Source organism: Pelomicrobium sp. G1 (assembly GCF_051905455.1).
In the GTDB taxonomy this organism is placed as follows: domain Bacteria; phylum Pseudomonadota; class Gammaproteobacteria; order Burkholderiales; family UBA6910; genus Pelomicrobium.
Genome location: NZ_JBQACR010000012.1, coordinates 1 through 54,493, shown reverse-complemented (window position 1 = coordinate 54,493; position 54,493 = coordinate 1). Strand labels below are relative to the sequence as shown.

The 54,493-nt window shown below is 66.5% G+C and carries 54 protein-coding genes and 6 pseudogenes (1 of these 60 cut by a window edge); 39 read left to right on the top strand and 21 right to left on the bottom strand.

Annotation, left to right across the window (positions count from 1 at the left end):
• The 3 genes from ACTFO6_RS12490 to ACTFO6_RS12480 form a co-directional block, all read left to right on the top strand.
• On the top strand, nt 1–2,832 hold the 3' portion of the coding sequence (locus tag ACTFO6_RS12490) for a UvrD-helicase domain-containing protein (RefSeq protein ID WP_439934778.1). 597 nt of this gene lie to the left of the window's left edge; only the last 2,832 of its 3,429 coding nucleotides appear in the window; the start codon falls outside the window, past its left edge; it ends in the stop codon at nt 2,830–2,832.
• Entirely contained in the window at nt 2,826–3,281 is a 456-nt protein-coding gene (gene arfB, locus ACTFO6_RS12485; protein WP_439934777.1) for an alternative ribosome rescue aminoacyl-tRNA hydrolase ArfB, read from the top strand. Before ACTFO6_RS12490 ends, arfB begins: the two co-directional genes overlap by 7 nt.
• A 62-nt stretch (nt 3,282–3,343) precedes the next feature.
• Entirely contained in the window at nt 3,344–4,498 is a 1,155-nt protein-coding gene (locus ACTFO6_RS12480) for a hypothetical protein (RefSeq protein WP_439934776.1), read from the top strand.
• Between the two features lie 18 nt (nt 4,499–4,516).
• Here the strand turns inward: ACTFO6_RS12480 and ACTFO6_RS12475 are convergent, their stop codons facing one another.
• Nucleotides 4,517–4,924: a hypothetical protein gene (locus ACTFO6_RS12475; RefSeq protein WP_439934775.1), complete on the bottom strand. Its 408-nt coding sequence runs from the start codon at nt 4,922–4,924 to the stop codon at nt 4,517–4,519.
• 262 nt (nt 4,925–5,186) lie between these two features.
• Nucleotides 5,187–5,657, bottom strand: a complete 471-nt coding sequence (locus ACTFO6_RS12470) for a hypothetical protein (protein WP_439934774.1) — start codon at nt 5,655–5,657, stop codon at nt 5,187–5,189.
• Between the two features lie 99 nt (nt 5,658–5,756).
• Between ACTFO6_RS12470 and ACTFO6_RS12465 the strand changes: the two genes are divergently transcribed.
• Nucleotides 5,757–6,140 (top strand): hypothetical protein, encoded by a 384-nt coding sequence (locus ACTFO6_RS12465; protein ID WP_439934773.1) that lies wholly within the window; start codon nt 5,757–5,759, stop codon nt 6,138–6,140.
• 14 nt (nt 6,141–6,154) lie between these two features.
• Here ACTFO6_RS12465 and ACTFO6_RS12460 read toward each other — a convergent pair whose 3' ends face one another.
• The 3 genes from ACTFO6_RS12460 to ACTFO6_RS12450 all read right to left on the bottom strand — a co-directional run bounded on the left by ACTFO6_RS12460 (nt 6,155) and on the right by ACTFO6_RS12450 (nt 8,871).
• Nucleotides 6,155–6,820, bottom strand: coding sequence for a hypothetical protein (locus ACTFO6_RS12460; RefSeq protein ID WP_439934772.1), 666 nt, complete (start codon nt 6,818–6,820; stop codon nt 6,155–6,157).
• A 56-nt stretch (nt 6,821–6,876) separates the two neighbouring features.
• Nucleotides 6,877–8,256 (bottom strand): FAD-containing oxidoreductase, encoded by a 1,380-nt coding sequence (locus ACTFO6_RS12455; RefSeq protein WP_439934771.1) that lies wholly within the window; start codon nt 8,254–8,256, stop codon nt 6,877–6,879.
• A 141-nt stretch (nt 8,257–8,397) separates the two neighbouring features.
• Nucleotides 8,398–8,871 carry an aminoacyl-tRNA deacylase gene (locus ACTFO6_RS12450; RefSeq protein ID WP_439934770.1) on the bottom strand — a complete coding sequence of 158 codons (474 nt, stop codon included), beginning with the start codon at nt 8,869–8,871 and terminating at the stop codon, nt 8,398–8,400.
• Nucleotides 8,872–9,072: 201 nt separating this feature from the next.
• Between ACTFO6_RS12450 and ACTFO6_RS12445 the strand changes: the two genes are divergently transcribed.
• Nucleotides 9,073–9,675, top strand: coding sequence for a DJ-1/PfpI family protein (locus ACTFO6_RS12445; RefSeq protein WP_439934769.1), 603 nt, complete (start codon nt 9,073–9,075; stop codon nt 9,673–9,675).
• 224 nt (nt 9,676–9,899) lie between these two features.
• Nucleotides 9,900–10,493: an RNA ligase partner protein gene (locus tag ACTFO6_RS12440; RefSeq protein WP_439934768.1), complete on the top strand. Its 594-nt coding sequence runs from the start codon at nt 9,900–9,902 to the stop codon at nt 10,491–10,493.
• Here the strand turns inward: ACTFO6_RS12440 and ACTFO6_RS12435 are convergent.
• Complete coding sequence (locus tag ACTFO6_RS12435) at nt 10,467–11,567, bottom strand: RNA ligase (protein WP_439934767.1); 1,101 nt, start codon at nt 11,565–11,567, stop codon at nt 10,467–10,469. The two genes, ACTFO6_RS12440 and ACTFO6_RS12435, sit on opposite strands and share 27 nt — an antisense overlap.
• Nucleotides 11,568–11,819: 252 nt before the next feature.
• Between ACTFO6_RS12435 and ACTFO6_RS12430 the strand changes: the two genes are divergently transcribed.
• Genes ACTFO6_RS12430 through ACTFO6_RS12420 form a run of 3 tightly spaced genes read left to right on the top strand, consistent with a single transcriptional unit; the run spans nt 11,820 to nt 13,498 of the window.
• Nucleotides 11,820–12,509 carry a rhomboid family intramembrane serine protease gene (locus tag ACTFO6_RS12430; RefSeq protein WP_439934766.1) on the top strand — a complete coding sequence of 230 codons (690 nt, stop codon included), beginning with the start codon at nt 11,820–11,822 and terminating at the stop codon, nt 12,507–12,509.
• A 33-nt stretch (nt 12,510–12,542) separates the two neighbouring features.
• Complete coding sequence (locus tag ACTFO6_RS12425) at nt 12,543–12,950, top strand: DUF4870 family protein (protein ID WP_439934765.1); 408 nt, start codon at nt 12,543–12,545, stop codon at nt 12,948–12,950.
• On the top strand, nt 12,950–13,498 hold the full coding sequence (locus tag ACTFO6_RS12420; RefSeq protein WP_439934838.1) for a putative molybdenum carrier protein: 549 nt from the start codon (nt 12,950–12,952) through the stop codon (nt 13,496–13,498). Before ACTFO6_RS12425 ends, ACTFO6_RS12420 begins: the two co-directional genes overlap by 1 nt.
• Before the next feature lie 12 nt (nt 13,499–13,510).
• On the opposite strand, the gene ACTFO6_RS12415 is transcribed toward ACTFO6_RS12420, so the two are convergent.
• Nucleotides 13,511–14,464 (bottom strand): hydrogen peroxide-inducible genes activator, encoded by a 954-nt coding sequence (locus ACTFO6_RS12415; RefSeq protein ID WP_439934764.1) that lies wholly within the window; start codon nt 14,462–14,464, stop codon nt 13,511–13,513.
• A gap of 122 nt (nt 14,465–14,586) precedes the next feature.
• On the opposite strand from ACTFO6_RS12415, the gene ACTFO6_RS12410 reads away from it, so the two are divergent.
• The 10 genes from ACTFO6_RS12410 to ACTFO6_RS12365 all read left to right on the top strand — a co-directional run bounded on the left by ACTFO6_RS12410 (nt 14,587) and on the right by ACTFO6_RS12365 (nt 23,788).
• Nucleotides 14,587–15,126, top strand: a complete 540-nt coding sequence (locus ACTFO6_RS12410; RefSeq protein ID WP_439934763.1) for a peroxiredoxin — start codon at nt 14,587–14,589, stop codon at nt 15,124–15,126.
• 38 nt (nt 15,127–15,164) lie between these two features.
• Nucleotides 15,165–15,719 carry a carboxymuconolactone decarboxylase family protein gene (locus ACTFO6_RS12405; protein ID WP_439934762.1) on the top strand — a complete coding sequence of 185 codons (555 nt, stop codon included), beginning with the start codon at nt 15,165–15,167 and terminating at the stop codon, nt 15,717–15,719.
• A 279-nt stretch (nt 15,720–15,998) separates the two neighbouring features.
• A complete protein-coding gene (locus tag ACTFO6_RS12400) occupies nt 15,999–16,469 on the top strand; it encodes a hypothetical protein (protein WP_439934761.1) in 471 nt (156 codons plus the stop codon).
• A gap of 27 nt (nt 16,470–16,496) precedes the next feature.
• A complete protein-coding gene (locus ACTFO6_RS12395; RefSeq protein ID WP_439934760.1) occupies nt 16,497–17,732 on the top strand; it encodes an anion transporter in 1,236 nt (411 codons plus the stop codon).
• A gap of 127 nt (nt 17,733–17,859) precedes the next feature.
• A complete protein-coding gene (locus ACTFO6_RS12390) occupies nt 17,860–18,840 on the top strand; it encodes a YncE family protein (protein ID WP_439934759.1) in 981 nt (326 codons plus the stop codon).
• A gap of 6 nt (nt 18,841–18,846) precedes the next feature.
• A complete protein-coding gene (locus ACTFO6_RS12385) occupies nt 18,847–19,575 on the top strand; it encodes a polysaccharide deacetylase family protein (protein WP_439934758.1) in 729 nt (242 codons plus the stop codon).
• Between the two features lie 4 nt (nt 19,576–19,579).
• On the top strand, nt 19,580–20,533 hold the full coding sequence (locus tag ACTFO6_RS12380; RefSeq protein WP_439934757.1) for a sterol desaturase family protein: 954 nt from the start codon (nt 19,580–19,582) through the stop codon (nt 20,531–20,533).
• 100 nt (nt 20,534–20,633) lie between these two features.
• On the top strand, nt 20,634–21,539 hold the full coding sequence (locus ACTFO6_RS12375) for a Rossmann-like and DUF2520 domain-containing protein (protein WP_439934756.1): 906 nt from the start codon (nt 20,634–20,636) through the stop codon (nt 21,537–21,539).
• A 9-nt stretch (nt 21,540–21,548) separates the two neighbouring features.
• Entirely contained in the window at nt 21,549–21,944 is a 396-nt protein-coding gene (locus ACTFO6_RS12370; protein ID WP_439934755.1) for a VOC family protein, read from the top strand.
• A complete protein-coding gene (locus ACTFO6_RS12365) occupies nt 21,944–23,788 on the top strand; it encodes an ABC transporter transmembrane domain-containing protein (protein WP_439934754.1) in 1,845 nt (614 codons plus the stop codon). Before ACTFO6_RS12370 ends, ACTFO6_RS12365 begins: the two co-directional genes overlap by 1 nt.
• Before the next feature lie 163 nt (nt 23,789–23,951).
• Here the strand turns inward: ACTFO6_RS12365 and ACTFO6_RS12360 are convergent, their stop codons facing one another.
• Together ACTFO6_RS12360 and adh are read right to left on the bottom strand one after the other, a co-directional pair.
• Nucleotides 23,952–24,323, bottom strand: a complete 372-nt coding sequence (locus ACTFO6_RS12360) for a DUF779 domain-containing protein (protein ID WP_439934753.1) — start codon at nt 24,321–24,323, stop codon at nt 23,952–23,954.
• A gap of 31 nt (nt 24,324–24,354) precedes the next feature.
• On the bottom strand, nt 24,355–25,875 hold the full coding sequence (gene adh, locus ACTFO6_RS12355; RefSeq protein ID WP_439934752.1) for an aldehyde dehydrogenase: 1,521 nt from the start codon (nt 25,873–25,875) through the stop codon (nt 24,355–24,357).
• A 324-nt stretch (nt 25,876–26,199) separates the two neighbouring features.
• On the opposite strand from adh, the gene ACTFO6_RS12350 reads away from it, so the two are divergent.
• The gene (locus ACTFO6_RS12350; protein WP_439934751.1) at nt 26,200–27,957 is read left to right on the top strand and encodes a PQQ-dependent methanol/ethanol family dehydrogenase; all 1,758 of its coding nucleotides are present in this window, start codon (nt 26,200–26,202) and stop codon (nt 27,955–27,957) included.
• 103 nt (nt 27,958–28,060) lie between these two features.
• Here the strand turns inward: ACTFO6_RS12350 and ACTFO6_RS12345 are convergent, their stop codons facing one another.
• Nucleotides 28,061–30,046, bottom strand: coding sequence for a sigma-54-dependent Fis family transcriptional regulator (locus tag ACTFO6_RS12345; protein ID WP_439934750.1), 1,986 nt, complete (start codon nt 30,044–30,046; stop codon nt 28,061–28,063).
• A gap of 251 nt (nt 30,047–30,297) precedes the next feature.
• On the opposite strand from ACTFO6_RS12345, the gene pedF reads away from it, so the two are divergent.
• Nucleotides 30,298–30,735, top strand: coding sequence for a cytochrome c-550 PedF (gene pedF / locus ACTFO6_RS12340; RefSeq protein ID WP_439934749.1), 438 nt, complete (start codon nt 30,298–30,300; stop codon nt 30,733–30,735).
• Entirely contained in the window at nt 30,722–31,570 is an 849-nt protein-coding gene (locus tag ACTFO6_RS12335; RefSeq protein WP_439934748.1) for a substrate-binding periplasmic protein, read from the top strand. Before pedF ends, ACTFO6_RS12335 begins: the two co-directional genes overlap by 14 nt.
• Nucleotides 31,571–31,735: 165 nt before the next feature.
• Here the strand turns inward: ACTFO6_RS12335 and ACTFO6_RS12330 are convergent, their stop codons facing one another.
• Both ACTFO6_RS12330 and ACTFO6_RS12325 read right to left on the bottom strand, forming a co-directional pair.
• Entirely contained in the window at nt 31,736–34,126 is a 2,391-nt protein-coding gene (locus ACTFO6_RS12330) for a tetratricopeptide repeat protein (protein ID WP_439934747.1), read from the bottom strand.
• A gap of 102 nt (nt 34,127–34,228) precedes the next feature.
• The gene (locus ACTFO6_RS12325; protein ID WP_439934746.1) at nt 34,229–35,251 is read right to left on the bottom strand and encodes a M28 family peptidase; all 1,023 of its coding nucleotides are present in this window, start codon (nt 35,249–35,251) and stop codon (nt 34,229–34,231) included.
• Between the two features lie 235 nt (nt 35,252–35,486).
• Between ACTFO6_RS12325 and ACTFO6_RS12320 the strand changes: the two genes are divergently transcribed.
• Nucleotides 35,487–35,828 carry a hypothetical protein gene (locus ACTFO6_RS12320; protein ID WP_439934745.1) on the top strand — a complete coding sequence of 114 codons (342 nt, stop codon included), beginning with the start codon at nt 35,487–35,489 and terminating at the stop codon, nt 35,826–35,828.
• 69 nt (nt 35,829–35,897) lie between these two features.
• Here the strand turns inward: ACTFO6_RS12320 and ACTFO6_RS12315 are convergent, their stop codons facing one another.
• The 4 genes from ACTFO6_RS12315 to ACTFO6_RS12300 all read right to left on the bottom strand — a co-directional run bounded on the left by ACTFO6_RS12315 (nt 35,898) and on the right by ACTFO6_RS12300 (nt 38,337).
• On the bottom strand, nt 35,898–36,572 hold the full coding sequence (locus ACTFO6_RS12315; RefSeq protein WP_439934744.1) for a YceH family protein: 675 nt from the start codon (nt 36,570–36,572) through the stop codon (nt 35,898–35,900).
• Between the two features lie 33 nt (nt 36,573–36,605).
• A complete protein-coding gene (gene can / locus ACTFO6_RS12310) occupies nt 36,606–37,202 on the bottom strand; it encodes a carbonate dehydratase (RefSeq protein WP_439934743.1) in 597 nt (198 codons plus the stop codon).
• 166 nt (nt 37,203–37,368) lie between these two features.
• Nucleotides 37,369–37,689, bottom strand: a complete 321-nt coding sequence (gene sugE, locus ACTFO6_RS12305) for a quaternary ammonium compound efflux SMR transporter SugE (RefSeq protein WP_439934742.1) — start codon at nt 37,687–37,689, stop codon at nt 37,369–37,371.
• Between the two features lie 204 nt (nt 37,690–37,893).
• Complete coding sequence (locus ACTFO6_RS12300; protein ID WP_439934741.1) at nt 37,894–38,337, bottom strand: GNAT family N-acetyltransferase; 444 nt, start codon at nt 38,335–38,337, stop codon at nt 37,894–37,896.
• Nucleotides 38,338–38,583: 246 nt separating this feature from the next.
• On the opposite strand from ACTFO6_RS12300, the gene ACTFO6_RS12295 reads away from it, so the two are divergent.
• Entirely contained in the window at nt 38,584–38,826 is a 243-nt protein-coding gene (locus ACTFO6_RS12295) for an AbrB/MazE/SpoVT family DNA-binding domain-containing protein (RefSeq protein ID WP_439934837.1), read from the top strand.
• A 7-nt stretch (nt 38,827–38,833) separates the two neighbouring features.
• Entirely contained in the window at nt 38,834–39,133 is a 300-nt protein-coding gene (mazF, locus tag ACTFO6_RS12290; RefSeq protein WP_439934740.1) for an endoribonuclease MazF, read from the top strand.
• Between the two features lie 130 nt (nt 39,134–39,263).
• Here mazF and ACTFO6_RS12285 read toward each other — a convergent pair whose 3' ends face one another.
• From ACTFO6_RS12285 to ACTFO6_RS12270, 4 genes are all read right to left on the bottom strand, one after another.
• Nucleotides 39,264–39,452, bottom strand: a complete 189-nt coding sequence (locus tag ACTFO6_RS12285; protein WP_439934739.1) for a PAS domain-containing protein — start codon at nt 39,450–39,452, stop codon at nt 39,264–39,266.
• A 277-nt stretch (nt 39,453–39,729) separates the two neighbouring features.
• Complete coding sequence (locus ACTFO6_RS12280; RefSeq protein ID WP_439934836.1) at nt 39,730–40,131, bottom strand: methyltransferase; 402 nt, start codon at nt 40,129–40,131, stop codon at nt 39,730–39,732.
• Nucleotides 40,132–40,527: 396 nt separating this feature from the next.
• Nucleotides 40,528–40,797: a type II toxin-antitoxin system Phd/YefM family antitoxin gene (locus ACTFO6_RS12275; RefSeq protein ID WP_439934738.1), complete on the bottom strand. Its 270-nt coding sequence runs from the start codon at nt 40,795–40,797 to the stop codon at nt 40,528–40,530.
• Nucleotides 40,767–41,060 (bottom strand): type II toxin-antitoxin system RelE family toxin, encoded by a 294-nt coding sequence (locus tag ACTFO6_RS12270; protein ID WP_439934737.1) that lies wholly within the window; start codon nt 41,058–41,060, stop codon nt 40,767–40,769. The genes ACTFO6_RS12275 and ACTFO6_RS12270 overlap by 31 nt, the downstream gene beginning before the upstream one ends.
• Before the next feature lie 377 nt (nt 41,061–41,437).
• Here ACTFO6_RS12270 and ACTFO6_RS12265 point away from each other — a divergent pair, with 377 nt between their 5' ends.
• From ACTFO6_RS12265 to ACTFO6_RS12245, 5 genes and pseudogenes are all read left to right on the top strand, one after another.
• A complete protein-coding gene (locus tag ACTFO6_RS12265; RefSeq protein WP_439934736.1) occupies nt 41,438–41,875 on the top strand; it encodes a transposase in 438 nt (145 codons plus the stop codon).
• 51 nt (nt 41,876–41,926) lie between these two features.
• Nucleotides 41,927–42,304 carry an IS66-like element accessory protein TnpA gene (gene tnpA / locus ACTFO6_RS12260; protein WP_439934735.1) on the top strand — a complete coding sequence of 126 codons (378 nt, stop codon included), beginning with the start codon at nt 41,927–41,929 and terminating at the stop codon, nt 42,302–42,304.
• Nucleotides 42,301–42,648 (top strand): IS66 family insertion sequence element accessory protein TnpB, encoded by a 348-nt coding sequence (tnpB, locus tag ACTFO6_RS12255; RefSeq protein WP_439934734.1) that lies wholly within the window; start codon nt 42,301–42,303, stop codon nt 42,646–42,648. Before tnpA ends, tnpB begins: the two co-directional genes overlap by 4 nt.
• A 66-nt stretch (nt 42,649–42,714) precedes the next feature.
• Nucleotides 42,715–44,201: pseudogene (gene tnpC, locus ACTFO6_RS12250) on the top strand (IS66 family transposase).
• Between the two features lie 52 nt (nt 44,202–44,253).
• Nucleotides 44,254–44,469, top strand: a pseudogene (locus ACTFO6_RS12245) (IS5 family transposase); the annotation flags it as partial.
• A 188-nt stretch (nt 44,470–44,657) separates the two neighbouring features.
• Here ACTFO6_RS12245 and ACTFO6_RS12240 read toward each other — a convergent pair.
• The gene (locus ACTFO6_RS12240; protein ID WP_439934733.1) at nt 44,658–45,509 is read right to left on the bottom strand and encodes an HNH endonuclease; all 852 of its coding nucleotides are present in this window, start codon (nt 45,507–45,509) and stop codon (nt 44,658–44,660) included.
• A gap of 148 nt (nt 45,510–45,657) precedes the next feature.
• On the opposite strand from ACTFO6_RS12240, the gene ACTFO6_RS12235 reads away from it, so the two are divergent.
• The 9 genes and pseudogenes from ACTFO6_RS12235 to ACTFO6_RS12195 all read left to right on the top strand — a co-directional run bounded on the left by ACTFO6_RS12235 (nt 45,658) and on the right by ACTFO6_RS12195 (nt 54,395).
• Complete coding sequence (locus ACTFO6_RS12235; RefSeq protein WP_439934732.1) at nt 45,658–46,821, top strand: IS4 family transposase; 1,164 nt, start codon at nt 45,658–45,660, stop codon at nt 46,819–46,821.
• A 251-nt stretch (nt 46,822–47,072) separates the two neighbouring features.
• A pseudogene (locus ACTFO6_RS12230) lies at nt 47,073–48,045 on the top strand (tyrosine-type recombinase/integrase).
• Nucleotides 48,042–48,497: pseudogene (locus ACTFO6_RS12225) on the top strand (hypothetical protein); the annotation flags it as partial. The pseudogenes ACTFO6_RS12230 and ACTFO6_RS12225, both read left to right, overlap by 4 nt.
• Nucleotides 48,498–48,584: 87 nt before the next feature.
• A pseudogene (locus ACTFO6_RS12220) lies at nt 48,585–49,328 on the top strand (LAGLIDADG family homing endonuclease); the annotation flags it as partial.
• Nucleotides 49,329–50,153: pseudogene (locus ACTFO6_RS12215) on the top strand (PA0069 family radical SAM protein); the annotation flags it as partial.
• 340 nt (nt 50,154–50,493) lie between these two features.
• Nucleotides 50,494–51,543, top strand: a complete 1,050-nt coding sequence (locus ACTFO6_RS12210; protein ID WP_147799728.1) for a glycosyltransferase family 4 protein — start codon at nt 50,494–50,496, stop codon at nt 51,541–51,543.
• Nucleotides 51,544–51,556: 13 nt separating this feature from the next.
• Nucleotides 51,557–53,743, top strand: a complete 2,187-nt coding sequence (locus ACTFO6_RS12205; protein ID WP_439934731.1) for an amylo-alpha-1,6-glucosidase — start codon at nt 51,557–51,559, stop codon at nt 53,741–53,743.
• A 227-nt stretch (nt 53,744–53,970) separates the two neighbouring features.
• Nucleotides 53,971–54,144 carry an isocitrate lyase/phosphoenolpyruvate mutase family protein gene (locus ACTFO6_RS12200; protein WP_439934730.1) on the top strand — a complete coding sequence of 58 codons (174 nt, stop codon included), beginning with the start codon at nt 53,971–53,973 and terminating at the stop codon, nt 54,142–54,144.
• 5 nt (nt 54,145–54,149) lie between these two features.
• A complete protein-coding gene (locus tag ACTFO6_RS12195; protein ID WP_439934729.1) occupies nt 54,150–54,395 on the top strand; it encodes a hypothetical protein in 246 nt (81 codons plus the stop codon).
• Nucleotides 54,396–54,493 lie beyond the last annotated feature (98 nt).

Here is a 54,493-nt window from a genome sequence, read left to right as displayed (position 1 = left end):
CAGTGGCTGCGCCATGTGGCCTCTGGCGCCCTGGACCGGGCCGGGCTGGAGGCGGCCCTGGCCCGGGCCCGGCTGGAGGGTTTGCGCCGGGTACGGGCCCTGGCCCCGGCGGCCTGGGAGGCGGCCCTTGCCGCCCTGGCCCGGGAAGCGGCGGCGAGTCTGGCGCAAGGGGGCGCCGCTTCCCCCCTCCTCGCCTGCGAAGGGTTGAGCGCCTACCCCCCCGCCGACGAGGTGGGGCTTCCCGCCTGGCTGGGCCTCGCCGAGCTCCTCCTCACCCAGCGGGGCGAATGGCGGCGAAAGGTGACGGAGACGAACGGCTTTCCCCCGCCCGGCAAGGGGAAGAACGCGGACGAGAAGGCGCGGCTGAAGGCGGCCAAGTCCCGCATGGAGGAGGCCCTCGCCGCCTTGGTCCCTTTCGAGGCGTTTCGCCTCGCCCTGGCCGATCTGCGGGCGCTGCCCCCGCCCCGCTACACCGATGCCCAGTGGGAGGCCCTGGAGGCTATCGCCCGGCTGCTGCCCTTGGCGGCGGGAGCCCTCAAGCTGGTCTTCCAGTCCCGGGGGGAGGTGGACTTCACCGAGGTGGCCCAGGCGGCCTTGCGGGCCCTAGGGGACGAGGAGACGCCCACCGACCTGGCCCTGGCTCTGGACTACCGGGTCCGACACCTGCTGGTGGACGAGTTCCAGGACACCTCCCTCGCTCAGTTCGAGCTCCTGCGCAAGCTCACCGCCGGGTGGGAACCCGGCGACGGGCGCACCCTGTTCGCCGTAGGGGATCCCATGCAGTCCATCTACCGTTTCCGGGAAGCGGAGGTGGGTCTCTTCCTTCGCGCCCGCCGGGAGGGGATCGGGTCCCTCATCCTCACGCCCGTCACCCTGTGCACCAATTTCCGAGCGAGCCCGGGTCTCGTGGAGTGGGTCAACCGGGCCTTCGCCCAGGTGCTGCCGGACGCGGAGGATCCGGCGACCGGGGCGGTGCCCTTGGTCCCTTCCGTCCCTCGCCCCGACTGGATCGCCGGCGCGGGCGGAAATGAAAACCGGGAGCCTGCGGTCACCGTGCACCCCTCCTTCAGCCCGGATCGAACCGAAGAAGCGGCCAAGGTGGTGGCACTGGTGCGCTCGGCCCGGACGGAGGATCCCGCCCAGACGGTGGCCATCCTGGTGCGCAGCCGGGGCCACCTGAACCGCATTGTGCCAGCCCTGCGGGAAGCGGGGCTGCGCTTTCGCGCCATCGAGATCGAGCCGCTGGGGGACCGGCCGGTGGTGCAGGATCTCTTCGCCCTGACCCGCGCCCTGGTCCATCCCGCCGACCGGGTGGCGTGGCTGGCGGTGCTGCGAGCCCCCTGGTGCGGCATGACTCTCTCGGATCTCCACGCCCTCGTTGGTGACGCTCCCGAAGCGGACGTGTGGTCCCTCCTCCAGGACCCGGCACGTCGAGAGAGGCTCTCCCCGGACGGCCGCCGGCGGCTGGAGCGGGTGCTCCCGCCTCTCGCCCACGCCAGGGCGAACGCCCGTCGGGGCAGGTTGCGGGACCGGGTGGAAGCGGCCTGGCTCGCCCTGGGCGGGCCGGCGTGTCTGGAAGCGCCGGCCGACCTGGAGGATGCCCAGGCCTACCTGGACTGCCTGGAGGGGCTGGAGCAGGGAGGTGATCTCCCGGACCTCTCCTCCTTGGCCGAGGCCTTGGACCGGCTCTTCGCCGCCCCTGACGTGGCGGCCGACGAACGGCTCCAGGTGATGACCATCCATAAGGCCAAGGGGCTCGAGTTCGACACGGTGATCGTGCCCGGATTGGGAGATCCTCCCCGGCAGGAGGAACGGCGGCTCATGCGGTGGATCGTGCGGCCCCAGCCCGCGGGCGGGGCGGATCTGCTCCTCGCCCCCATCCGGGAGGCGGGGGCCGAGCAGGACCCGATCTATGCCTACATCGCCCGGCTCGACCGGGAGCGAGAGCTGTTCGAGGCGGGCCGGCTCCTGTACGTGGCGGCGACCCGGGCGAAGCGCCGGCTCCATCTCCTGGGCCGGGCGCCGCTCAAGGGCCGGGAAGGGGTCTGGGAAGTGGGGGAGCCGGCCCAGGGGAGCCTCCTCGCCCGTCTCTGGCCGGCGGTGGCCCAGGAATACCGGCGTGCCGCGAGCCTCCTCCCGCCCCCGGCGCCGGGAGAGGACCGGACCCGAGAGGCAGGGGCTTCCGTGCCCATCGATCCCCTGTCTCGGCGGCTTAAGGCGGAGTATGTCCTGCCGCCGCCACCCCCCGCCGTGGCTTGGGAGCGGCGGCCGGCCGCCCATGCCGTGGTGGAACCGGTGGAATTTTCCTGGGCGGGGGAAAGCGCCCGCCACGTGGGCACGGTGGTGCACCGCTGGCTCCAGCGCATGGGAGAGGAGGCCCTGCAAGGCTGGAGCGAGGAACGGGTGCAAGGGCTCCTCCCCGCCTACCGGGCTGAGCTCGCGCGGCTCGGGGTGCCGCGGGAGGATCTGGATCGGGCCGCCCAGCGGGTGGCCGCCGCGCTCACGCAAACCCTCGCCGACCCGCGGGGCCGCTGGCTCCTGGGCCCCCACCGGGAGGCCCGCTGCGAATACCGGCTGACGGGTCTGCTGGACGGGGAGCTGGTGGACATCGCCATCGACCGCACCTTTGTGGACGAGGAGGGGGTGCGCTGGATCGTGGATTACAAGATCGGGGTGCACTTGGGCGGAGACGTGGAAGCGTTCCTGGACCGGGAGCGGGAGCGCTACCGGCCCCAGTTGGAGCGCTACACACGGCTTCTGGCGGCGGCAGGCCTCGCGCCCATCAGGCGGGGCCTGTACTTCCCCCTGCTCAAGGGATGGCGGGAGTGGTGAGCGGTCCGGAAAAAAGCCCCCTTCGCCCCCGGGGCATGCTCCGGATTTCCCGCGAGCTCGCCGTTCCTGAGCAGGAGATCGAGTGGAAGGCGGTACGTGCCCAGGGAGCGGGCGGGCAGAACGTGAACAAAGTGGCCTCCGCCGTGCATCTGCGCTTCGACATTCGCGCCTCTTCCCTTCCCGAGCCTTGCAAGGCGCGGCTGTTCCAGCTCGATGACAAGCGCATCACAAAGGAGGGGGTGATCGTGATCAAGGCCCAGCGGCACCGAAGCCGGGAAAAGAATCTGGAGGAGGCCCTGGACCGGCTCAAGGCCCTGATCCGCGGCGCGGCGGTCCCGCGCCGCCCCCGCATCCCCACGCGGCCTCCCTTGAGCGCCGAAGCGCGGCGCCTCGAAGCCAAGAAGAAGCGCTCCCTCGCCAAGGCGCTGCGGAAAAGAGTGACGGAGTGACTTTAGGCTTGGGCTCCAGCGCCGGCGCACCCATATAACCAAGTGGAAAGGAGCCAATTGCCATGAGAACCCATCTTTCCTTTCATCGCATCGGGGAGCCGAGCCGCCCCCGGTTGCAGCAGATGTTCGGCGAGCGGGCGGCGGAACTCGAGGGCCGCCTCAAGGATTTTCCTCCCGATCTGGTCCATCTCGAGGGGCGGGTCGAAAAGAACCCCAATCACCAGCTATACCGGGCGAGTTTGCGGCTCAAGCTGCCTTCCACGGTACTGGCCGTCGCGGAAGAGGGGCACGATCTTGCGGCCGTGATGGCCGAGGCGTTCGAAGAGCTTTTCCGTCGCACCGACAAGCACCTGGCCCGACTGCGACGGGAGCCCTTGTGGAAGCGTCCAGAGCGGCGCGAACGGCTGCGCTTGCTGGTCAAGAGCCCTCTGGAAGCCGAGGAGCAGGAGCGGCGACGACTATATTTTGACCTGATCCGATCCCACCTGGACGCCCTTTACGGCTTTGTCCAGCGGGAACTGCTCTACCTTGAGAGCACGGGGGCACTGGGGCCGGGAGAGCTGAGCGTGGAGGACCTGGTGGACGCGGTGGTCCTGCGGGGGCTGGAGGTGTTCGAGCAGCGGCCCCACCGCCTGACGGTTTCCCAGTGGCTCATTTCCCTCGCCGTGCAGGTCGTCGCCGAGGAGGTGGAGCGGTTGCGCCGGGAGCGGGCGGTGGAAACCTTGTCCCTGGAGGGGCCACCGCCCCAGCCGGCGGAAGAGCCGACCCGCCGGGACGAGGAGCGCTTCGATTACTGGGAGCCGGAAGAGCGGCTGCGGCTGGAGGACCTGGTGCTCCTCGAGGACGCGCCTACCCCTGAGCAGGCCCAGGTGCGCCGGGAAATGCAGCTTGCGCTGCAGCGGGCCATCGCCGCCCTGCCCCGGGCGTGGCGGCAAGCGGTGGTGCTCACCACGCTAGAAAGCTTGACCCCGGGGCTGGCCGCCGAGGTCCTGGGAATAAATGAACTCGCCCTCCAAGAGGGCCTCGCCCACGCTTACGCGTTTCTGCGGGAGAAGCTCAAAGACGCGGGTTTTTCTGCGGAGGACGCCGGTCCGACCCTGGAGGAGATGATCGCCCCTACCGCGCCGCTGCCCATGCCAGCGTCCCAGCGGGAAGCCATCGCCGAAGCCTTGACGGAGGAGGCGACCGGAGCCCCCGGGGCGGGTGAAGCCGGGTAGGACAGGCCGCTTCTCGAATCAGGGAAGCTGGATTTTCCCGCCACCAGGAAGACCTCCTGGGAAGCCGCCGGGACCAAGGCCGCCGCTTCCCAGCCCCCCGCCGCCGAGCCCGCCTGCTCCGCCCCGAGGAATGACCAGGGAAGAAGCGGCCTGGCGGCGCAGCTCTTCCAGCTCCCGCATGGCCTGCTCCAGGGCCTTCTTGGCCGCGGGTCCGTAGTGCTGGACGGCCTCGGCCAGGGTGGCCGCCTCGATCTCGAAGCTCAAGGGAAGGGCGCCCACCGAGGTGAGAAGCTGGGCTTCTCCCACGTAAGCCACTTTGCGTGCGAGATCCGTCGAACCGTCGCTCTTGATGGGGGTCAGCACTCGGATCGTTCCAACCTTGCGGTCGGTGACAATCTCTTCCCGGTAGAGGTTGGCCCCGTCCATTTTCGCTTCCGGGAGCCTGTCGTCGTGTCTATCAGCCATGGTAGTCAGATAAGATGTTGATCCAAGATGAAAGGTTAACAGAGAAAGCCTTCCGCTTGCGAGCTTGCATGCTGGCGCTTTTTGGCGACAAGGAGACTTCATGTGTCGTTGTTCGGCGACGGTTTGCGGGCGGCAGCGCTTCACCGAGTCGGGGAGACCTGGAAGTAACGATGTGTTCCAATAGAGAATTGTTTTCATCGGCACAAACATTGCATTCTTTCTTTCAAGCCGGCCCGTTACGCCCCACTTTTGGCGAGCGGAATCCGAGCGAGGAGCTTTGCCCAAGCGTAATTGTTAGCTGACCATCGGAGGAGTTGCCATGAGCAAGTCCCTGCAGCACAGACTCCTGCTTGCCACGTCCGCGAGCGCCCTTGCCTTGACCCTGAGCCTGGCGCCGCTTTCCTTCAACCTCTCGACCCTGTCCCTGGATCACGCCCTGGCCATCGCTGATGGTGGCGGAGGCGGTGGCGGTGGCGGCGGTGGCGGAGGCGGTGGCGGTGGCGGCGGTGGTGGAGGCGGTGGCGGCGGTGGAGGAGGCGGTGGCGGCGGTGGAGGAGGCGGTGGCGGCGGTGGCGGCGGTAGTGGAGCCGGCACCGGTGCCGGAAGCGGCTCCGCCGACGGAACCGCTGCCGGGGGTGGAGGTGGCGGCAGCGGGGGCGGTGCCGGCGGCGACGGCGCCACGTCTTAAGCCCATTTCCCGTCCCTCACCGATACGCTTGAAATCCCCAGAGTTCCGGGCGGGAAAGAGCCCCGTCCGGAGCGCTTTTCCTTCTTCGCCGAGGAGGCGTTTCGCATGGCGTTGCGCTCGGCAGTTTTCCTCTCGATCGTCCTGGCCGCAGCCGTCCCCCCCGGATTGGCGGCCGAGTTCCTGCTGCAAGTCACGGGCGGCGAGTCCACGAGTTTCAGCGGCGCCTACGAGCTGGTGGAGGCGGACGGGAGCGTCGCCTCCGTGCGGATCGAAGGGACGGTGCCCGCCCATTACCGTTTCAACGGGCGCGCCGTCTCCCTGCGCCTGAACGCGGCGGGCGGTTCGTTGACCGCCCACCTCTACCAGGATGGCCGCCTGGTGGGACAGGGCATGGCGAGCGGCGACCGGGGACACGTGGCCCTCTCCGCCGGGGCGGCCCCCGGAGGCAAGGGCCGGGGCTACGGCTACGGCGGAGCGCCCGGGCGCTGAGCGCGGCCGTCTTTTCAGCCCGCCGCCCGCCGGTAGGACACCAGCTCCTTGCGCCCCGGATCCTTGCCCGTGGTGATGCGCAACACGTACAGGTCGATGCTGGGGGCGTAGAAGTAGGTGCGCAACTGCCCCGCGCGGTAGCACATTACCCGGTAGGTATCGAACGTGCCCGCCGCCACGGTGATGCGCTCTTCGGAAGGCACGGTGCAGGTCCAGTGCACGGTCCAGCCCCCGGACTCCCGGGAGCTTTCCCCCCTGGCCGTGTAGCGCACCACGTTGCCCACCCGCAAAGGGAAGAGGCTTCCGTAGTTCCCCGTGAAGGCCTGACGGCCCGAGCCGTAAGCGGCGGTGTCGCTCCACTCCGCGGTGTTGAACATGGTCCCGCTCACCGTGGTCCAGGTGGCGCCGGTGGGCAGGCGCCAGGTCACCTGATCGCCCCGCACCTCCGTGACGGTCTCGCTCTGCTGGACGCCGGTCCCGAAGCGGAAGAGGTAGACGTCCCCCGGACGCAGCGACGGCGGCCCCGCCGCCGGCAGACGCTCCGTCAGGGGCGCCGCGTTGAGCTCGGGATTTCCTCCCAGGCCGAGATCGGTGCGCAGGGTTTGTACGGTGGCGCACCCGGCCAGGATGACCGCTAGCCCGTACGCGGGAACGAACATCAGGCGTTTCTTCGGTTTCACTGAGCCTTCCTTGCGTCGTAACCCGGTTTCCTGTCGTTCAGATTCCGGCTTTCGAGTCATGCATCAAGCGGGGAGAGCCGCTCCAGCAGGGTGGGTAGCAGTTCCGCCACCGTCGGATGGATGCCCATTGCCCGCTGAAGCGTCGTGTAGGGGATGCCTACGTTCATCGCCTGGATGAATACGTGGATGACCTCGTCGCCCTCGATGCCGAAGATGGCGGCGCCCAGGATCCGCTTCGACTCCGCGTCCACCAGCACCTTCATGAATCCGTCGGTCTCGCTCCGTTCCCGGGCCCGGGCGACCCGCTTCATGGGCATGGTGGCCATGAGCGCCCGGCGTTTCGAGGCGCGTACCTCCGCCTCGGTGGCGCCCACGCGCCCGAGGGGCGGGTCCACGAACAAGGCGTAGGCCGGCACTCGGTCGCTCACCCGGCGCCGCCCGCCGTCGAGTACGTTGGCGGCCACGATCTCGTAATCGTTGTAGGCGGTGTGGGTGAAGGCGCCCCGGCGGTTCACGTCGCCCAGGGCCCAGACGCCCGGGGCGGAGGTTTGCAGGCAGTCGTCCACCTCGATGTAGCCCTGGGCGTCGGTGCGAACGCCGGCCCGCTCCAGCCCGAGATCGTCCGTGTTAGGACGCCGCCCGGCGGCCACCAACAGGTGGGAACCCGTGATCCGGGGGCCCTCCCCTTCGCAGCGCACGCCGAGCTGGACGGCGGCCCCGCGCTTCTCGACCGCGACGCATTCCGCCCCGGTGTGGATCGTGACACCCTCCCGCTCCAGCACGGCGCGGATCGCGTCCGAGACATCGGGATCTTCCCGCGGCACGATCCGCGGCGCCATCTCGATCACCGTCACTTCGGCGCCGAAGCGCCGGTGCACTTGGGCGAACTCCAGGCCGATGTAGCTTCCGCCCACGATTACCAGGTGCTCGGGCAGGAAGTCCACGTCCATCATCGACGAGCTGGTGAGATAGGGGACCTGGTCGAGACCTTCGATCGGCGGCGCGGCGGGGCGGCCTCCCACGTCGAGGAAGACGCGCTCCGAGGCCAGGCACTCGCCGTTCACTTCGAGGGTGCGCTCGGCGACGAATCGCGCGTGACCCCGGATCACGGTGAGCCCTTTCGTTTCCCCCAGCCACCCGGCGAGCCCCTGGCGCGACTGCCCCACGACCGCGTCCTTGCGCGCTTTTACCGCCTTCATGTCCACGCCGATGGGGCCGGCCTGTACCCCGAAATCGGCGGCCCGCCGGGCGAGGTAGGCGACCCGGGCGCTCGCCACCAGCGTCTTGGTGGGCGTGCAGCCCGTATTGACGCAGGTACCGCCCAGGTGGCCCCGTTCGATGATGGCGGTTTTGTATCCCGCCTGGGCGAGGCGCACGGCGAGGGACGGGCCCGCCTGGCCGGCCCCGACCACGATGGCGTCGAAATGGGTGGACATGGTCTTTCCTCCCTGTGGGACCGAGGCGTTTCCTTGGACAAAACCCGGGCAAAAAAGGGCGCGCGCCGGGCTCATCCGGGCGGAAGCGCCCGGGCGTCATAGGCGGCCCGTGTAAGCGGAGGGCCGCGACCTCCGCCTCGTCTAGAAGGCCGCCGTGGAGAAACGGGCGTAGCGGGCGTGGGGCAGGAGCCGCATGAAGTCCTCCCGCCGCACGTGGATCAGCTCCTCGTGGTCGCCCGCTTCGAAATAGATGTCCGATTCGCCCATCAGCTCGTCATCCACCACCACGGTGAGGCCGTAGGCTTCGCCCAGGGGCGGGATGGCGCCCACGTCGCAATCGCGGAACAGGTTCGCGATCTCCTGCTCCGTGGCGAGCCCGAGCCGGCGGCCCAGCTCCCGCCGCAGAGTTCCCAGGTGCACGTGCCGGTCGGCGGGCAGCACCGCCATCACGTAGCCTTGCTCGTCCTCCAGCAGGACCGCCTTGGCGACCCGGTGGGGGGATACGTGGGCGGCGGTGGCGGAGCGGATGCTGGACCCGGTCCGCATGTGAGGCAGCACGTCGTAGGGAACATGCTGCTCTTTCAAGTACTTCTCTACGGTCGTGGCGATAGCCATGGGGGGTCCTCCTCTCGGGACTCGGATGCTCTCAATATAGCCCGGCCGGCGGGCCTTGGCAGGGTCCCGGGCTTAAACTAGGGCCCCCGCCGGGGTTCTCATTGGGATTAGAATTGGGAAAATCGCCACTGCAGGTTCTTTCCCCCGGCCCGTTTTGGGCCCTTTGTCCGTTCACCGAGACCGACTGGAAAGGAGGCTCCCATGGCAGGAAAAAAGATCCTCATGATCGTGGGCGACTTCAGCGAGGATTACGAGGTGATGGTGCCGTTCCAGGCCCTCAAGATGGTGGGCCATGAGGTCCACGCGGCCTGCCCCAACAAGAAGTCCGGAGAGACCATCGTCACCGCGATCCACGACTTCGAAGGCCAGCAGACCTACAGCGAGAAGCGGGGCCACAATTTCGCGCTGAACGCCACTTGGAGCGAAGTGAAGCCGGAAAGCTACGAGGCCCTGCTGCTCGCGGGGGGACGGGCGCCGGAGTACCTGCGGCTGGACCCGAGCGTGATCAAGGCAGTGCAGCATTTCGCCCAGGCGGGCAAGCCCATCGCTGCCATCTGCCACGGCATCCAAATCCTGACCGCCGCCGACGTGGTGAAGGGTAGAAAGCTCACCGCCTACCCGGCGGTGAAGCCGGAGGTGGTGAGCGCCGGCGGCACTTGGGTCGATACCAGGATCGACGGCGCCTGCGTGGACGGGACCCTGGTAACCGCGCCGGCATGGCCAGCTCATCCGGCCTGGCTCGCCGAGTTCTTGAAAGTACTAGGTACCCGCATCGAGCACGGCGAGCTGAAAGCGGCGGCGTAGCCCTTGCGCGGTTTTTCCTCCTCGAGGCGCTCTCCTGGATTGCGCCGCGGAAGGAGAGCACCGACCGGGAGCCGCTTCTAGGATGGAAGACTGCGCTACGCACGTCGCGGGTAAACCTATGGCCGTGAGGGCGCGCTCTTGTCCGGTATGGCGAGGGCGCGGGACAGTTGGCCGCGCGAGACGTATCCTGCCCGAGGCTGAAGGATGCCAGGCTTGCCTCCGCTATGGAACGCTTTGTCCTTGACACCAGCGTTTTTACCAACCCGGAAAGCTACGCCCAGTTCTCGCCGGAACCGGGGGAGGCGCTCCGGTTGTTCCTGGCCCTCGCGCGCCGGACTGGCGCCGAGTTCTACATGCCGGTGTCGGTGTACGAAGAGTTGCGTCACCTGCGCGCCGTCGACGCGATCGCGCCCCAGTTCGAACTGGCGGTGCGCATCCGTAGTCCGCGCAAGCACGAGCTGCAGATTCCGGCCAACGTGCTCTACGAGTTCATCGACGAGGTGCGGCACCGCATCGACCGGGGTCTGCGCATCGCCGAGGAGTACACGCGGCGCGGTCGCGAGGCGCTGACCGCCGAGGACGCGGGTCTCATGATCGCGCGGCTGCGGGAGCGTTACCGGGAGGCGCTGCGCCGGGGGATCATCGACAGCCGGGAGGACGCGGACTGCCTGCTTCTTGCCTACGAGCTGGATGCCAGGCTGGTCTCGGCGGACGAGGGCCTGAGGACCTGGGCCGACAAGGTGGGTGTCAAGTTGGTGCTGCCCCAAAACCTGCGGGGCATTCTGGACGCCTTAATCGAAGGCGAGTCTCCCGCCTAGCAGGTTGTTGAGCGTGCCGCTAGTGATCGGGTAGATCCGGTCGAACTCCAACACCCAGTAGACTCCTTCCCGGCGCAGTTCCCGCGCGAGCACCTGGACCTGGCGGCCCGACTCGCGAGCCAGGTGTTCGATCAGCCGTTCGGCGACGTCGGGGCTGCGCAGGCGGCAGCGGTAGCGGCGCAGCACCTTCTGCTCGCTCCGCTGCAGGCGGATGGCTTCTTGAAGCCCGTCGAGCAGCGACGCGCCGACGGCTTCGCCCAGGCGCTTCGCCTGCTCGAGCCCGTGTTCTTCAACGAATACGGCGAGTTGCAACAGGCGGTTCACGAAATACTCAGGCGGCAGATCGAGCAGCACCCGGGCGCCAAGGCGCAGGTCCTGGATACAGGCGGCGGCGGTGGTGTACTTGGCCCGGTGATCTCGGGGGGAATCCTCCTTGAACACCACGCCTTCGCGCCCTTCCTCGCTCAGGCGCACCAGGATCGCGCCGATTGCCTCCAGGTCGCCAGCGGTGTAGCGCCCGAAGCGTTCTACCGCCGGTAGCCCATAGTGCTCGATAAGGGTCTGCTTTTCCCCGTAGGGGACGAAACCGGGCGAGCCGACCCGCATCAGGTCGAACACGAACAGGCGCACGTCCTCGCCGACGAACGGCGGGCTCGCTTCGTTATATGGGTTTTCCGGGCCGGCCACTTCGGCGCACACCACCAGCTCGGGGTGATCCTCGAACACGGCGAGGCTCATGAGGTCCGGCAGGCGATCGGTGGTGAACGGGCACACGAAGCCACCTCGGGTCAGGGCGACGACGCGATCCCGCACGCGCACGATCCGCACGTTGTAGCCGTCGATTTTTTCCTCGATCCAGAAGGGCGCCTGGAACTGCTGTCCCAAACCGGGGCCCAGGGCCACGACCCGGCCGATATGGGGATAGCCATACACCACGATGTTCCCGTCGAACATCACGGTCCCGCGCGGTATCCCTTTCAGGTCGTCGTAGACCCGAAGGTAGCTGAGTTCTCCGGTGCTCACCTCGACGGCTTTGCCTTCATCGAGGGCTCTTTGGATCTCGGGATTGGACATGACGCGACCGATACGGGCTTCAATGGGATTTTAGGGCAGGGCTCGGTCCCCGCGCTGTCCCTCGCTTGCCGGACTACCAGTCGCTGCGTCGGTTCAGCGCCCGGAGCCAGGGGGCGAAGGCGGCGCTCCAGGGATTTGGGTTAGACTTCTAAGCTTGCGCAGCCCCCGGGGCTTCCCTGGGTTTAAGAGAACGGTCTTATTGCCGTGTTCATTCCCGTCGGCGATTATCCCAATCCTCGCGGCTTGCCGGTGATGACGATCCTGCTCATCGCCGCCAACGTGGCTGTGTTCGTCCTGATCTCCCTGCCCCTCTCTGTCTCGCCGGTCTCCCTCCACGATCCGCGCCTGCCCGAGTATCTCGACCTGGTGGCGAGGGCCATGCCAGGCGGGGTCTCCCTGGAGGCCTTCGCGCGCCGGATCACCGCCTACGATCTCCTGGTGTTCGAGTACGGTTTCCGCCCGGATCGCCCCAGCCTGCTCACCCTATTCACCTCCATGTTTCTCCACGGCGGATTCTTCCACCTGGCGGGCAACATGCTGTTCCTGTGGATCTACGGCGACAACGTGGAGCATCGCCTGGGGACGGTTCCGTTCCTGTTCTGGTACCTGGTCACAGGGGTCGCCGCGACCCTCACCCATGCTCTCATCGCCCCCGGTCCCCCGCTGCCCCTGGTGGGGGCCTCGGGCGCCATCTCGGGGGTGCTGGGCTTCTATTTCCTCCTGTTCCCGGGCCATTTCGTGCGGGTGTTGCTGCTGCTCTTTCCCTTTTACGTGGGAACGGTCATGATCCCGGCCCGCATCGTGCTCGGGCTCTACCTGGTGGTGGACAACCTGCTGCCCCTGATCCTTACGCCCGCCGGGCCGGTGGCCCACGGCGCCCACATCGGGGGTTTCGTCGCCGGGTTGGCGGTGGCGGCCTGGTTGCGCTTCGGGAGAAAGTAAAATGGCGCCGCGGCTATCCAAAGGGGAAAGACCATGACCGAGATCGACGCCCGCACGGGCACCCTGGCGCCCAGCGACAGCCTGGTGCGCCTGACCCACGTGATCTACGCCCTGCACGCCTTCAGCGCCGTGACCGGGCTCGTGGGCGCCGCCTTCGTCGTCACCGCATTTCTCACCGGCTGGCCCTCCATCATCGCGGTGATCATCAATTACGTGAAGCGGCCCGACGTGCGGGGGTCCTACCTGGAATCCCACTTCCGCTGGCAGATTCGCACCTTTTGGTTTGCCCTGCTCTGGGTGCTGGTGGCGCTGTTGCTCTGGGCGACCCTGCTGGGCATCCCCCTGGCCCTGGCCATCCTGCTGATCACGGGGCTGTGGGTGCTCTACCGCATCATCCGCGGCTGGCTGCGGCTCGTGGACCGCAAGCCCATGCCTTTGTGATGGGGGAAACGGGCACCGTCCCCCGGGTGGAAAAAATCGTCTCCGGGGGGCAGACGGGCGCGGACCGGGCGGCCCTGGATTGGGCCCTGGCCCGCGGGGTGCCCTGCGGCGGCTGGTGCCCGAAGGGACGGCGGGCGGAGGATGGCGTGATCGACGCCCGCTATCCCCTCACCGAGACCCCTTCGGCCGACTATGCCCAGCGCACCGAGTGGAACGTGCGCGACGCCGACGCCACGGTGATCTTTTCCCTCGCCCCGGTTCTTTCCGGCGGATCCAGGCTTACCCAGGAGCTGGCCGAACGGCTGGGAAAACCTTGCCTGCACCTGCACCCCGGCCTGGGCGCGCCGGCGCTCCTCGCCGATTTTCTGCGCCGGCACCGGGTGAGGGTGCTCAACGTAGCGGGCCCTCGCGCGTCCAACGAGCCGGGGGTGTACCGCTACGTGCAACAGGTCCTCGATGCCAGCGGCATCGCAGGCGGGAACGCGGCGCCGGCCCCGGGCGGCGAAGGAACGACCAGGAGAAAAACCACCACGAGAGCGCGGCGATGATCGACCCCCGCTTCAGCTTGGCTTCGCCTGCCTGCGCCGGTGGGCGGGAATGCCAGCGCGGGCGCTCGCGCGCGCCTGCGCGGCGATGAAGTCGGCCAGCAGCTCGAAGTCCCGGCGCCGCGGGGTGGTGCGGCGGGCCGCCAGCGCCACCGTGCGGGAGGGCACTTGGGCGGCGAAGGGCCGGGCGGTAAGCCGCGTGCCCTTGAGCAGGCCCGCCTTGAGGGTCATCTCGGGAAGCAGGGTGACGCCGAGCCCGCCTTCCACCATCTGGATGAGGGTATGCAGGCTGGTGGCCTCCACCCGGGAGCCCGAGCGGGCGCCGCGGGCGCCGCAGGCTTCGATGGCGTGGTTCCGCAGGCAGTGGCCTTCCTCCAGCAGCAGCACGGCATCGGGATCGATGTTTTTCACCGCCACTGCCTCCGCCCGGACGAGGGGATCGTCCTCCCGGGCGACGAACCAGAACTCGTCCACGAAGAGTTCCCGCACCAGCATGTCCCCGGTGTCGTAGGGCAGGGCGATCAGGGCGAAATCCAGCCTTCCCGCCTGCACCTGCTCCAGCAGCCGCTCGGTGAGGTCCTCCCGCAGGTAAAGCTTGAGGGACGGGTAGGCCTTGCGCAGGGGCGGCAGCAGCCTGGGCAGGAGAAACGGGGCGATGGTGGGGATGGCCCCGAGCCGCAGGGGACCGCCCAAGGGCTCCCCCGCCCGGCGGGCGATGTCCGCCAGGTCCTGGGCGGCGGCGAGCAGCGCCCGGGCCCGGGCCACCACCTCCTCGCCCACGGCAGTGAGCCGCACGTGGCGCTTGTCCCGCTCCACCAATTGCACCCCCAGGACGTTCTCCAGTTCCTTAAGGCCGGCGGACAGGGTGGACTGGGTGACGTGCTGGGCCTCCGCCGCTTCGCGGAAATTGAGCCGGTCGGCGAGCTCCACCAGGTAGCCCAACTGGCGCAGGGTGGGGAGGGCAGGCATGGAGGCACCTTTAGATCGATTTACACGATCAGTGTAAACGAATTTTATCATTGGATCGATCATAAAGGATGGGGCACACTGGGCGCCGTGTTCAACCGACAACCGCTCAAGGAGGTCATGACATGCTGACGATTGGCGACCGCATTCCCCCGTTCGACGTTCAGGCCGTCGTGTCCATCGAGGATGACAAGGCCTTCGCCCGCGTGACCGACCAGTCGGACGAGGGCAAGTGGAAAGTTATCTTCTTCTGGCCCAAGGACTTCACCTTCGTATGTCCCACCGAGATCGCCGCCTTCGGCAAGCTCGCGGGCGAATTCGCGGATCGGGACGCGGTGATCTACGGCGTATCCATCGACAGCGAATACGTGCATCTCGCGTGGCGCAAGTCCCACCCGGATCTCAAGGACCTGCCGTTCCCCATGCTGGCGGACGTGAAGCGGGAGCTGTCCCAGGCGTTCGGCGTTCTGGACAAGCGGGAAGGCGTGGCGCTGCGGGCCACCTTCATCGTCGACCCGCAAGGCGTGATCCGCTTCGCTTCGGCCCACGACCTGAACGTGGGCCGTAACGTGGACGAAGTGCTGCGCACCCTGGATGCCCTCCAGACCGACGAGTTGTGCCCGTGCAACTGGAAGAAGGGCGACCCGGTGCTCAAGGCCGCATGAAGTGCGTCGGGACCTTCGATCGAAGAAAGGAGTCTTCCATGACGATTCAGACCCTGAAAGACCGGCTGCCGGATTACGCCAAGGACCTGAAGCTGAACCTGGGCACGCTGGCCGCCGAGACGGCGCTCACCGAGGCCCAGAAGGCCGGCGCCTTCATCGCCACCGCCCTCGCCTCACGGGAGCCTCAGGTGATCGAGGCCGTGGCCGCCGAGTTCGCCCCGAGGCTCACCGCTCGGGAGCTCGCCGCGGCCAAGGCCGCCGCTGCCCTCATGGGCATGAACAACGTGTATTACCGGTTCCTGCACCTGGTGGAAAACCCGGAATACGGGAGCCTCCCGGCGAAGCTGCGCATGAACGCCATCGCCACCCACGGGATCGCCCGGGAAACCTTCGAGCTTTGGTGCCTGGCGGTCTCCGCAGTGAACGGCTGCGGCGCCTGCCTCGCCGCCCACGAAAAGGTGGTGCGGGAGGCGGGGCTCACGCCCGAGCAGGTGCAGGCCGCGGTGCGCATCGGCGCCGTGGTGCACGCCGTGGCGGTGGTGTTGGAGGGAGAGGCGGCCCTGTCCAAGAGGGCGTTGGCCCAGGCCGCTTGAAGGTGCACGAAAGACTCCCCGGGGCGGCCGCAGCGGTACGGCGCTCCGGTTTTTTTTCTGGGCAATGGGCCGGCGCCGCGGCGGGGCGAGGGTGAAACCCTGGGCCCGAAGCGCAACGGGACCGCCGTCCGTGCTGTCTAATTTGATGTGAAGAAAAAGGTATTGGATGAACGGGAGGGGAAAAGCCGGATGGCGTGTCCGGCCCGACGGTGACGGCCCGCGAGCCCGGGCTTTCGCTTCTCTCAGCCGAGCCCTATGCAAATCCATGACATCCCTTTGATGGTCCTTTCCGAACGCCAGGAGAATCGTGTCGGCGGCCCGGAAGCGCCCGACGCACCGCCACCGGGGGCGCCCGGCGACCGGGGGAGCGGCAAGTGGCCCGCCGATCCGATCCTGGGGGAGGCCATGGCGCGGATCCGGGGCCTGGCGGAAGACGAGCTTGCTCGGGGCGGGGAGCCCAAGGCGGCGACGTATTACGACGTGCTGGCCACGCGGCTCGAGAACGAGGTGGCCCGGGTGATGCTGCACAGCCGCCTGGCGCCGGGGGCGGACGCCGCCTGGAAGGCGGTGCTAGCGGAGCTCATCCAGGGCATCGATGCGCTGGCGGGCAAGGGGCCGCCCGCCGAACGGCAGGCGGGCCTCCGGCACGTGCTGCGCGGGGTGGAGGTATACGAAGCCCGTTTCGAGCACCCCGCCTGGCGCTCCGACGACCCTGAAGGCCCTCGCCAACCGGAGCGGGATCGAGTATAAATCGCGGCTCCGTCCCGCGGAGCGCGCGTGACCGCCGCCATCCTCGCCGTCTTCGTCTTTGTGTACCTGGGCATGATCCTGGGCGGGCTGCCCTTCTTGCAGCTCGATCGCACCGGGATCGCCCTGCTCGGGGCGATCGCCCTGATGGCCCTGGAGGCGGTGAGCCTCGAGGAGGCGTGGGCGGCGGTGCACGTGCCTACCCTGATCCTGCTCTTCGCCTTCATGGTCATTTCCGCCCAGCTCCGGCTCGGCGGCTTCTACACCTTCGTCACCCGGCGCTTGACCGCGCTGCCCCTTTCGCCGCCGGCGCTGCTTGCCCTGCTGATCGTGACGGTGGCGGTGCTTTCTGCCGTGTTCAGCAACGACATTGTCTGCCTGGCGGTGGCGCCGGTGCTGATCGATGCCTGCCGCGAGCGGCGCCTGGATTCCGTCCCTTACCTGCTGGCGCTGGCCTGCAGCGCCAACATCGGCTCGGCCGCCACCCTGATCGGCAATCCCCAGAACATGTTGATCGGCGAGCGGCTGGAGCTGTCCTTCGCCGGCTACCTGCGGGATGCGGCCCTGCCGGTCGGCGCGGGGCTCGCCATCACCTGGGCCGTCATCGCCCTCGCCACCCGGGGGCGGTGGGGGCAGGCGGCGCCCCCGGCGCGCTCCGGCGAGCGGCGGGAAGAGGGGCACCCGACCTTCAACCCCTGGCAGGCGATCAAGGGGCTCTCGGTGGCGGCCTTCCTGTTCGCCGCGTTTCTCCTCACCCCGTGGCCGCGGGAGCTACTCGCCCTGGGCGGCGCAGGGCTGCTCCTCATGAGCCGCAGGCTCCACTCTCGCCACATGCTGGGGCTGGTGGATTGGCAATTGCTGGTGCTGTTCATCGGCCTCTTCGTGGTGAACCACGCCCTGGAAAAGACCGGCCTGCCGGCCGAGCTGGTGGCGGAGCTGGCCCGGGAGGGAATCGACCTGCGATCCCCCATGCCCCTTTTCTTCACCACCTTCGTGCTCAGCAATCTCGTTTCCAACGTGCCCGCGGTGATGCTGCTGCTGCCGCTAGCCTCCCATCCCATGGCCGGGACGCTCCTGGCCCTGGCCAGCACCCTGGCGGGCAACCTGCTGATCGTGGGCAGCATCGCCAACATCATCGTGGTGGAGGCCGCCGCCCGCCACGGCATCGTGATCGACTGGCGGCGCCACGCGAAGGTGGGGGTGCCCGTGACCCTGCTTTCCCTGGTCTGCGCGGGCGCCACCCTGGCGTGGTGGGGCGGGGGATAGGCCCTGGGGGCCTCCAGGCTGCCGGCACGGGCCGTTTTCCGGGTGTTCCAGGTCAACGGCTAGCCGGGGCCGGGCGTTAAAAATCACTTAAAAAAGTCCATCAGACAAATCCGCTGGAGGGGCTCACATGAAGACGGTTGTTAAGCGCAGCCTCGGGGCAGCGCTTGCCGGGCTGGGAATCGTGGGGATGTGGGGGAATGGCGTGTCTTTCGCCGATACGGCCGTGGTGCTCAATTCCCGGGACGGCACTGTGAGCCTGGTCGACATGGGCGCGCTGAAGGAATCTACCCGTCTGTACGTGGGCAAGGAACCTCACCACCTGATCCGGGCGCTGGCGGGGCCCGACATCCTGATCGCCAACGCGGCCGGCAACGACCTGGTGCTGCTGGACGCCCGGCGCCGGGAGATCCGCGCCCGCATCCCTGGGGTGAGTGATCCCTACCACCTGGCCTATAGCCCCGATCAACGCTGGTTGGTGATCAACTCCCTGCGCCTTGACCAGGTGGATCTGTACGAGGCATCTACCCTTAAGCTGGTCAAGCGCCTGGCCCTGGGCAAGATGCCGAGCCACCTGGCCTATACTCGGGATTCGTCCCTGGTGTTCGTCACGCTCCAGGGCGAGAACCGGCTCGCCGCCATCGATCTCGTTACCCAGACGGTCAAATGGAAACATCCGGTGGGGGAAGCGCCCGCCGGGGTATGGATGACGCCGGACGAGCGCTACCTACTGGTGGGCATGACCGGCGCGGACTATCTGGAGGTGATCGACTGGCGCAAACCCGCCACGGTGGCGCGCATCCCGACCGGGAAAGGGGCGCATAACTTTCTGGCGCTTCCCGGAGGAAAAAGGGTGCTTGTCTCCAACCGCATCTCCAATACCGTGTCGGTTGTAGACGTGGATCGGCTCGCCGTGGTGGAGCAGATTCCCGTCCCCGGGGGCCCGGACTGCATGGAGCTCACCCGGGACGGAAAGCAGTTGTGGGTTACCTCCCGCTGGGCAGCCAGGGTGTCGGTGATCGACATGGAAACCCGCAACCTCATCAAGCAGATCCCCGTGGGCCGTTCGCCCCACGGCATCTTGCTCGCTTACGCTGCTTCCAGCGAGTAGCCGCGGGTGAGGGTGAAGGTGCGGCTTTTGCTGTGCGTCCTGGGCCTCGCCTTGGCGGGCGCGGTGGAGGCCCGGTGCGTAAAGCCCCTCTATCTCACCTTTGACACCGGCAATATGCGCCACGCGGAGCTGATCGCTCAAACCCTTGACAAGCACGGCGTGCGCGTCACCTTCTTCCTGGCCAACGAAAAGACGTTTCGCGGCGATTACGCGCTGGATCCTTCCTGGGCGGACTACTGGCGGGCCCGGGAGGCCGAGGGCCATGCCTTTGGCAGCCATACCTGGCGCCACTGGTATTTCCGCCGGGACGTGGGCGAAGGGCAAGTCGCTTACGTAAGCGGAGACGGAGCGCATAAGGAAGCCCTCGACAGGGAGGGAGTGTGCAGGGAGATTTCCCGGGTGGACCAGGTCTTCAGGGCCATGACGGGCCGGGGGCTCGATCCCTTGTGGCGGGCGCCGGGGGGGCGCACCACTCCCAGGACGTTGGAATATGCGAAAGCCTGTGGTTTCCGGCACGTGGGCTGGAGTCCAGCGGGCTTCCTGGGGGACGAACTGCCTTCCGACCGCTATTCCAATCAGGCGTTGCTCGACAAGGCTCTCGCCGGGGTGCGGGCGGGCGATGTCCTCATGATGCACCTCGGCATATGGTCCCGACGCGAGCCCTTCGCCCCCATGCTCGATCCCCTGCTGGCAGGGTTGAAAGCGCGCGGGTTCTGCTTCGAGACGCTGGATTAGCCCCATGGAAGCGCTGCTCTCCGATCTCCAAGGCTTCCTTTTCCAGCAGTGGGTGCTGCCGCTGCTTTACGCCTCGGGTCTCGCCGAGTACGCAGAGAGCGCTTTCGACGCGCTGGAGAGTGTGCTCCTTGGCGCAGCCCAGGTCCTGGTTGCCTTCGCCCTGTTCGCTCCGCTGGAGCGGTGGCGGCCGGTGGAGCGGTGGACGGACCGGCGGGAAGCTCGGGTGGACGTGACCTACACCCTGCTCCAGCGGCTCGGGCTAGTGCCCCTGTTCCTGTTTCTGGTGCTGACGCCTTTATTTCAGGCATTGGAAGCGTGGCTGCGGCTACGGGGATTCACGCCCCTGGAACTGGAAGCCCTGATCCCACCTCTCGCGGCCCATCCGTTCCTGGACTTCTTCGTCTATCTCCTGGTCCTGGACTTCGCCGATTACTGGATGCACCGGCTGCAACATCGAGTAGGGGCTTGGTGGGCGCTGCACGCCCTGCACCACAGCCAGCGGCAGATGACCTTCTGGACCGACGACCGTAACCACCTACTGGACGACGCGCTGCGCTACAGCGGTTTCACCGCGGTGGCCCTCGCCGTCGGTGTGCCGCCCGACGCCTTCCCCTGGCTCCTGGTCGTCATCGCCCTGGTGCAGAGCCTGTCCCACGCCAACGTGCGACTTTCCTTCGGTCCGATCGGCGACCGGCTCCTGGTAAGCCCGCGCTACCACCGTATCCACCACGCCATAGGCCTTGGCCACGAAGGTCCCGCCCGCGGCTGCAATTTCGCTGCCCTGTTCCCGGTGTGGGATCTGCTCTTCGGTACGGCTTGCTTCGCGCCGGTCTACCCCGCCACCGGGGTGAGGGACCAGCTTGTGGGGCGGGATTACGGACACGGGTTCTGGCACCAGCAGTGGCTGGGACTCAAGCGCCTCGGCCGGGCGCTGCGGCCGCTTCGCCCGGGAAACTGAAGCGAGAAGGCGCCGGGACGATCGGCGCCCCGGTTCAGCTCAGGTATCATATCGTTTTGCGCGCTCTCGCTTCCTGCAGCGGTGATCGCGCCGACCCGGCATGAGAACCCTCAACATCATCGGTTGCGGCAAAGTGGGCCGGACCCTAGCCCGGTTGTGGAGCGAAGCCCACATCTTTCGCGTGCAAGAGGTGGCGAACCGCACCGAGGAGAGCGCCGAGGGGGCGGTCAACTTCATCGGCGCGGGGCGGGCCGCGGCTTCGGTGGAAACCATGAGCCCCGCCGATCTGTGGCTGGTGGCCACCACCGACGGCGCCATCGTGCCGGCCTGCCGCCGGCTCGCCCAGGCCAGGAAGCTCCGGCCCGGGGACATCGTGTTCCACCCCAGCGGATCGCTGCCCTCATCCGAGTGCGCGTTCCTGCGGGAGCAGGGCGCGGCGGTAGCGAGCGTCCATCCGGTCAAGACCGTGCCCGATCCAAAGGCGGCGGTGGCCACCTTTGCCGGCACCTATTGCGCCATGGAGGGGGACGCGGCGGCCCTTTCGGTGCTGCGCCCGGCCTTCGAAGCGATCGGCGGGCGGGTGTTCCACGTGGAGACGACCTACAAGGTCATCTATCACGCGGCGAGCGTGTTCGCTTGCAACTATCTCACCGCGCTGATGGAGGTGGCCCTCTCCTGCTACGAGAAAGCGGGCCTGCCCCGGGAGCAGGCCCTCAAGGTGGCCGAGCCCCTTACCCGGGAGACGGTGGAAAACCTCTTCCGGCTGGGGCCGGTGGAGGCCTTGACCGGACCCGTCGCCCGGGGCGACGTTGCCACCGTGGAACGGCAGTTGCAGGCGCTTGCCTCCTGGAGAGGGGAGATGGCCGAGCTATACCGCCGCCTGGGCGCCGTGGCCGTCACCCTGGCGGAGCGCAAGGGCGTGGCGGGGCCTGCGGCCCTGGCCCGGCTGCGGGAGGTGCTGGACACCCCCTGCGGCAACGGATCCGCCGGTATGGAAAGGAAATGAGTTGAAGGCATGACGATCCTGGGGCTTAATCACTTCACCGTCCTCACCGATGACCTGGAGGCCACCCGCCGGTTCTATGCCGAGGTGCTAGGCTTGACCGAAGGCGAACGGCCCCCTTTCGGCTTTCCCGGCGCTTGGTTCTATTGCGACGGCCGGCCGGTGCTCCACGTGATCGCCGGCCGCGGGCTGCCCGCGCAGCGCTCGGGGGTCATCGATCACATGGCCTTCACGGCGACGGACCTGAAGCAATGGAAGGCGAAGCTGGAACGCTACGGCATCCCTTTTGACCTGCGCCTGCAGCCGGGGACCGGCGTGTGGCAGATGTTTTTTCTCGACCCCAACGGCGCCAAGGTGGAGCTGGACTTCGGCGAGGAGTCCGGGCAAGCCCCGGCGGGAGTTCTTTGATGGCTGAAGGCGCGCGCGACATTCCCGTAAAGGTCGGTGGGCCGGGGCAGGCGCCCCAGGACGAGGGACTCGCCCGGGGGAGCATCGCCCGCCTCGCCATCCTGAGGGAGCTACTGCGCTTCATCGGGCCTTACAAGGGGCGCGCCGCCTGCGCCACGGTGGCCCTGGTGGTGGCGGCCAGCGCCTTCCTGGTGGTGGGGCAGGGGCTCAAGCAGGTCATCGACCGGGGCTTCGTCGGCGACGACCCCAGCGCCCTCAACTACGCCCTGGCGCTGCTCCTGGTCGTGGTGGTGGTCATGGCGGCCGCCACCTACGTGCGCTACTACCTCGTCTCCTGGATCGGCGAGCGGGTGATCGCCGACCTGCGGCGCAAGGTGTATTCCCATCTGCTCACCCTCTCCCCGGGCTTCTACGAGTCCACCCGCACGGGGGAGATGATCTCGCGCCTCACCGCCGACACGGCCATGCTGGAGACGGTGATCGGCACCAGCGTCTCCATGGCCCTGCGCAACACCCTGATGGGCCTCGGCGCCCTGGTGATGCTGGCCGCCACGAGCTGGAAGCTCACCGCCCTGGTGCTCCTGGGCGTGCCGGTCGTGGTGGGGCCCATCGTGCTCTTCGGCCGCAAGGTGCGCCAGCTTTCCCGGGCGAGCCAAGACCGGGTGGCGGACTTGGGCGCCCACATCGACGAGTCCCTGCACGAAATCCGTACCGTGCAGGCCTACGGCCACGAGGCCGAGGACCGGCGCCGCTTCGAGGAGCGGCTGGAGGCGGCCTTCGCCGCCGCCGTACGCCGCATCCGGGCCCGCGCGCTCCTCATCGCTGCTGTGATCGTGCTGGTGATGGGGGCCATCGGCGTGATCCTGTGGATCGGCGGCCACGACGTGCTGGCGGGACGGCTCACTGCGGGGGAGCTGTCGGCCTTCGTCTTCTATGCCGCCGTGGTGGCGGGCTCCGCCGGGGCCATCAGCGAGGTGGTCGGCGACCTGCAGCGGGGCGCCGGGGCCTTGGAGCGGCTGATGGAAATCCTCCGCACGGAACCGGAGATCCAGCGGCCGGCGCGGCCGGTGCCCCTGCCCGAGCCGCCGGTGGGGCGGGTGGAGATGGAGCGGGTCACCTTCTTCTATCCGTCGCGGCCGGAGCACCCGGCCCTGTACGACTTCACCCTGCGGGTGGAGCCGGGTAGCCGCCTGGCGCTGGTGGGCCCGTCCGGGGCGGGCAAAACCACGGTGTTCCTGCTGCTCCTGCGCTTCTATGATCCCGCCGCCGGCTCGATCCGCGTGGACGGGGTGGACCTGCGGGCGGCCGATCCGGCGGAGGTGCGCCGGCGGCTCGCCACGGTGCCCCAGGAGCCGGCGATTTTCGCCGCCAGCGTCCTGGAGAACGTGCGCTACGGCCGGCCGGAGGCCACCGACGCCGAGGTGCGGGCGGCGTGCGAGGCGGCCTTCGCCGCGGAGTTCATCGAGCGCCTGCCCCAGGGTTACGAGACCCATTTGGGGGAGCGGGGCGTGCGCCTTTCCGGCGGCCAGCGCCAGCGCATCGCCATCGCCCGGGCGATCCTCGCCGACCGGCCCATCCTGCTGCTGGACGAGGCCACCAGCGCCTTGGATTCGGAGAGCGAGCGCGTGGTGCAGAAGGCCCTCGAGCGCCTGATGCAAGGCCGCACCACCCTCATCATCGCCCACCGGCTCTCCACCGTGCGCAGCGTGGACCGCATCGCGGTGCTGGACCAGGGCCGGCTGGTGGGCATCGGCCGCCACGACGAGCTCCTGCGCTCGAGCCCCCTCTACGCGCGCCTGGCGGAGCTGCAGTTCGGCCTCGCATTCCCGCCCTCGGGCCGCTGACCGCGGCGCAAGGACGGATACGGCGCCGCCGTCCTCCATCGCGGGGTTTGAGCCCGGCGGATTCCATGCTCCGTACGCCCGCTCGCGTCGATGCCTCCCCCGGTCCCGGCAAGGGGGCGCGGGCGAGCGCGCCTCGCCGGCGAGCCCGGTCACAGGGGTCCCGTCATCCTGGCCCGTGGGTGAGCGCCGCCCATTCTTGGTCGGTGTAGAGGCGCGAGCGGGTGATGAAGCGCAGCCCGGTGGCGCTCTCCAGGGAAAACATGCCGCCGTTTCCCGGCACCACGTCGATGATCAGGTGGGTGTGTTCCCAGTACTGGAACTGGGCGCGGCTCATGTAGAACGGCGCTCCGCCGATCTCGCCGAGGAGGACGTCGGAGTCGCCGATCGGGAACTCGCCTTGAGGAAAGCACATGGGGGCGCTGCCGTCGCAGCATCCCCCCGACTGGTGGAACAGGATCGGGCCGTGGGCCCGCTGGAGCCGTTCGATGAGCGCAAGGGCGGCGCCGGTCGCGGAGACGCGGGAGGCCTGGGTCATCGCCGTCGCCTGGCGACCCGGCGCCGGATCCTCAGAAAAAGCCAAGGGGCTTGGGGTCGTAGCTCACTAGGATGCTCTTGGTCTGCTGGTAATGGTCCAGCATCATCTTGTGGGTCTCGCGCCCGATGCCCGACTGCTTGTAGCCGCCGAAGGCGGCGTGGGCGGGATAGAGGTGGTAGCAATTGGTCCATACCCTTCCCGCCTGGATGCCGCGGCCCATCCGGTAGGCTTTTGCGATATCCCGGGTCCAGACGCCGGCGCCCAGCCCGTAGAGGGTGTCGTTGGCGATGGCGAGGGCCTCGTCCTCGTCCTTGAAGGTGGTGACCGACAGCACCGGGCCGAAGATCTCCTCCTGGAAGATGCGCATCTTGTTGTGGCCCCGGAATACGGTGGGTTGGACGTAATAGCCCTGCTTCAAATCGCCTTCCAGGACACTGCGGCCGCCGCCCGCCAACAGCTCCGCTCCCTCCTGTTTCCCCAGGTCGATGTAGGACAGGATTTTCTCCATCTGCTCGCTAGACACCTGGGCGCCGATCATGGTGCCCTTGTCCAGGGGGTTGCCCTGCTTGATGGCGCCGACCCGCTTCAGGGCCCGCTCCATGAACGGGTCGTAGATGGATTCCTGGATCAGCGCCCGGGACGGGCAGGTGCACACCTCGCCCTGGTTGAGGGCGAACATGGCGAAGCCTTCCAGGCACTTGTTCAGAAAAGCGTCGTCGCGCTCCATCACGTCGGCGAAAAAGATGTTCGGGCTCTTGCCGCCCAGCTCCAGGGTGACGGGGATGAGGTTCTGGGAGGCGTACTGCATGATCAAGCGCCCGGTGGTGGTCTCCCCGGTGAAGGCGATCTTGGCGATGCGGGGACTTGAGGCCAAGGGCTTGCCCGCTTCCAGCCCGAAGCCGTTTACCACGTTCACGACACCCGGCGGCAGGAGGTCGCCCACCAGTTCTATCAGCACTAGGATCGAAGCGGGAGTCTGCTCCGCGGGCTTCAGCACCACGCAGTTGCCGGCCGCCAGGGCGGGGGCGAGCTTCCACGCCGCCATCAGGATGGGGAAGTTCCACGGAATGATTTGCCCCACCACGCCCAGGGGTTCGTGGAAATGGTAGGCGATGGTCTGGGAGTCGATTTCGCTTACGCCGCCTTCCTGGGCGCGGATGCAGCCGGCGAAGTAGCGGAAATGGTCGATGGCTAGGGGGATGTCTGCGGCCAGCGTTTCCCGGATGGGCTTCCCGTTGTCGATGGTCTCGGCCACCGCGAGCCGCTCCAGGTTCTGCTCCATGAGCTCAGCGACGCGATAGAGGAGGATGGCCCGCTCGGCCGGCGAAGTGCGGCCCCAGGCGTCCTTGGCCCCATGGGCGGCGTCCAGGGCGTCGTGGACGTCTGCCTCCCGGGAGCGCGGCACTTCGCAGAAAGGCTGCCCGGTGATGGGGGTGATGTCGGGAAAATATTCCCCGCCCCGCGGCTCCACCCACCGGCCGTTGATGTAGTTTCCGTAGCGGGTCTTGAAGGGATTGCTCACCCCGAGGGTTTGCAGGTCGAACAGATTCATCCTTGCCTCCAGTCGAGCGTCGTTGACCGCATCTTCCATCGAGCGATCGGTCGCCATTTCCAGCAAGGAGCGTTCCAGCCAGATAAGGTACGGTCGCGCTAGGGCGGGTGCCTCGAGGGGACCCTCGTCTTGCGCTCCAATTTGCAACAACTGTTTTGTCCTGTGGCAGAGGAGCCCTGGGCGGCGACTTCCCCGAAAAGGGATCTATCCCTGCGGCATGCCGCCAATGGGCGTGGGTGGCACGCGAATTGCCAACGCCCGGGCGGGAGAGGGCCTGGCAAAGGGGCCCCATCGTGCGGGAGTGACAGGAAAGGAGATCGAAGAATGGCGAAGGGCTGGAAAAGGATCGTCGTCGCAGGCGTCGGGGGCGCCATCTTGGCGGGCATGGCGGTCACCGTCCAGGCAAGGGGGGTGACCGACGAGGACATCCTGGACGACGCGAAAACGCCGGGGGACATCGTGTCGGCCGGCATGGGGCCGTGGGCCCAGCGCTACAGCCCGCTGGTCCAGATCAACACGGAGACGGTGAAAGACCTGGTGCCGGTCTGGGCCTTTTCCTTCGGCGGAGAGAAGCAGCGGGGCCAGGAGGCGACGCCCCTCATCCATGACGGAAAGATCTTCGTCACCGCGTCCTACTCCCGCCTCTTTGCCCTGGACGCGCGCACCGGCAAGAAGTTGTGGAAGTACGAGCATCGGCTTCCCGACGGCATCATGCCCTGTTGCGACGTGGTGAACCGGGGGGCCGCGCTCTACGACAACCTGGTCATCTTCGGCACCCTGGACGCCCAGCTCCTGGCCCTGGACCGGGACACGGGCAAGGTGGTGTGGAAAGAAAAGCTGGCGGACTATCAAGCGGGGTACTCCTACACGGCAGCGCCCTTGATCGTGAAGGGCATGGTGGTGACCGGCGTCTCGGGGGGCGAGTTTGGCGTAGTGGGGCGGGTGGACGCCCGCGACGCCAGGACCGGCCGGCTGATCTGGACCCGCCCCGTGTGCGAAGGCCACATGGGTTACCTCAACGGCAAGGAGAACGGGATCACCGGATCCCCGAATGCCACCTGGCCGGGGGATCTGTGGAAGACCTGCGGCGCCGCCACCTGGAACAACTTCACCTACGACCCGGAGACCAACCTGATCTACGCCGGCACCGGCAACCCGGCGCCCTGGAACAGTTGGGTGCGTCCCGGGGACAACCTCTATTCCGCCGCCACCGTGGCCATCGACGCCGATACGGGCAAGATCGTCTGGCACTACCAGAGCACGCCCCACGACGGGTGGGATTTCGACGGAGTGAATGAGTTCGTGCCCTTCGACCTGAAGATGCACGGAAAGCTCGTCAAGGCGGGGGGCAAGGCCGACCGCAACGGCTTCTTCTACGTGAACGACCGGGTGACGGGAAAGCTCATCAAGGCTTTTCCCTTCGTGAGCAAGATCACCTGGGCCAAGGGCATCGACGAAAAGAGCGGGCGGCCCCTTTACGTCCCCGACAACCGCCCCGGCAACCCGGCGCACAGCGCTGGCGGCAAGAAGGGCCAGGTAGTCTATAGCTGCCCTTCATTCCTGGGCGGCAAGAACCAGCAGCCCATGGCCTACAGCCCGGATACCGGCCTATTTTACGTGCCGGCCAACGAGTGGTGCATGGACATCTGGAACGAGCCCATCGCCTACAAGAAGGGCGCGGCCTTTCTCGGCGCCGGCTTCACCATTAAGCCCCTCTATGACGATTATATCGGCGCGCTACGAGCGGTGGACCCGGCAAGCGGAAAAATCTTGTGGGAGTACCGGAACAACGCACCCCTCTGGGGAGGAGTGCTGGCGACCGGCGGCGGCCTGGTATTCGCCGGGACGCCCGAGGGCTATCTGAAGGCCTTCGACGCCAAGACCGGGAAGGAGCTTTGGGCCTTCCAGACCGGCTCCGGAGTGGTGGCGCCGCCCGTCACCTGGGAGATGGACGGCGAGCAGTACGTCGCCGTGGCTTCCGGCTGGGGCGGCGCGGTGCCCCTGTGGGGCGGAGAAGTGGCCAAGCGGGTTGCCTACCTGGAGCAGGGCGGCATGCTGTGGGTCTTCAAGCTGAAGCGCTAGCCCGAGGAGTCACGAAGCGTGCACGGAACGGTGCGCCAAAGGCGCACCGTTCGCCGTGCTGCCGGGTGCGCCTCGCTTCGCCCCGCGCAGACCGCGGCGGGGCTTAGCAACGATCCCTGCCGCGCAGGGCTGCCATCTTACGGTAGATGGTGTTGCGGCTGATGCCCAGCCGCCGGGCGGCAGCGGAAACGTTGCCCCCGGTCTCGGCGAGCACCCGCTGGATGGCGCTTGCTTCCATCTCTTCCAGCTTTTCCACCGTGGGTCGCCCGGACGCGGGTCCTGCATCCTGGAAGGAAGTGCCGGTGGCCATCTCCTCCAGGAACTCTTCCGGCAGATGTTCCATGGCGATGAGGCGCGAAGCACCGGCCATGGCCACCGCGGCGCGCAGCACGCTGTGAAGCTCCCGCAGGTTGCCGGGCCAGGCGTGCCGGCGGAAAGCCGCCATCACCTCCTCGGAGACCTGGGCCGAAGCGCCGGCCGGGTGTTCCCGGGCGAGGAGAAAATGGACCAGTTTCTCGAAGTCGGCCCGCTCCCGTAGGGGAGGGAGCTGGAAGCGGATGCCCCGGATCCGGTAATAAAGGTCCTGGCGGAACTTGCCCTTTGCCACTTCCTCGTGCAGGTTGCGGTGGGTGGCGCAGATCAGGAAAAAATCCACCGGACAGGACTTGCCGCTGCCCAGCGGGGTCACGCTGCGCTCCTGCAGGACCCGCAGCAGGCGGGCCTGGAGCGGCAAGGGCATGTCCCCGATTTCGTCCAGGAACAGGGTCCCGCCGTCGGCCTGCTGGATTTTCCCTACGTAGCCTTTGCGCCGCGCCCCGGTGAAAGCGCCTTCTTCGTAGCCGAACAGCTCGGACTCGATCAACGTTTCGGGGATCGCCGCGCAATTGACCGCGACGAAGGGCTGGTGCCGGCGAGGGCCGCTGCCCCATAGCGCCCGGGCGAAGAGCTCCTTGCCCGCGCCGGATTCACCCTGGATGAGCACCGGGATGTCCCGGTCCACGATCAACTTCGCCCGCTCCACCAGGCGGTGCATCCTCGGATCCCCCAGATCCAGGGCGTCGAGGGTCAACGAACAGTCCCGTCCCCCGCGGGCGGCCGGCGTTTCCGCCTTGGGGAAAGCGCGGCCTTCCTGCACGAAAACAAGGGGCGGGGAAAGCCTGGGTCCGCCGGCCCTCAACCGCAGGAAGACTCGCAGCCCGTTCCTCAGGTAGACAGGGGTGGTGGGCGGTCTGCCGGAATACGCCCGTTGCAGCAGGCCTTCCAGGGAGGAATCGAAGAGGGACTCCCAGGTGTGGGCGTGCAAAGCGTCCCGCGACAGGCAGAGCTGATAAAGAGCGCTCCCGTTGGCCGCCAACAGTTGACCCGTATAGGAAAAGACCGCGATGCCCTCGCACAGGGTCCCCAGGAACTCGGGACGGGGATGGAAGTAGGCGATGATCTCCTTGTCGAACCGGGTATTGATCAGCCGGTTCTCGATGATCTGGGCCGACATCCTGACTAGGGCGAGGGTGTGGGCGTGATGGCTTCGATAATCGCCCGAGATGTCCAGGACCCCGGCGACGCGGCCGCTGGGATCGAAGATGGGTGCGGCCGAACAGGTGAGAAAGGCATTGCGCTCCAGGTAATGCTCCGGGCCGTGCACGGCCACCGGCGAGCGCTCCGCCACCGCCGTGCCGATGGCATTGGTGCCCTTGGATTCTTCCGCCCAGGAGGCTCCGGGCTCCAGGGCGACCCGCTGGGCCTTTTCCACGAAGTCAGGATCCCCCAGAGAGTGCAGGATGAAGCCTTGCGGATCGGCCAGAAGGACCATGCTTCCCGTGTTGCGTATCTCCTGGTACAGGGTTTCCATCACCGGCTCGGCGTGGGAAATCAGGACGAGGTGCTGTTCCCGCTTCTCCGCCAAAACCAGCCGCTCGAGCCGTTCTGCTTCCCGCGAGCGCTGCTCCGCGGGGAGCCCCGCCTGGCGGCAGCGCTGCCATGAACGGATGATGGGTTCCCGCAGGAGCCCGTCGGGCGCCTCGGCTTTATGGAAGAAAAGATCCCGCGCCGCCTGGATGGCGCGGCCCGGCTCATGGGCGGGCGCTTTCATGCTTCCTCCTCTCCAATCGCCGCCGGAACCACTCGCGCGGGAGCTTTTCGCCGATTGTGTACCAAAATGGGACAGTCGCACTGGCGGCAATTCTTACTGTAACAAAAAGCGGGCCATTCGGCTCCTGGCAAACACCACGGGCGTCTTCTTTCATGGCGCGGGTTGTCCCCTTGCCACCACGCTGGCATGAATGCTGCTCCATGGCCGGCTTCGGCAGGCTTCGCTTCGGTATGACGATTGGGAAGAGCACGATGGGAAAGGAACGAAAGACTGGACGGATGTATGCCCGGGTCCTGGCGGTACTGCTGGGGCTGGGCCCTGTGATGGCCCGTGCCCACGGAGACGTGACCCCGCAGCCGGTGGATGTCTCGGGACTGCAGCCCCTCGGTTCGGAGTGGCGCTCCACCAACCCGTACCGGGGCAACCCCCAGGCCATCGCCATCGGCGCTTCCGCGTACAACCAGAACTGCGCCCGCTGTCACGGGCTGGAGGCGGTCTCGGGCGGCATCGCCCCGGACCTGCGCCATCTGCCCAAGGGCGATGAAGGAGACGAGATCTATGTCATGCGGGTGCGCAAGGGCTCATCCCGGGACGGGCGGGTGTACATGCCGCCTTTCGAAGGAATTCTGAGCCAGGAGGCGCTTTGGGCGATCCGGGCGTGGCTGGAGTCGGTCCATGGGGAGGAATAGGACGGCCCTGGTTCTGTGGGCGTGGTTCGTCATGGGCGCGGGCGCCGCGCTGGCGGTGCAGGCCGAGACCCTCGCCGAGCTGCAGCAGCGGGGGAGCCTGCGCCTCGCGGTGTACAACGATTTCCCGCCTTTCTCCCAGGCGGGCCGCGGCATCGACGTGGACCTGGCGCAAGCGCTAGGGGAAAGACTGGGGCTCGGGGTCGAGCTCGTCTGGTTCAACGCCGACGAGGACATGAACGACGACCTGCGCAACATGGTGTGGAAGGGCCATTACCTGGGCGGACGGATCGCCGACGCGATGCTGCATGTGCCCGTGGACCCTTATCTCGCGCAGAAGAACCCTCAGGTCAAGATCCTCGCGCCTTATCACCGGGAGCAGATGGCCCTCGCCCGGGATACGCGCCGCATCCCCCGGGTCGAGGACGTGGCGGGCCTGGAGGCCTTCGCCCACGAAAAGATCGCGGTCGAGTTGGCAACCCTGCCGGACGACTTCCTGAGCACCGTATGGAACGGCCGCCTGCGGGAGAACGTGGTGCGCTACCGAACCGCGGCCGACGCGGTGCGGGCCCTCGCGGCGGGAGAGGTGGCGGCGGTGCTCGCGCCCCGCTCCGAGATCGAAGGGGTTCTGGACGGCACCCACACCCACATCGCGGTCACCCCGTTCGAAGCGCGGAGCGCGGGTCTTTCTCTCACCGGCTGGGTGTTGGGGCTCGCGGTCAAAGCGGAGGCCACCGAGCTTGCCTTGGCGCTGGAGGAGGCCATGGACGCGCTGCGCCGCGACGGCACGGTGGAGCGTATCTTCCGCAGCCACCGGGTGACCTACCGAGCCCCCTGAGGCGGGCGTCGGAACTCGCAGGGAGCGGGCAGGGTGTGTTGAGCGAAGCCTGCCTGGGGTGCCCTCGTCGCGGCAGGCGAGCGAAACGCGCCGTCAGCGGTACAAGGGGACCTGCCTCAGGCGGTGCGCTGAAGCGCACCCTACAACGATGCGGCCTCTCGAGGTTCAATCCCCCGCGCGGCGGACCCAGAACTGGTACATGTGGGCGAAGGTGGTGGGATGGCACTTCTCGAAGGCGGCCCAGTTCTCTAGGGACTGCAGCGCCGGGTCGCCGGGGAACTCGGCCCGGTAGCGGGCGGCGAGCCCGGGCGCGTCCAGCTCGAAGCCCAGGAACTCAAGCCCCAACGCATCGAGCATTGTCGCGATCTGGGGAAGGGTGAAGCGGTGCTCCTGGACGTGGAACAGAAGATCGCGGCAGCCCGAGAGGGTATAGAAGTCCAATGAGCGCGCCACCGCCTTGGCGGGATGGTCGTCGGGGAGGGCGAGAATCTCCTGGCGGCAGGCCCGAATGCCCGCGGCCTGCCTGCCGGCCAGGCAGGCATCGGGCGCGAATCCCCGCTCGGCGATGAGGCTGCGCGCCGCCACCACCGCCGCGCGCCCGGCCTCGCTATAGAGGGCGACCTTCATGAAGCCCTGGGGCGCCAGCCGGCCGAGCAGTGCCCGCCAGCCGTCCAGGGGCCTCTCCAGATGATGGAGCACGCCGGCCGCCTCGATCACGTCGAAGGACTCCTCCAGGTTTGCCAGGTCGAGGAGATCCGCCTGGGCGAAGGCGAGGTTGCCGAGGCGGAGCTTCCGCGCCTGGCGCATCCCGTGGGCGAGGCTCGCCCGGCTCAGGTCGATGGCGATGACTTTGGCATTGGGGTTCAGCATCGCGGTGATGGCCGCGTGCCGGCCGGTGCCGCAGCCGGCGACCAGGATGCGCGGCCGCTCGGGCAGCGCCAGGTCGGCCTCCGCAAGCCGTGGACATACCGCCCGCAGCCGCGCCGCCAGGGGATAGGCGCCGACGAAAGCGGGCAGGGCGGACCAGCGCGGGTAGGGGTTCTCCTCGTACTGCCGCTTAACCGCCAGGCTGACCGGGCCCGCCGGCGGGGAGAGGGTGGGCAGGACCTCCCACAGGCGCAACTCCTCCCGCGGCTCCTCCAGTTGCTGCGCCACCAGAGGCTGGACCAGGGGGTGCTTGGCTCGCGCCGCGAGGGCGTCAACGCCGGGAACGGTAAAGAGCGGGCGATAGCAGGCGATGAGGGCGAGCCGGGTGCCGGCCGTGAGGGCGTCCTCTTCGGGTGGCGCCGATGCCGTCGCCAGCAGGGCTTCCACTTGGTCGCGCTCCTCGTCCCTCTCCCCGTAGAGGTACTCGTTGAGAAAGCATTGGGCTGCCAGGGCCGCCAGGAGCCGCAGCGCCTGTTCGGACGCCAGCCGGCGCGCCGGATCGCTCCAGCAGGCGAGGGCTTGCGCCCGCAGCCCAGCGCAGAGGGCTTCCATCTCGGGATCGGGTATCGGCGTGCGGGCGAGGAGGTGCAGGAACAAGGGCCGGTCGAAGGCCTCCAGGTGGGGCTCGATCGCCTCTTGCCGCCGGGCCGCCGCCAGGGCACCGGCGAACGCGGCATCGCGGCGGAGCACGTGAAGCGCCGCCTGGGCGAGGGGAGCCGCGTCCACGTCGGGCCGGGCGAGGCAGGCCACCAGGTCCGGCTCGAGATCCTCGGGAAGGGCTGCGGGGTCGAGACCTTCGACGGCATCCGCCACGAGCTGCCAGTGGCCCGGGTTCCCGGGCGTGAGCCGTGCCGCCTGGCGGGCGGCGTGCAACGCCGGCAGGCCCACCCCGCCCTGGCGCAGTTGCCGCGCCAGGTTATGCCACGCCATGGCGAAGCCGGGCTGCAGGGTGACGGCCTGCTCGTAGCAGCGGATCGCCCCGGCCCCGTCGCCCAGATCCCCCAGCACATTGCCCAGATTGTTGTGGGCCATGGCATTGCCCGGGTCCAGAGCGATGGCCCGGGTCAAGGCGGCGCGGGCCGCCTCGAACCGGCCCAGGCTGTATAGCGCCTGGCCCAGGTTGGTGTGGGCGGCGCTGTCCTGGGGGGCGAGGTTGACCGCCCGGTCAAAATGGGCGAGGGCCTCGTCCGCCCGCCCCTGGCGCTGGAGCACGCCGCCCAGGAGGCCGTGGAGGTTCGGATCCTGGGGCCAGCGCTCGAGCCCGCGGCGCAGCACCTGCTCCGATTCGGCGAGGCGGCCGGCTTCGGCGAGCAGCAGGCCCAGGTTGGCCTGGAATGCTCGTTGCGTGGGAGCGAGGGCCGACGCTCGCGCCATGGCCTCCACCGCCGCTTCGCCGCGTCCCTGGTGATGGGCGCACAAGCCGAGCAGATTCCAGACGGCAGCATCCCCGGGACGCTCGGCGGCCATACGCCGCAGGAGGGGCTCCGCCTCGGCGGCACGGCCCGCCTGCAGCAGCGCCCGGGCGCGCTCGAGGGGCTGCGCGGGAGGTGTCGCGCCGGCGGCACCGCAGCAGTGCTTGTACTTCTTTCCGCTGCCGCAGGGGCAGGGGTCGTTGCGGCCGGGCGGCATGGATCGGGAGGCGGGCGGGTAGGAGGTTTCCGGGAGCGGGCGGTCATTATACGGGACCGATGCAGACCCCTGGACTGCGTCGCCCCGGCTCCGGAGCGCCCGCTAGGGACTCCCGTCGGCCAGATCGGCGACCACGTGGGCCAGACCGCTTACCACCCGCGCCATGGATTCGTAGTCCACCTTGTCCGGCGTGTCCTGGGGGGAGTGATAATAGGGATAGCGGAACAGGGCGGTGTCGGTCACCATGATGGCCCGGTAGCCCTCCTCCCAGAAGGACCAGTGGTCCGACCAGCCCGCCCCCATCACCCAGCTTGGCACGGCTCCGCCTTCGGAGGGAAAGGGCGTGCTTTCGCGGAACGCCCGGATCGCTCGGCGTAGCAACTCCCGGGAAGAAAGGTTGCCCACGAAAGCGATGAAGTTTCCCGTGCCGGGATAGAAGAGGCCGAGCCCAGCGGGGTAGGACTGGCTTCCGGGGCGATCGGTGTAGTAGCCGATCGTCTCCAGCGAGAGCATGGCTACGACGTTTTCGTTCCTCTGCCGAGCGCGCCGGGCATAGACCCGGCTCCCCATGACATCGGTATGAAAGAAGGGCGGCTCTTCGTTGACGAAGGCCACCAGGCGCAGGGTGCGCGCCAGGGGCCGCCCCTTGAGCAGCCGGGCGAGCTCGAGCAAGGCCGCCGTGCCGGTGGCGTTGTCGTTGGCGCCCGGCGTGCCGGCGAGGGAATCGTAGTGGGCGCCTACCAGGACGATCTCCCGGGGTCTGGAAATACCGGGCTTGGCCGCTTCGACGTTCCTGACCTGGATCCCTTCCACCCGGTACGGGTGCTCGGTCACCTGCCAGCCCTCCCGCTCGAAAGCGTCCCGGACGTAGCGGGCCGCCGCTTCCAGGCCGGCGGGGTTCCAGAGGCTCCGCTCCCCGATTTCCCCCGCCAGGGTCCCGACGTGCCGCTCAAGCCGGTCGCGGAGGAGCCTCTCTTCCGCCGAGAGGGGCGGATGAGGGCCCGTGTGGGATTTTCCCGGCATGCCGGTCATGAAATGCACGGCGAAAGCGGCCGCCAGGGCCGCGGCGGCGAGGCCCAGACCGAGTCGCCACCAGGCCGCGGGCCCGATCGGCAGAGCGCTCATTCATCAATCCGGTGAAGGGTCGATTAAAACGTATCTCAAAAGGGAGTAGGGTGCATAGAGCGCAGCGAAACGCACCACGCATCCGGAAGCGCCGCCAGGGCGCGCTAAAGCACGCCTTACCGTGCGCGCGATTTCGGGATAGGTTCCAGCCATTTACCGCTTAGCGCCTAATGGAAGGATGCTCGCCAAGTCTCGTTTGCCCCCTGTTTTCCCCGTCTTGTGACAAGGAGGCGCCATGCCGGAACAGATCTCCAAATACCCCGAGGTCACGATCCAGGTGCTCCAGAGCGCCGGCGCCCGCTGCGGGCCCGGCGTGGAAAAGAACATTCTCACCCGATGCCCGTCCGAGCGCTTCTGCGCCCTGCCGGGCGGGGAGATCTGCGTCTACGGGCTCGACCAGATCCCCCACATGACCCAGATCACCCGGGAGGAGCTGGCCCGGGTGGCGTGTCCACCCCGCTCCCTCTCCGGGGTCGGGCTCGAGAGCGCTTTGCTTCCCGAGGCGGGCGCCTTGGGGGCCGCGTTCGCCCTGGGGATGGTGGTCGGCGCCCTGTCCCGAAGGCGGCGGAAGCCTTGACGGCATTGCTTTGCGCCACCTCGGGGACGCCAGAGCGGACAATGCGCCCCGCAAGCATGAGTGCGTGGGTCACGGAAGGCCGTCGCGGCTCCCCCGCAGCTCGGCTACCAGGGCCTTTAACGCCGCGACTTCGGCTTCGAGCTGGGCGAGGCGCTCGGCGAGGGCGGAGAAATCCATCGCCGCGGGGCCGCGGTCGCTGGCCATGGGGGGCGTGGCGGGAATCCATTCCCTTGACGCCGGGGTCCCGCAGAGCAGGTGAGTCCAGCGGCTTTCCCGTGCGCCGGGCTGACGGGGCAGCTCGGCCACCAGGGCCCCCGCCGGTCGCTGGGCCAGCTCCTGCAGGAAACCCTCCACCGCCGAGATGTCGGCGAACCGGTGCAGGCGCTCGCAGTTGAGGCGCAGCTCTCCGGCGGTCTGGGGGCCGCGCAGCATCAGCACCGCCAGCAGGGCCGCCGATTGGGACGGGATCTGCCACGTCTTTTCCATGTTCTGGGCGTAGCGCATCACCCGCCCGCCGCTCGATTCGATGACCAGGGTTTGCGCCTTGAGACGATCGAGGGCTGTCTGCACCTCGGCTTCGTCCAGGGCCATAACCGGGTCGCGGCTGGTCTTCTGGTTGCAGCCGGCCACCAGGGCGTTGAGGCTCAAGGGGTAGGTGTCCGGCACGGTGCGCTGCTTCTCTACCAGCACCGCGAGAACCCGGGCTTCGATGGGGGAAAGCAGGGGAGTCGGGGCGTTCGGCATGGTCGCGGAGGGACCCTGGCGCAATTGGATGGATCAACGAGGGCGCAGACCCGGCGCGGCGATGGGTGGCGTGGTTTCGCCGAGCCTGGCGAGGGCGGCCTGGCGTTGCCTGTCCAGCTCGGCCAGGTCGGCGATGGTCACGTCCAGGTCCCGCAACAAGCCGTCCTGCAGGGCGTAGATCCAGCCGTAGACCATGAGCGGCTGCCCTCGCGCCCAGGCGTCCTGGACCACGGTGGTCTCGCACACGTGCCGCACCTCCTCGATGACGTTCAGCTCGCACAACCGGTCCGCCCGCGCCGAGTCGTCGAGCGCCGCCAGCAGCGCCCCGTGCTGCCGCTGCACGTCCTGCACGTGGCGCAGCCAGTTGTCGATCAGCCCAAGCTTCGCGTTGGTCAGCGCCGCCCGCACTCCGCCGCAGCCGTAATGGCCGCAGACGATCACGTGGCCCACCTTGAGCACGTCGACGGCGTACTGGAGCACCGAAAGGCAGTTGAGGTCGGTATGGACCACCACGTTGGCGACGTTGCCGTGGACGAAAAGCTTCCCGAGCGGGAGATCCACGGTCTCGTTGGCGGGAACCCGGCTGTCGGAGCAGCCGATCCACAGGTATTCCGGCGCCTGCTGGGCCACAAGCCGCTGGGAAAAGTCCGGCTGCGCCGCGTGACCCGGGCCGCCCAGCGGCGGTTGTTGGAGAAGAGATGGGCGAGGGAGCGCATTCTATGCCTCGACGAAATGAAAACGTTCAGCTTTCTCGTAGGTCCCGGGAACCCGGGCGAGCACTTGTGTCACGGGGAGGTCAGGAGGCATGGGTGAGCTTGAGGCCGAGAATGCCCCCGAAGATGAGGGCCGCGCACAAGATCCTCCCAACCGAGGCGGGCTCGTTGAACAGCACGATGCCGAGGGCGAAGGTCCCCACGGCGCCGATCCCCGTCCAGACGGCGTAGGCGGTGCCGACGGGGAGCGTCCGGACCGCAAGCCCCAGCAGAACCACGCTGGCGATCATGGCGAACCCGGTGGCCAAAGAGGGCCAGAAGCGGGTGAAGCCGTCCGTATATTTCAACCCGATGGCCCAGGCGATTTCAAACAAACCTGCAACGATCAGAATGGACCATGCCATGACGTTTTTTTCCGACTTGTCTTCCGTGGACCCCCACGGCGGCGCCTCGCCGGGAAGGGCCACCCACAGGCCGTGAGGTGCGAGGAATTCCGCGCCAGGTTCGCTGCCGTTTCGCCGGCCCGCGCCGAGTGGACGATCGTAGCACAAGACCGACTTGCGCTGCTGCCGGATCCGGCGCCATCGACGAAAAGACCGTACGCCTCTCTATGTCTCGATGAAATCCTTGCGCATCACCGTCGCTGTGTGCGGCCGGTACCCCAAAGCGGCGTAGAACGTCACTGCGTCTGCCCGGCTGTCGAGAAAGACCGCGTTGAGCCCCTGTTCCCGGGCGTACCCCTCGGCGTAGGCAAGCAGCCGCCGGCCGACGCCGCGCCGGCGGGCGCGGGCAGAGACCACCAGGTCGTCGATGTGCAGGTGCGGCCCGCGCGCCATGGTCTCCAGCGGCCGCATGCCCATGACCCCCACCAGCTCCCCTGACCGGAAGGCGCCGACCAGCGTGTAGCCGTGGGCCCGTTGCTGCCTGGCAAGGCGCTCGAGAAACGGCTCCCAGGTCATATGGGCGCTCAGCTCCCGCAGAACGGCGTAAGCGGCCGGCAGGTCTCGCTCCGCGAGCGACTGTACGTGGACAGCGCTTGCGTCCTCGTTCATAAATGGGCCTCGTTTATTTCCACGGCAAAAGGCATCTGTCCTCGCTTGAAGAGCCCGAGCTGTATGCGCCGGAGGAAATGTCGGCGCTTGTTAATCAAAGACGTGGATTCCGGGTGCCGGCCGGCATGCTGGACTGCGGTGGGTGTAGTGTGATGAGCCCAAGTGGAGGCGGCACCGCGAAGGCATTTGCAGACGGCATCCTGCTTTAGTAGAAGCATTGTAGACACATGACTATGAGGGCAGGTGATGAGCACTCAAAGAGTCGTGAAATGGAGGCACAGTCTCGCCGTCCGGCTTCCGGCGGCGTTCGCGAAGACCCTCAATGTGACCGATGGGACGAGCGTGAAAATTTCCATCGATGATGGCCGCATCGTTATCGAACCCGTCACAGAGGAAAGCCCGAGTCTGGCAAGCCTGGTTAAGCGCATTACGCCGAAGAACCGCCATCGGGAGCCGGAAATTGAAGGCCCTGTAGGGCGCGAAGCGTGATGACAAGTTGGCGTACGTGCCCGAAAGAGGCGATCTGGTCTGGGTGCAGTTCAATCCCCAGGCAGGGCATGAACAATCCGGACATCGTCCGGCGCTGGTCATATCTCCATCAATATACAACCGCAAGGCGGGCTCGGCATTGATGTGTCCCATTACAAGCCAAATCAAGGGCTATCCGTTCGAGGTCGTGCTGCCACAAGGGCTCAAGATTGGTGGAGCCGTGCTTTCTGACTACGTGAAGAGTCTCGATTGGCGCGCACGCCGGGCAAAATATATCGACCGACTGCCGCCCCAGGCGCTGGCCTAGGTCATCGGCCGGCTGATAGCGCTCATTCGGGTTGCGTGACGGCACGGCGTCGGCTATAGCCAACGCGATGAACGATGCCAGTCGACGCGATTCGGATAACCACGATCATGACCGAAGCCGCCCGAGCCCCTTAGCCGGGGGCGCGATTGGCGCGCTCCTTTACAACCACGTCTTCCCGCTGGACGAATTCCAGAAACGGCCGCCCGATGACCTCGGCCGGCAGGTAACCCATGACCCGAGTGATAACGGAATTGACGTACTTGATGACGCCGGAAAGATCGATGACCGCGACTAAATAAGGGGCGAGCTCCGTTAGCACGTGGGACCCATTGCCCCCGTGGTGAGCGAGGGAAGCCGGATCCGAGGGAAGCCGGATCGTTAGGCACGGCTGGGCAGTAACCGCAGGGTTACCCCGTAACATTTCCCGTTCGGCGGGTAGCCGTGATCGCCTGCAGCCGCCCGTTTTACGGGATGTCCGGAAATTTGTGTCGTCATCGTCTCTTTGCCCAGACTTCTCATCGTTCTCTGCCCTTGAATACCGGCACGGAGGTTGTTACAGCGGCTTCCGCCGTCTTTTCGAATCTGTCGCCCAAAAGTTAGACCAATTCACTCGCTTTCAAACAGAATGGCGGACCTCCCTGCTGCTCGCCGTAGACAAAGAAGCCGATAAGCTTGCCTCCTGGGCGGAGCAGCTCCCCCAAGCGATGCGCGTAGTCGGGCCACATCCTACGCGGCAGGTAAGCGAGAAAGGCGCGCTCGTAAACGAGATCGAAGGGCCTTCTACCGAAATCGTACGAGAAGAAATCTCCGAGCACCACGGCGTCTTGCAACGCACCCAACAGCCCTTTCGCTCTTTCCACGGCCGCCACGCTGAAATCGATCGCGACCACTTCGTAGCCTTTTTCAAAGAAGGTGCGGAGCTCGTAGGCTAAACCGCATCCCGGAATCAATACTCGACCGCTGCCGCTTTCTCTGACCAGGTGGCGCTCGAGATCCAGCGGCGTGGACCCGGCATCTCAGGGGGCGCGTTTGTCGCGAAAGCGAGCGTCCCAGAAAGCGGGAGTCGCGAGATCTTCTTTGGTGCTCAAGGGATCGCTCCGTGATGGCCCTGAAAAGCTGTGTAGCCGCTTGGGCCGTCAATTGGCGGACTGTGCGATCGGCCGGCTGATGGACCTCATTCGGGGTAAGCAACGGCTTGCGCCGGCTGCAGCGGCTTGTTAGGCATACAGCAGCCTCGGTTGCAGCTCGTGGCCCATCCTGACCCGATAGTGCCGATCCTGGCTTTGGCCATAAGTACCTCCTGTCGCCAGCCGATCACGAGCCTAACGCCTGCGGTGAAGCGCGCGGACGCTCTTCCCGCGCGTCGCTTTCGACCACGCGGTTAGAGCGCCCTTTCACTTGAGATCCTCCAGCTTCACGCCGCGCCCGGCGCGCAAACTGCTGCGTGCCGACTCAATTCGTTTCAGGAAACGCGAATCGTGCTCGAGCCGATAGTCGAACCAGTCGTCCTCGGACGCGAAACCGATCAGCACACCGGCCGGCTTGCCGTGGCGGGTGATGACGATTTCCCCCTTCTCCGCTTCGCGAAGAAAGCGCGACAGGTCGTCCTTCAGCTCGGACAGGGGGACCTCCTTTACTCGGGACTTCCGAATTGCGCCAGCCATGACTCAGCCTCCGATTTGGCCACGATCGCCAGTACCTCGACAGTCGAGCCTGAAACGTCGTAGAACACTCGAACCTCTTCGACCCGTAGCCGGTATTGCGGCCTGGATAGGCCGCGCAAGCGCTTAATACGGCTGCGGCTGGTCTTCGTCGGCTCGTGCCTCAGGTGCGTTTCGAGCGCCTCTTTCACCTTGGCACGGAGGTTTGCCTTCAGCCTTCGGAGGTCTTCGGCGGCCTCCGGGGCGAGGATGATCGAGAATCGCATTCTGGCCAGATTATAGCCAGAAGTTTATTGGCATGGAAGTGCGTGCGCTCTAACGCCACGCTTCGGGCGTCGCTTGCAAGCGATTGTTAGGCCGTCGACGGGGGTACGGTCCAGACACATAGGTAACAGATTAGAACTTACTTGGTCTCAATCTACAAGTGCAACACTAGAACCTATATCAAAATTGTTATCTGCGCGCGTATGAGTTTCTAGAATTGGGTTCATGCTGCGTTTGGGCGACGAACGATGGGAGCGAATTCGGGAGCATTTCCCTGAGAAGAACATCCCCGAAGGTCGCGCAGAGCGCAAGCCCGTGCCGGCGCGCGAGGTGCTCGAAGCGGTGCCTTTGGATTCTGAACACTGGCGCGCAGTGGCACATGCTTCCGCAGTGCTACCCGAACTACAAGACGGTGCATCGGCGCTTTCAGCGCTGGTGCGAATGCGAGATACTGCGCGAGATCCTGAAGGACTTGGCCAACACGCTTCGCGAGGAAGGCGAGATCGACGAGCGCGAGAGCTTTATCGATGCCGCCTTTGCCTCGGCCAAGGGCGGAGGCGAAGAGGTTGGCAAGACCAAGCGCGGCAAGGGCGTGAAGATCCTGGCGATCGTGGATCGCCATGGACTGCCGCTGTCGGTGAGCACGCATGCCGCGAACCATCACGAGGTCACGCTGGTGCAGTTGAGCTTCGACTTCTACATGATCGAAGCAAAGCCCGAGAATCTTATTGGTGATCGCGCCTGCGACAGCGACACCCTGGACCAAGAGCTGAAGAAGGAGGGCGTGGAAGTAAGCGTCCGGCCATCACTGTCTTGATTGAGCAACCCGGATCGACGAAGGTGTCCACCCGATTTGAGGGTGGACACCATGCAGGCTCAAACGAGCATTGAGAACGAAGCGCGCCTTGGTCGCGGCCCGTACCGGCGCCGCTCCCTCACCGAGAAGCGCAAGATCGTCGAGCTGTGCCTGAGGCCGGGCGCCTCGGTCGCTGGCGTGGCCCTGGCCCACGGGGTCAATGCCAACCTCGTGCGCAAGTGGATCGCCAAGTACCGGGCTGGCGAATGGGGCGAGTTGGGCGCGACGCTGCTGCCGGTGGCCGTGCGCCGCGAACCCCAGGCGCCGCGCCTGCCGGCCGAAGCCCATCCCAAGGGATACATCGAGATCGAGCTGGCGGGCGCGCGCCTGCGCGTGGTGGGGCGCGTCGAGACAGAGGCTCTGCGCGCCGTACTCGGCGCGCTGCGATGATCGGGTTGCACGCCGGCACGCGCGTGTGGCTGGCGGCCGGGGCCACCGACATGAGGAAGGGCTTCGACGGCCTCACCGCCCTCATCCAGGAGAAGCTCGCCGCCGATCCCTTCTCGGGGCACGTGTTCGTCTTCCGCGGCCGGCGCGGCGATCGCGTGAAACTGCTTTGGTGGGACGGCGACGGCCTGTGCCTCTTGGCCAAGCGCCTGGAGCGTGGCCGCTTCGTCTGGCCGCAGGCGACGGAAGGGACTGTGCATCTCACCCCGGCGCAGCTCGCCATGCTGCTCGAAGGCATCGACTGGCGCCGCCCGCAAAGGAGCTGGCCACCGCAGCAGGCCGCGTAGCGCGGCTCTACCAGGCATCATCCCGAGGGGCTGTTCACAGTCGACGGGTTCGCGTAGACTCCCGCCATGCCTGCGCACGCCGCCCTGCCCGACGATCCCGCCCTCTTCAAGGGCATCGTCGCCGCCCAGCAGGCCGAGATCGAACACCTCAAGCTCGTCATCGCCAAGCTGCGCCCATGCACTTCGGCCGCCGCTCTGAGCAGCTGGACGATACCCTCGCGCAGATGGAGCTGGCGCTGGAGGAACTGGAAACGGCCCAGGCCGAGCGCCCGGCTCCGGAGGGGGTGAGCAAGCCGGCCGAAACGGCCAAGCCCGTGCGCAAGCCCCTGCCGACGCATCTGCCCCGCGAGGAGCTCGTGCTGGAGCCGGCGCACGCCTGCTGCCCGGATTGCGGGGGCGCCCTGAAGCAGCTAGGCGAAGACGTCTGCGAGATCCTGGAGCGGATTCCCGCCCGCTTCAAGGTGATCCGCCAAGTACGCCCCAAGTTCGCCTGTGCCCGTTGTGACACCATCGTGTAGGCGCCGGCGGCGAGCTGGCCGATCACCCGGGGCCTGGCCGGTCCCGGCCTGCTCGCCCATGTGCTGGTGTCCAAGTTCGCCGATCATCCGCCGCTGTACCGCCAAAGCGAGATCTACGCCCGCGACGGCGTGGAGCTGGAGCGCTCCACGCTCGCCGACTGGGTCGGCCAGTGCTCGGCCCTGCTCTCGCCCCTCGTTGCGGCGCTGCGCCACTACGTGCTGGCCGGCGACAAGCTGCACGCCGACGACACCCCGGTGCCGGTGCTCGCGCCAGGCGAAGGCAAGACGAAGACCGGGCGGTTGTGGACCTATGTCCGGGATGATCGGCCGGCTGGCGCGCAGGCGCCGCCCGCGGCCTGGTTCGCCTACTCGCCCAACCGCCGCGGGGAGCATCCCCAGGCTCACCTAAAGTCCTTCGCCGGCATCCTGCAGGCCGACGCCTATGCGGGGTTCGACGCGCTCTACGAGGGTGGCCGGATCATCGAGGCCGCCTGCTGGGCGCACGCCTCGCCGATTGCCGCCGAGGCGCTCAAACGGATCGGCGCGCTCTACGCGATTGAAGAGGAGATTCGCGGCGCGCCCCCGCATGCGCGAGCCCAGGTGCGGCAGGCTCGCGCCTCGCCCCTCATCGAAGACTTCCACGCCTGGCTCATCGACACCTTGCGCAAGCTCTCGCAGAAACCGGCGCTCGCCGAGGCGATCCGCTATGCCACGACCCGCTGGCCGGCGCTTACCCGCTACGTGCACGACGGGCGCATCGAGATCGACAACAATGCCGCCGAACGCGCGCTGCGGGCGGTGGCCATCGGCCGGAAGAACTATCTCTTCGCCGGCTCGGATGCCGGCGGCGTGCGCGCCAAAACGCTCTATAGCCTGATCGGCTCGGCCAAGCTCAGCGGGCTTGATCCCGAAGCCTATTTGCGCTTCGTGCTCGAGCGCATCGCCGAGCACCCGGTCAGCCGCGTCGCCGAGCTGCTGCCCTGGGCGGTCGCTGAGCAGCTCACACCCACCTCAGACCTTCCCCTCGCTGCCTGAGCGTTCCGCCGCCGTCAAGGACGGTGTTCGGCGGACGCTTACGAAGAAGGAGGGCGTGGAACTCATTGCGCCGCATCGCTCCAACCGCAAGCTCAAGACCCAGGACGGGCGACGGCTTCGGCGCTACGAGCGGCGTTGGATCGTGGAGAGGTCCTTTGCCTGGCTGCAATGGAAGCGCCGCCTCTTGGTTCGCTGGGAATACTACGCCGCAAACTTTCTGGGTTTCGTGCAGTTAGCGTGTATCACCATGCTGCTAAGGCAATTTTGAGATAGGTTCTAGATATTTGATGCGATCAGCCATGTTTTCTCCTCCTTTACACACATTACACCGCGCTGCTTCCTGATTCCCCTCTCGTGCGCGTTAAAAGAGGGGGGACTCCTGCCGCATAACGACGCCAATGAGCGGCCGAAGCAAGCGGCGAAGTCTACTTGCGAAGGTCCGTCTCGATTGGCAAGTTAGGCATCGTTTTCATCTGACAAGTACGTTCGCAATGCCTCTATCGTCAGAGGCGGATCTTCACGATGAAGCATTGCATGGCAATTAGGACAGACAGGCCTCAAGTCATTAATGGGATCGACAGCATGGTTGGCGCCGACCGATGAGACAGGAGTAAGGTGATGGACGTGTATGAAGCCGCGACCGAGCTCGCCGAACGTTGCCTCGAACGAAAAGCCGCAGACGAAGCATGCGGTACCGTAGTGTTCAATGCATGCACGACGTGCGGCAGGATTGCGTTCGTATTCTGAGCTCATCACCCGACGCAATGCACCTTCCATCAGCTCTGCGCCGACTGCGATGTTATTTTGAGACACCACCGCAAAATTGGGGGATGGAAGTACCCTTCCCACGTGGGCGGCCAAAGCATCGACAACCTCTTGTCGATGACCTTCCCTTACCCCACGCCCGGCGCGCCGACGAGCTGCAAGGCTGACGGCTTTAAGGAGAGCCGGACGAAGAGCCTCAATCGACCGCTCAAAGACCTCGCTCGGCTCGTAAGGAATTTTGGCCTTCAATGAACCCGGAACGGTCGGATAGTAGCCTCTGCTGTCCTTACCCTCGATGAGGGAAACAGCGTCTGGCAACTGGAGCTTCCGTGCACGAACACCGTCAACGATCAGATGAATGAACTTGGGGCAGGCAGTGAGAATCTCTGTCCACCCGACGTTAATACGAATTCCGTCGGGGTACGGCGTGACTCCCCAGCGTTCGCTTCCGAACGAGGCTGCACGCTCTATCACCTCGGCAGCGAGCTGCGCTACGTAGGGCAAAGCAGCCGACGGGAGCTTTTGAAGCGACGGATGTGTCATCTGTGGTCGTCCGGTCGGGGATGCTTAACTATAAATAGCCATCCTATCTCACTCTTGTCCAAAACAGCCCATGACGACGGGCCATTCGAAGGTGTAGGGTATGGGTGCATCGCCAAACCCACCCGCACCCGACCGAAGGAGGCCCGTCGTGAATGCATCATGCAGCATGTTCAGCCAGATACTCAAGTTGATTCCGCGCATCGAGTTCGAGCGCATGGTCAAGGAGACCGGCTCTGAATACGCCGCGAAGGGCCTGTCGAGCTGGAGCCAGTTCGTCGCCATGATGTTCTGTCAGTTGGGCCGCGCCCACTCGCTGCGGGAGATTGAAGGGGGCCTCAAGAGCTGCGAAGGCAAGCTTGCCCACCTGGGCATCGAGGCGCCAGCGAGGTCGTCGCTTTCCTACGCCAACACGCACCGCCCCTGGCAGTTGTACGAACAAGTCTTCTACCGGCTCTTCGAGCGGCTCTCGGGCAGTATCCGCTTGCCCAGAAAGTTTCGCTTCAAGCACAAGCTCGTGAGCCTCGACTCGACGGTGATCGATCTGTGCCTGTCGGTGTTCGACTGGGCAAGATTCCGCCGCACCAAGGGCGCGGTGAAGCTGCACCTGGTGCTCGACCATGACGGCTACCTGCCCTGTTACGGGGTGATCACCGAGGGCAACGTCCATGACGTCAAGGTCGCCTGGCGCATTCCCTTCCCGGCCGGCACCGTCGTGGTCGAGACCCAAGGCTACAACGACTATCGGCTGTTTGCCCACTGGACGGACTCCGGCGTGTTCTTCGTCACGCGCATGAAGGACAACGCCCAGTTCGAGGTTGTCGAGGAGCATGCCATCCCGAAGAACCGTAACATCCTCAGGGATCAGACCATCCGCCTGACCGGTATGGGCGCCCAGGACAAGTGCCCGCACCTGCTGCGCCGGGTGGAGGTCGTGCGCGAGGATACCGGCGAGAGGCTGGTGTTCCTGACCAATCATCATGGCTTGGGCGCTTCCACGGTGGCCGCCATCTACAAAGAGCGCTGGCAGGTGGAACTGTTCTTCAAGGCACTCAAGCAGAACCTGAGACTCAAGACCTTCGTCGGCACGGAGGCCTTCGCAGTGAAGATCCAGATCTGGACCGCCTTGATCGCCATGCTGCTCCTGCGCTACCTGCAACTGATCTCGCGCTTCGGCTGGAGTCTGTCCAATCTGGTGGCGCTGCTGCGCATGAATCTGTTCACCCATCGTGATCTGCACGCCTGGCTGAATCAGCCCTTCGCCCCGCCACCCGACCCGATGACACAACCCCAGGCGGCGCTGGCCTTTACCTGATCCTGGACAGCACAAGGAGGCACCCTCTTGAATTCCCGTCATGACCCGTCCGAAACCCGCATCAAATCAAGGGGCCGCCCAGCCAGATCCGGCTGTTTTGGACAGCAGTGATCCTATCTGACGCTTTACAAAGCGTCAGATAAGTGTATATTAATACAGTAACCCGTATTTCTGCATTAAAGAATCAACAGCTTGCTTTGATTTATAGACTCCTAGAGCCAAAAATCAAACCCGTCATCGTCGAGGCTTGCATGGAACCCGCACAACCCAAGTTGCTGGATCGGCTGCACAACCGGATCCGCGTCAAGCACTATAGCATCCGGACCGAAGAGCAGTATGTCCATTGGGTGAAGCGGTTCATCCATTTCCACGGAAAGCGGCACCCCGAGACCATGGGAGCGCGGGAGGTTGAGGCTTTTTTGAACCATCTTACCGTGGAGGGACGTGTCTCCGCCTCGACCCAGAATCAGGCTAAAAGCGCGTTGCTGTTCCTGTACAAGGAGGTTCTCGGCAAGGAGCTGCCTTGGCTCGAGAACGTGGCGAGCGCAAAGCGTCCGGCGCGTGTGCCGGTGGTGCTGACCCGAAAAGAAGTGGATGCCGTTCTCTCGAGGCTCGAGGGCGTGGCAGCTTTGGCCGCGTGGCTTATGTACGGTACCGGAATGCGGGTCATGGAATGCCTGCGCTTGCGGGTGAAGGACGTTGATTTCGCGCGGTGGGAGATCGTGATTCGTTCGGGCAAAGGGTCCAAGGATCGGGTGACGGTACTTCCGACGACGCTAGTCGCTCCCCTTACGGAGCACTTGGCGCGGGTCCAGCGGCTTCACGAGGAAGACCTCAAGGCGGGCCACGGTGAGGTCTATCCGTCACCATGCGGACGAGCAGCGGCTGCAGCGCGCGATCAGAAAGGCTGCCCGAGACGCAGGAATCGCCAAGCCGGTAACCCCCCACACCTTGCGCCATTCGTTCGCGACGCACCTATTGGAGTCCGGGTACGATATCCGCACGGTGCAGGAGCTGCTCGGGCATAAGGACGTGTCCACGACAATGATTTATACGCACGTCCTGAGCCGGGGAGGGCGAGGGGTGGTCAGCCCGCTGGACAACAATAGCAGCGCGGGCGCTTGGCCCGGTTTGTTCGCTGTCCCGCGGGTCGAGGAACACGCGGCATCGCCTTATGGAGCGGAGTTCGATCGCCAGGTCAAGCATGAACAGATCGGGCTATGAAACCCATTGTCCCTAGGAAAGGCCGCGGTGCTCCCAGTAATCTCCAGGGCCGCTTCGAGCGGTGGGGACGGGAGGCGTTCGACGACGGCTGGTCAAGCGAGGAGGAAGAGCTTCCCCCGCTCAAGACCGAGGTGACGCTCGTCCAGGCGAAGAGCATCCTTACCCGCAACGCCTCGCCCGACATCCCCTTCGACCGCTCCATCAACCCGTACCAGGGCTGCGAGCATGGGTGTGTGTACTGCCTGGCCGGCGACACCAAAATCCTCATGGGAGACGGCAGTTTCAAGCCGCTGGCTGAGTTGGAGGCCGGCGACGAGATCTACGGCACGAAAAAGCGCGGACATGACCGGCGCTACGTTAGGACGCGGGTTCTCGCTCATTGGCGAACCGCCAAACCGGCCTATCGAATCCGTCTCGCCGATGGCGCCGAGCTGGTGGCTAGCGGCGATCACCGCTTCCTCACCGAACGCGGATGGAAGTTCGTGGCGAGAAACGCTGGCCCAAACCAGCGTCCCTACTTGACGCTCAATAACACGTTGATGGGTTTCGGAACGATACCTTCGTGCTTGCCTTTGCGCGATGCGGTCGCCTATCGGCGCGGGTATTTGTGCGGGCTGATCCGAGGCGACGGCCACCTCGGGGTCTTCCGCCATACGCGATCGGGACGTACCCGTGCGGCTCTGCACCGGTTTCGTCTTGCGATGGAGAACTCGGAAGCACTCGAACGGGCCGCGTCTTTCCTGTCAGAGTTCGGAATCGGCACCGACCGGTTCACGTTCCAGCCTAAGACGCCGGCCCGGCGGCGAATGGAGGCGATCCGAACGAGCTCCAGCGCGTCGGTCGCGGCGATCGGCCGGTTAATCCAATGGCCGTATGCGGTGGAGGGCGACTGGCTGCGCGGGTTCGTCGCCGGAATGTTCGACGCCGAAGGGTCGTTCTGCGACGGGGTGATCAGGATATCGAACACCGATCTCCAGATGATCGAGGTGTTGACGCACGCCCTGCGGGGATTCGGTTTCGATACAACCGTCGAGATACGACGGCCACATACAGAAAAGCCGGTGCGCCACGTCAGGATCCGAGGTGGATTGCACGAGTACCTTCTGTTCTTCAACGTATTCGATCCTGCGATTGAGCGAAAGCGCAACATCGAGGCTCAGGCCCTGAAATCTGAGGCCAGGCTCGAGATCGTCGAGATCGAGCCGCTCGGACGCCGTCAGGAGCTGTACGACATCACGACCGGCACAGGGGATTTCGTCGCCAACGGCGTGATCAGCCACAACTGCTATGCCCGCCCGTCCCATGCCTACCTGAGCCTGTCGCCCGGCCTCGATTTCGAAACCAAGCTCTTCGCCAAGGCGAACGCGGCGGCGCTGTTGCGCAGTAAGCTTTCAGCGCCCGGTTACCGGCCCGACGTCATTTCCATAGGCGCGAACACGGATCCCTATCAGCCCGTCGAGCGGGAGCTGAAGATCACCCGCTCGATCCTGGAGGTGCTCGCAGAGTGCGAGCACCCCTTCAGCATCATCACCAAGAACGCCTTGATCGAGCGGGACATCGATCTCCTCGCGCCCATGGCGGAAAAGAACCTGGTCCGGGCGTTCGTCTCAGTCACCAACCTGGACAACTCCCTCGCCCGGCGGCTGGAACCCCGCACCTCCGCCCCGATGCGGCGACTGGAGGCGGTCCGGCGCCTCGCTGCGGCCGGGATCCCTGTGGGCGTCATGGTGGCGCCGGTGATCCCGTTTCTCACCGACCGGTTCATGGAAGAGGTGCTGGAGCGGGCCCGGGAGGCGGGAGCTACCCTGGCGGGCTATGTGCTGCTACGGCTGCCCCACGAAGTGGCGCCCCTCTTCAAGGCGTGGCTCGAAGTCCATTACCCGATGAAGGCCGAGCATGTCATGAGCCTCATCCACCAGATGCGGGGCGGGCGAGACTACGACTCCGACTTCGGCACGCGCCATCGGGGCACTGGCATCTTCGCCGAGCTGATCGCCAGGCGTTTTCAGCTCGCGTGCGAGCGTCTGGGCTTTAACCGGGCCCAGCCGCCTCTCGATACCGGCTGCTTCCGGCCGCCCCGAGCAGGCTCTCAGCTCGACCTCTTTTGACGGGGGACAGGGATCAGGGGGGACTTCCCCCGATCATCCACCCCCTTGAAAATTTCAGCCGTCGACCCCAATGCAAGGCTGGACCCCGCAGCGGGTCCCCAGATGGCCGTCTGAATGCCCGCGCTGACACTCCCCCGGGAGAGGGCGGGGGCGTACGCCTTTCGGGTCAGCAAGGCGATGGCGCGCTCAACGGCATTAGTTTCGTCTACCAGGGAAGTAGCAGTTCAGCGAGCGCCTGGCGAGCAAAAAAAGGAGGTCAGTCTCATCCCGTCATAACGCCGCATCGAAGGCCGATTTCGCAGCACTTTTGTGACGTTGGATTCCCGCAGGAGTCCGTTTCATGAGGATTGCGCAGATCGCCCCTTTGATCGAAAGCGTTCCGCCCCGGCTCTACGGAGGCACCGAGCGCGTCGTGCACTATCTGACCGAGGAGTTGGTCCGCCAAGGCCATGACGTGACCTTGTTCGCGAGCGGCGACTCGGCAACCTCTGCAAGGCTCGTGGCCTGCGTGCCGGAGGCGCTGAGGCTTAATCCCCGGGTCAAGGAGCCGCTGCCGTACATGGTCTTGCAGCTCGAGCAGGTTCGGCAGCGGGCCCGGGAATTTGATGTCCTGCACTTCCACATCGACTTCGTCCATTTCCCGATCTTCCGGGACATGGCCCGCAGGACGGTCACCACGCTGCACGGGCGGCTGGACCTCCCCGACATCCATCCGGTGTACCGGGAGTTCTGCGACATGCCGCTGGTGTCCATCTCCCACCATCAGCGACTGCCCATGCCGCCCGTCCACTGGGCGGGGACGGTCTACCATGGGCTGCCCAGGGACGTGTGCCGCTTCAACCCGGTGCCGAAGGGCGACTATCTGGCGTTCCTCGGGCGCATCTCGCCCGAGAAGCGCCCCGATCGCGCCATCGAGATCGCGCGCCGGGCGGGCGTGCGGCTCATGATCGCCGCCAAGGTGGACAAGGTGGACGAGACGTACTTTCAAGAAAGAATAAAGCCCTTGCTCGCCGACCCGCAGGTGGAGTTCATCGGCGAGATCGATGAAGCGCAAAAGTCCGAGTTCCTGGGCAACGCGCTGGGGCTTCTCTTCCCCATCGACTGGCCGGAGCCCTTCGGGCTGGTGATGATCGAGGCCATGTCCTGCGGCACGCCGGTGATCGCCTGGCGCTGCGGCTCCGTGCCGGAAGTGGTGGAGCCGGGCGTGACCGGATTCATCGTGGAGTCGATCGAGGCCGCGGTGGATGCCGTGCGGCGGGTCCACATGCTGGACCGGGCGGTCGTGCGGCACCGCTTCGAGGAGCGCTTCTCTGCGGAGCGCATGGCGCGCGATTATCTCTCCGTCTATCGGGCCTTGGCGGCGGCCGAGCGCGCGACGAGGGCCGCTTGAGCAGGAGCTGACCGTGAGCGTAGCGCAAAGCCAACCGTTGGCCCAGGGTCCCACGCCGGAGTTCTATATTCCGGCCACCTCTTCGCTGGCTGAGCGGCGGCCACGGACGCTCAAGCACGGCGACACGTTCGCCATGTTCGACCACTACGGCGACCTGGTGGCGGCGGAGCACAGCCCCGAAGGGATCTTCCACCAGGACACGCGATATCTATCCAAGCTCGCTTTCACCATCCAGGGGCGCCGTCCGCTGCTGCTGTCCTCCACGGTACAGAACAACAACGCCGTGCTCAACGTGGATCTCACCAATCCGGACGTGTTCGAAGGCGGCGTGCTGGTACTGCCCAAGGACACCATACACGTCTCCAGAGCCAAGTTCCTGTGGGAGTCGGCGTGCTACGAGATGTTGGTGATCCGCAACTACGGTGACCGGCGGCTGCGGGTGCGCGTGGCCCTGGACTTCGACGCCGACTTCGCCGACCTGTTCGAGGTGCGCGGTTTCCGGCGCGGCCGGCGCGGACGCGTCACGGCGGCAGTGGTGGACTCCCGCACCGTGACGTTTTCCTACAGCGCTCTGGATGGACTGCCGCGCCGCACACGCCTTTGCCTTGACCCGGTGCCGGATCAGCTGAGGGCGGAGCGCGCCGAGTTCGTGTTCGACCTCGAGCCTAAGGAGCGCCGGCCCGTGTTTGTGACCGTCCAGTGCCTGGTGGGCGAGCGGCCGCCGCCTCGGCAGGAGGGCTTTTTCAGCGCCATGCGCCAGGCCCGCAAGGCACTCGTGGGTGCGGCCGCCCGCGCGGCAGCGGTGGAAACTTCCAACAGTGTGTACAACGAGGTGCTATGCCGCTCCATGGCCGACATCACCATGCTGGTGACGGACACGCCCCAGGGAGCGTACCCTTACGCCGGCATCCCCTGGTTCTCCACTGCGTTCGGCCGCGATGGCATCATCACCGCCATCGAGATGCTGTGGGTCGACCCCTGGATCGCCCGCGGTGTGCTGCGTTTCCTGGCGGCCCACCAGGCCACGGCCGAGAATCCGGATGCGGACGCCGAGCCGGGCAAGATCCTGCACGAGATGCGCCAGTGCGAGCTCGCGCGGCTGGGCGAGATCCCGTTCGGGCGCTACTATGGGTCCGTGGATGCGACGCCGCTCTTTGTCGTGCTGGCGGGGCTGTACTGGCAGCGCAGCGGCGACCGGGATACCCTGGAAGCGATCTGGCCCCAGGTCAAGGCAGCACTCGCCTGGATCGATCGCTACGGAGATCGGGACGGCGACGGCTTTATCGAGTACGGGCGCAGGCGGGACAGCGGCCTTGCCAACCAAGGGTGGAAGGATTCGGAGGATGCGGTCTTCCACGCCGACGGACGCCTCGCCCGAGCGCCCATCGCCCTCGCTGAGGTGCAGGGATATGTCTATGCTGCGCGCCGGCTCGCCGCCCGTATGGCCCGGGATATGGGGGAGCCGGTTCTCGCGGCGCGGCTCGACGAGCAGGCGCGGGTGCTGCGGGAGCGCTTCGAGGAGCGGTTCTGGTGCGAAGAGCTGGGGCTCTATGCGTTGGCCTTGGACGGCGACAAGCAGCCCTGCCGCGTGCGCACGTCTAACGCCGGCCAGGTCCTTTTCAGCGGCATCGCTCGCCCTGAGCGGGCGGCTCGGGTAGCGGAGGCCCTGTTCGGCAACGACTTCTTCAGCGGGTGGGGGATTCGCACCGTGAGCGCACGGCAGGCACGCTTCAATCCCGCTTCCTATCACAACGGTTCGGTGTGGCCCCATGACAATGCACTGATCGGTCTGGGACTTGCCCGCTACGGCCACACGGACAAGGTGCTTAAGCTTGCCTCGGCCCTGTTCGACGCCGCCACGCACATGGACCTGCGCCGTCTGCCCGAGCTGTTTTGCGGCTTCCGCCGCAAGCGGGACAAGGGGCCCACCCTGTACCCCGTGGCCTGCGCACCCCAGGCGTGGGCGGCCGCGGCGCCGTTTGCGTTATTGCAGGCGTGCTTAGGGCTCGAGTTCGATGCGGCGTTGAAGACGGTGCGGTTGCGCCATCCGCGCCTGCCGGATTTTCTGGACTGGGTACAGGTGCGCAACCTGCGCATCGGCGACACGCTGCTCCATATCCTGCTGCGGCGTCACGGCACGGACGTGGCCGTGAACGTGCTGGAGCGCGACGGCCCTGCTGAGGTAGAAGTCATTCTCTGAACGGAGGAAGTGATGCGACCGTGGCCTTCCAAAAAGGGGGCTTCGTGTAAGAGCGGGGGGTAAATTCGCATGCTATTTAAGGCGGACTTATTGCTGTAAAACCGCCGAAACCTGGCGTGTGGCCCCTTGATTGAATTGACGCAAAGCCTCAAGCAGAGGCAGCGACGTCGCCGCTTCATCGTCGCCCCTGGCGTATTCGACATGATTTCGCTGCGCATCGCCGCCTCATGGGATTCGATGTCCTCTACATGACCGATGCGCGCACCTTCATCGGTCTCGGCGAGGCGCTGCGTCGGGGCGAAGCCTACGCCCGGGCGGGTGCGGACATCCTATTCATCGAATCCCCGGAGAGCGAGGAGGAGATAGCCCGCATCGGCCGGACCTTCAACTACCCTTCGTAGCCAACATGGTGGAAAAAAGCAGTACACCGCTGCTGGGCGCGAAACGCCTGCAGGAGCTGGGTTTCTCTATCGCGATCTTTCCTGCCACGGGCTTTCTCGCCCCCGGCGCGGCCCTGGAGCGAGCCTACCAGGCCCTGCGGGACACGGGCTCGTCCGAGCCCGTGCCCGGGGATCTCTACGACTTCGACCGCTTCAGCCGCCTGATGGGCTTCGAACAGATTTTGGAATTCGAGCGTGCCCACGCCGACTGACGAGGATCCCGATGCCGCCGCGCCTCACACGTAGTCCTTGTACTTTTCCAGCAGCCGTTTGGGCTTGGAGAGGGCGTCGCGGCGGAAGGGGTCGCCGA

Excerpts from the sequence above, each read along its gene's own strand:
- sugE (WP_439934742.1), bottom strand. The coding sequence starts at position 37,689 with ATGGCATGGTCCATTCTGATCGTTGCAGGTTTGTTTGAAATCGCCTGG.
- tnpA (WP_439934735.1), top strand. The coding sequence starts at position 41,927 with ATGCAGGCTCAAACGAGCATTGAGAACGAAGCGCGCCTTGGTCGCGGC.
- ACTFO6_RS12375 (WP_439934756.1), top strand. The coding sequence starts at position 20,634 with ATGAGAACCCTCAACATCATCGGTTGCGGCAAAGTGGGCCGGACCCTA.
- ACTFO6_RS12425 (WP_439934765.1), top strand. The coding sequence starts at position 12,543 with ATGACCGAGATCGACGCCCGCACGGGCACCCTGGCGCCCAGCGACAGC.
- ACTFO6_RS12430 (WP_439934766.1), top strand. The coding sequence starts at position 11,820 with ATGACGATCCTGCTCATCGCCGCCAACGTGGCTGTGTTCGTCCTGATC.
- ACTFO6_RS12365 (WP_439934754.1), top strand. The coding sequence starts at position 21,944 with ATGGCTGAAGGCGCGCGCGACATTCCCGTAAAGGTCGGTGGGCCGGGG.
- adh (WP_439934752.1), bottom strand. The coding sequence starts at position 25,875 with ATGAATCTGTTCGACCTGCAAACCCTCGGGGTGAGCAATCCCTTCAAG.
- ACTFO6_RS12415 (WP_439934764.1), bottom strand. The coding sequence starts at position 14,464 with ATGCCTGCCCTCCCCACCCTGCGCCAGTTGGGCTACCTGGTGGAGCTC.
- ACTFO6_RS12195 (WP_439934729.1), top strand. The coding sequence starts at position 54,150 with ATGGTGGAAAAAAGCAGTACACCGCTGCTGGGCGCGAAACGCCTGCAG.
- ACTFO6_RS12410 (WP_439934763.1), top strand. The coding sequence starts at position 14,587 with ATGCTGACGATTGGCGACCGCATTCCCCCGTTCGACGTTCAGGCCGTC.
- ACTFO6_RS12300 (WP_439934741.1), bottom strand. The coding sequence starts at position 38,337 with ATGAACGAGGACGCAAGCGCTGTCCACGTACAGTCGCTCGCGGAGCGA.
- ACTFO6_RS12240 (WP_439934733.1), bottom strand. The coding sequence starts at position 45,509 with ATGACACATCCGTCGCTTCAAAAGCTCCCGTCGGCTGCTTTGCCCTAC.
- ACTFO6_RS12440 (WP_439934768.1), top strand. The coding sequence starts at position 9,900 with ATGGAACGCTTTGTCCTTGACACCAGCGTTTTTACCAACCCGGAAAGC.
- ACTFO6_RS12295 (WP_439934837.1), top strand. The coding sequence starts at position 38,584 with ATGAGCACTCAAAGAGTCGTGAAATGGAGGCACAGTCTCGCCGTCCGG.
- ACTFO6_RS12335 (WP_439934748.1), top strand. The coding sequence starts at position 30,722 with ATGGGGAGGAATAGGACGGCCCTGGTTCTGTGGGCGTGGTTCGTCATG.
- ACTFO6_RS12450 (WP_439934770.1), bottom strand. The coding sequence starts at position 8,871 with ATGGCTATCGCCACGACCGTAGAGAAGTACTTGAAAGAGCAGCATGTT.
- ACTFO6_RS12420 (WP_439934838.1), top strand. The coding sequence starts at position 12,950 with ATGGGGGAAACGGGCACCGTCCCCCGGGTGGAAAAAATCGTCTCCGGG.
- ACTFO6_RS12480 (WP_439934776.1), top strand. The coding sequence starts at position 3,344 with ATGAGAACCCATCTTTCCTTTCATCGCATCGGGGAGCCGAGCCGCCCC.
- ACTFO6_RS12275 (WP_439934738.1), bottom strand. The coding sequence starts at position 40,797 with ATGGCTGGCGCAATTCGGAAGTCCCGAGTAAAGGAGGTCCCCCTGTCC.
- ACTFO6_RS12325 (WP_439934746.1), bottom strand. The coding sequence starts at position 35,251 with ATGAGCGCTCTGCCGATCGGGCCCGCGGCCTGGTGGCGACTCGGTCTG.
- ACTFO6_RS12380 (WP_439934757.1), top strand. The coding sequence starts at position 19,580 with ATGGAAGCGCTGCTCTCCGATCTCCAAGGCTTCCTTTTCCAGCAGTGG.
- ACTFO6_RS12390 (WP_439934759.1), top strand. The coding sequence starts at position 17,860 with ATGAAGACGGTTGTTAAGCGCAGCCTCGGGGCAGCGCTTGCCGGGCTG.
- ACTFO6_RS12445 (WP_439934769.1), top strand. The coding sequence starts at position 9,073 with ATGGCAGGAAAAAAGATCCTCATGATCGTGGGCGACTTCAGCGAGGAT.
- ACTFO6_RS12315 (WP_439934744.1), bottom strand. The coding sequence starts at position 36,572 with ATGCCGAACGCCCCGACTCCCCTGCTTTCCCCCATCGAAGCCCGGGTT.
- ACTFO6_RS12400 (WP_439934761.1), top strand. The coding sequence starts at position 15,999 with ATGGTCCTTTCCGAACGCCAGGAGAATCGTGTCGGCGGCCCGGAAGCG.
- ACTFO6_RS12330 (WP_439934747.1), bottom strand. The coding sequence starts at position 34,126 with ATGCCGCCCGGCCGCAACGACCCCTGCCCCTGCGGCAGCGGAAAGAAG.
- tnpB (WP_439934734.1), top strand. The coding sequence starts at position 42,301 with ATGATCGGGTTGCACGCCGGCACGCGCGTGTGGCTGGCGGCCGGGGCC.
- ACTFO6_RS12470 (WP_439934774.1), bottom strand. The coding sequence starts at position 5,657 with ATGGGCTTAAGACGTGGCGCCGTCGCCGCCGGCACCGCCCCCGCTGCC.
- ACTFO6_RS12320 (WP_439934745.1), top strand. The coding sequence starts at position 35,487 with ATGCCGGAACAGATCTCCAAATACCCCGAGGTCACGATCCAGGTGCTC.
- pedF (WP_439934749.1), top strand. The coding sequence starts at position 30,298 with ATGGGAAAGGAACGAAAGACTGGACGGATGTATGCCCGGGTCCTGGCG.
- ACTFO6_RS12370 (WP_439934755.1), top strand. The coding sequence starts at position 21,549 with ATGACGATCCTGGGGCTTAATCACTTCACCGTCCTCACCGATGACCTG.
- ACTFO6_RS12405 (WP_439934762.1), top strand. The coding sequence starts at position 15,165 with ATGACGATTCAGACCCTGAAAGACCGGCTGCCGGATTACGCCAAGGAC.
- ACTFO6_RS12435 (WP_439934767.1), bottom strand. The coding sequence starts at position 11,567 with ATGTCCAATCCCGAGATCCAAAGAGCCCTCGATGAAGGCAAAGCCGTC.
- ACTFO6_RS12210 (WP_147799728.1), top strand. The coding sequence starts at position 50,494 with ATGAGGATTGCGCAGATCGCCCCTTTGATCGAAAGCGTTCCGCCCCGG.
- ACTFO6_RS12360 (WP_439934753.1), bottom strand. The coding sequence starts at position 24,323 with ATGACCCAGGCCTCCCGCGTCTCCGCGACCGGCGCCGCCCTTGCGCTC.
- ACTFO6_RS12345 (WP_439934750.1), bottom strand. The coding sequence starts at position 30,046 with ATGAAAGCGCCCGCCCATGAGCCGGGCCGCGCCATCCAGGCGGCGCGG.
- ACTFO6_RS12455 (WP_439934771.1), bottom strand. The coding sequence starts at position 8,256 with ATGTCCACCCATTTCGACGCCATCGTGGTCGGGGCCGGCCAGGCGGGC.
- ACTFO6_RS12270 (WP_439934737.1), bottom strand. The coding sequence starts at position 41,060 with ATGCGATTCTCGATCATCCTCGCCCCGGAGGCCGCCGAAGACCTCCGA.
- ACTFO6_RS12465 (WP_439934773.1), top strand. The coding sequence starts at position 5,757 with ATGGCGTTGCGCTCGGCAGTTTTCCTCTCGATCGTCCTGGCCGCAGCC.
- ACTFO6_RS12265 (WP_439934736.1), top strand. The coding sequence starts at position 41,438 with ATGCTTCCGCAGTGCTACCCGAACTACAAGACGGTGCATCGGCGCTTT.
- ACTFO6_RS12200 (WP_439934730.1), top strand. The coding sequence starts at position 53,971 with ATGGGATTCGATGTCCTCTACATGACCGATGCGCGCACCTTCATCGGT.
- ACTFO6_RS12475 (WP_439934775.1), bottom strand. The coding sequence starts at position 4,924 with ATGGACGGGGCCAACCTCTACCGGGAAGAGATTGTCACCGACCGCAAG.
- ACTFO6_RS12350 (WP_439934751.1), top strand. The coding sequence starts at position 26,200 with ATGGCGAAGGGCTGGAAAAGGATCGTCGTCGCAGGCGTCGGGGGCGCC.